The 57,671-nt window shown below is 45.8% G+C and carries 55 protein-coding genes, 1 pseudogene and 1 riboswitch (2 of these 57 cut by a window edge); of the genes and pseudogenes, 17 read left to right on the top strand and 39 right to left on the bottom strand.

Annotated features, from left to right (window positions below; all coding sequences use genetic code 11):
* A protein-coding gene (locus tag ACH59B_RS06485) for a formate--tetrahydrofolate ligase (protein WP_017426521.1) crosses the window boundary here: on the bottom strand, positions 1 to 1,203 show its 5' portion. 429 nt of this gene lie to the left of the window's left edge; the window shows 1,203 of its 1,632 coding nt (coding positions 1-1,203); its start codon is at positions 1,201 to 1,203; the stop codon falls past the left edge of the window.
* 260 nt (positions 1,204 to 1,463) lie between these two features.
* Positions 1,464 to 1,967 carry a DUF6933 domain-containing protein gene (locus tag ACH59B_RS06480; protein WP_017426520.1) on the bottom strand — a complete coding sequence of 168 codons (504 nt, stop codon included), beginning with the start codon at positions 1,965 to 1,967 and terminating at the stop codon, positions 1,464 to 1,466.
* A 306-nt stretch (positions 1,968 to 2,273) separates the two neighbouring features.
* On the opposite strand from ACH59B_RS06480, the gene ACH59B_RS06475 reads away from it, so the two are divergent.
* The 6 genes from ACH59B_RS06475 to ACH59B_RS06450 all read left to right on the top strand — a co-directional run bounded on the left by ACH59B_RS06475 (position 2,274) and on the right by ACH59B_RS06450 (position 9,283).
* Entirely contained in the window at positions 2,274 to 2,981 is a 708-nt protein-coding gene (locus ACH59B_RS06475) for a response regulator transcription factor (RefSeq protein ID WP_017426519.1), read from the top strand.
* A 1-nt stretch (position 2,982) separates the two neighbouring features.
* Complete coding sequence (locus ACH59B_RS06470; RefSeq protein WP_017426518.1) at positions 2,983 to 3,927, top strand: sensor histidine kinase KdpD; 945 nt, start codon at positions 2,983 to 2,985, stop codon at positions 3,925 to 3,927.
* Positions 3,928 to 4,029: 102 nt separating this feature from the next.
* A complete protein-coding gene (locus tag ACH59B_RS06465; protein WP_016821174.1) occupies positions 4,030 to 4,953 on the top strand; it encodes an ABC transporter ATP-binding protein in 924 nt (307 codons plus the stop codon).
* Positions 4,946 to 5,638: an ABC transporter permease gene (locus tag ACH59B_RS06460; RefSeq protein ID WP_016821175.1), complete on the top strand. Its 693-nt coding sequence runs from the start codon at positions 4,946 to 4,948 to the stop codon at positions 5,636 to 5,638. Before ACH59B_RS06465 ends, ACH59B_RS06460 begins: the two co-directional genes overlap by 8 nt.
* Positions 5,639 to 5,762: 124 nt before the next feature.
* Positions 5,763 to 5,907: riboswitch (FMN riboswitch) on the top strand.
* Between the two features lie 171 nt (positions 5,908 to 6,078).
* Positions 6,079 to 7,026 (top strand): DMT family transporter, encoded by a 948-nt coding sequence (locus ACH59B_RS06455; RefSeq protein WP_016821176.1) that lies wholly within the window; start codon positions 6,079 to 6,081, stop codon positions 7,024 to 7,026.
* Between the two features lie 226 nt (positions 7,027 to 7,252).
* A complete protein-coding gene (locus ACH59B_RS06450; protein ID WP_404303511.1) occupies positions 7,253 to 9,283 on the top strand; it encodes a methyl-accepting chemotaxis protein in 2,031 nt (676 codons plus the stop codon).
* A gap of 139 nt (positions 9,284 to 9,422) precedes the next feature.
* On the opposite strand, the gene ACH59B_RS06445 is transcribed toward ACH59B_RS06450, so the two are convergent.
* Positions 9,423 to 10,904: a carboxylesterase/lipase family protein gene (locus ACH59B_RS06445; protein ID WP_045244056.1), complete on the bottom strand. Its 1,482-nt coding sequence runs from the start codon at positions 10,902 to 10,904 to the stop codon at positions 9,423 to 9,425.
* Between the two features lie 153 nt (positions 10,905 to 11,057).
* Complete coding sequence (locus ACH59B_RS06440; RefSeq protein ID WP_045244057.1) at positions 11,058 to 11,621, bottom strand: GbsR/MarR family transcriptional regulator; 564 nt, start codon at positions 11,619 to 11,621, stop codon at positions 11,058 to 11,060.
* A gap of 513 nt (positions 11,622 to 12,134) precedes the next feature.
* On the opposite strand from ACH59B_RS06440, the gene ACH59B_RS06435 reads away from it, so the two are divergent.
* Positions 12,135 to 13,358, top strand: coding sequence for a glycine betaine/L-proline ABC transporter ATP-binding protein (locus tag ACH59B_RS06435; RefSeq protein WP_017426515.1), 1,224 nt, complete (start codon positions 12,135 to 12,137; stop codon positions 13,356 to 13,358).
* On the top strand, positions 13,333 to 15,927 hold the full coding sequence (locus tag ACH59B_RS06430; protein ID WP_045244058.1) for a glycine betaine ABC transporter substrate-binding protein: 2,595 nt from the start codon (positions 13,333 to 13,335) through the stop codon (positions 15,925 to 15,927). Before ACH59B_RS06435 ends, ACH59B_RS06430 begins: the two co-directional genes overlap by 26 nt.
* Before the next feature lie 93 nt (positions 15,928 to 16,020).
* On the opposite strand, the gene ACH59B_RS06425 is transcribed toward ACH59B_RS06430, so the two are convergent.
* The 6 genes from ACH59B_RS06425 to ACH59B_RS06400 form a co-directional block, all read right to left on the bottom strand.
* Positions 16,021 to 17,244 carry an ABC transporter permease gene (locus ACH59B_RS06425; protein ID WP_016821182.1) on the bottom strand — a complete coding sequence of 408 codons (1,224 nt, stop codon included), beginning with the start codon at positions 17,242 to 17,244 and terminating at the stop codon, positions 16,021 to 16,023.
* Between the two features lies 1 nt (position 17,245).
* Positions 17,246 to 18,610, bottom strand: a complete 1,365-nt coding sequence (locus ACH59B_RS06420; RefSeq protein WP_019686543.1) for an HlyD family secretion protein — start codon at positions 18,608 to 18,610, stop codon at positions 17,246 to 17,248.
* Between the two features lie 24 nt (positions 18,611 to 18,634).
* Positions 18,635 to 19,219 (bottom strand): TetR/AcrR family transcriptional regulator, encoded by a 585-nt coding sequence (locus ACH59B_RS06415; protein WP_016821184.1) that lies wholly within the window; start codon positions 19,217 to 19,219, stop codon positions 18,635 to 18,637.
* Positions 19,220 to 19,474: 255 nt separating this feature from the next.
* Positions 19,475 to 20,842 (bottom strand): ABC transporter substrate-binding protein, encoded by a 1,368-nt coding sequence (locus ACH59B_RS06410; RefSeq protein WP_404303510.1) that lies wholly within the window; start codon positions 20,840 to 20,842, stop codon positions 19,475 to 19,477.
* Between the two features lie 117 nt (positions 20,843 to 20,959).
* Positions 20,960 to 21,781 carry a carbohydrate ABC transporter permease gene (locus ACH59B_RS06405; protein WP_016821186.1) on the bottom strand — a complete coding sequence of 274 codons (822 nt, stop codon included), beginning with the start codon at positions 21,779 to 21,781 and terminating at the stop codon, positions 20,960 to 20,962.
* Complete coding sequence (locus ACH59B_RS06400) at positions 21,778 to 22,743, bottom strand: carbohydrate ABC transporter permease (RefSeq protein WP_016821187.1); 966 nt, start codon at positions 22,741 to 22,743, stop codon at positions 21,778 to 21,780. Before ACH59B_RS06400 ends, ACH59B_RS06405 begins: the two co-directional genes overlap by 4 nt.
* Before the next feature lie 193 nt (positions 22,744 to 22,936).
* On the opposite strand from ACH59B_RS06400, the gene ACH59B_RS06395 reads away from it, so the two are divergent.
* Complete coding sequence (locus ACH59B_RS06395) at positions 22,937 to 23,257, top strand: hypothetical protein (RefSeq protein WP_044785783.1); 321 nt, start codon at positions 22,937 to 22,939, stop codon at positions 23,255 to 23,257.
* Between the two features lie 117 nt (positions 23,258 to 23,374).
* Here ACH59B_RS06395 and ACH59B_RS06390 read toward each other — a convergent pair whose 3' ends face one another.
* Positions 23,375 to 23,749, bottom strand: coding sequence for a hypothetical protein (locus ACH59B_RS06390; RefSeq protein ID WP_277507376.1), 375 nt, complete (start codon positions 23,747 to 23,749; stop codon positions 23,375 to 23,377).
* A gap of 366 nt (positions 23,750 to 24,115) precedes the next feature.
* Between ACH59B_RS06390 and ACH59B_RS06385 the strand changes: the two genes are divergently transcribed.
* Positions 24,116 to 24,904, top strand: coding sequence for a polysaccharide deacetylase family protein (locus tag ACH59B_RS06385; protein ID WP_025364290.1), 789 nt, complete (start codon positions 24,116 to 24,118; stop codon positions 24,902 to 24,904).
* 201 nt (positions 24,905 to 25,105) lie between these two features.
* On the opposite strand, the gene ACH59B_RS06380 is transcribed toward ACH59B_RS06385, so the two are convergent.
* The 14 genes and pseudogenes from ACH59B_RS06380 to ACH59B_RS06315 all read right to left on the bottom strand — a co-directional run bounded on the left by ACH59B_RS06380 (position 25,106) and on the right by ACH59B_RS06315 (position 36,012).
* Positions 25,106 to 26,431, bottom strand: coding sequence for a prolyl oligopeptidase family serine peptidase (locus ACH59B_RS06380; RefSeq protein ID WP_404303509.1), 1,326 nt, complete (start codon positions 26,429 to 26,431; stop codon positions 25,106 to 25,108).
* 100 nt (positions 26,432 to 26,531) lie between these two features.
* Positions 26,532 to 27,413 (bottom strand): helix-turn-helix domain-containing protein, encoded by an 882-nt coding sequence (locus ACH59B_RS06375; protein WP_404303508.1) that lies wholly within the window; start codon positions 27,411 to 27,413, stop codon positions 26,532 to 26,534.
* A gap of 268 nt (positions 27,414 to 27,681) precedes the next feature.
* Positions 27,682 to 27,756 (bottom strand): annotated as a pseudogene (locus ACH59B_RS06370) (phage terminase small subunit-related protein); the annotation flags it as partial.
* Between the two features lie 64 nt (positions 27,757 to 27,820).
* Positions 27,821 to 28,444, bottom strand: a complete 624-nt coding sequence (locus ACH59B_RS06365) for a LysE family translocator (RefSeq protein ID WP_025364287.1) — start codon at positions 28,442 to 28,444, stop codon at positions 27,821 to 27,823.
* Positions 28,445 to 28,551: 107 nt separating this feature from the next.
* The gene (locus ACH59B_RS06360) at positions 28,552 to 28,794 is read right to left on the bottom strand and encodes a phage terminase small subunit-related protein (protein ID WP_225164857.1); all 243 of its coding nucleotides are present in this window, start codon (positions 28,792 to 28,794) and stop codon (positions 28,552 to 28,554) included.
* Between the two features lie 92 nt (positions 28,795 to 28,886).
* Entirely contained in the window at positions 28,887 to 29,648 is a 762-nt protein-coding gene (locus ACH59B_RS06355; RefSeq protein ID WP_123796898.1) for a collagen-like protein, read from the bottom strand.
* Between the two features lie 249 nt (positions 29,649 to 29,897).
* Positions 29,898 to 30,521, bottom strand: coding sequence for a LysE family translocator (locus ACH59B_RS06350; RefSeq protein ID WP_123796897.1), 624 nt, complete (start codon positions 30,519 to 30,521; stop codon positions 29,898 to 29,900).
* 211 nt (positions 30,522 to 30,732) lie between these two features.
* Positions 30,733 to 32,361 carry a chaperonin GroEL gene (gene groL / locus ACH59B_RS06345; protein WP_016821196.1) on the bottom strand — a complete coding sequence of 543 codons (1,629 nt, stop codon included), beginning with the start codon at positions 32,359 to 32,361 and terminating at the stop codon, positions 30,733 to 30,735.
* A gap of 73 nt (positions 32,362 to 32,434) precedes the next feature.
* Positions 32,435 to 32,716, bottom strand: a complete 282-nt coding sequence (gene groES, locus ACH59B_RS06340; RefSeq protein ID WP_007429271.1) for a co-chaperone GroES — start codon at positions 32,714 to 32,716, stop codon at positions 32,435 to 32,437.
* Between the two features lie 288 nt (positions 32,717 to 33,004).
* A complete protein-coding gene (tatC, locus tag ACH59B_RS06335; protein WP_016821197.1) occupies positions 33,005 to 33,772 on the bottom strand; it encodes a twin-arginine translocase subunit TatC in 768 nt (255 codons plus the stop codon).
* 112 nt (positions 33,773 to 33,884) lie between these two features.
* On the bottom strand, positions 33,885 to 34,133 hold the full coding sequence (locus ACH59B_RS06330; RefSeq protein ID WP_016821198.1) for a twin-arginine translocase TatA/TatE family subunit: 249 nt from the start codon (positions 34,131 to 34,133) through the stop codon (positions 33,885 to 33,887).
* Positions 34,134 to 34,235: 102 nt separating this feature from the next.
* Positions 34,236 to 34,718, bottom strand: a complete 483-nt coding sequence (locus tag ACH59B_RS06325; RefSeq protein ID WP_013369877.1) for a molybdenum cofactor biosynthesis protein B — start codon at positions 34,716 to 34,718, stop codon at positions 34,236 to 34,238.
* A gap of 113 nt (positions 34,719 to 34,831) precedes the next feature.
* Positions 34,832 to 35,320 (bottom strand): cyclic pyranopterin monophosphate synthase MoaC, encoded by a 489-nt coding sequence (gene moaC, locus ACH59B_RS06320; RefSeq protein WP_017426496.1) that lies wholly within the window; start codon positions 35,318 to 35,320, stop codon positions 34,832 to 34,834.
* A gap of 38 nt (positions 35,321 to 35,358) precedes the next feature.
* Positions 35,359 to 36,012, bottom strand: a complete 654-nt coding sequence (locus tag ACH59B_RS06315; protein WP_045244065.1) for a 5-formyltetrahydrofolate cyclo-ligase — start codon at positions 36,010 to 36,012, stop codon at positions 35,359 to 35,361.
* A 269-nt stretch (positions 36,013 to 36,281) separates the two neighbouring features.
* Here ACH59B_RS06315 and ACH59B_RS06310 point away from each other — a divergent pair, with 269 nt between their 5' ends.
* Entirely contained in the window at positions 36,282 to 38,246 is a 1,965-nt protein-coding gene (locus ACH59B_RS06310; RefSeq protein ID WP_044785774.1) for an ABC-F family ATP-binding cassette domain-containing protein, read from the top strand.
* Positions 38,247 to 38,789: 543 nt separating this feature from the next.
* Here the strand turns inward: ACH59B_RS06310 and tsaD are convergent.
* From tsaD to tsaE, 4 genes are read right to left on the bottom strand one after another with little or no spacing between them, the layout of a single operon-like run.
* The gene (gene tsaD / locus ACH59B_RS06305) at positions 38,790 to 39,854 is read right to left on the bottom strand and encodes a tRNA (adenosine(37)-N6)-threonylcarbamoyltransferase complex transferase subunit TsaD (protein ID WP_017426493.1); all 1,065 of its coding nucleotides are present in this window, start codon (positions 39,852 to 39,854) and stop codon (positions 38,790 to 38,792) included.
* Positions 39,851 to 40,366 carry a ribosomal protein S18-alanine N-acetyltransferase gene (gene rimI, locus ACH59B_RS06300; protein ID WP_025364282.1) on the bottom strand — a complete coding sequence of 172 codons (516 nt, stop codon included), beginning with the start codon at positions 40,364 to 40,366 and terminating at the stop codon, positions 39,851 to 39,853. Before rimI ends, tsaD begins: the two co-directional genes overlap by 4 nt.
* 16 nt (positions 40,367 to 40,382) lie before the next feature.
* On the bottom strand, positions 40,383 to 41,219 hold the full coding sequence (gene tsaB / locus ACH59B_RS06295) for a tRNA (adenosine(37)-N6)-threonylcarbamoyltransferase complex dimerization subunit type 1 TsaB (RefSeq protein ID WP_025364281.1): 837 nt from the start codon (positions 41,217 to 41,219) through the stop codon (positions 40,383 to 40,385).
* Between the two features lie 3 nt (positions 41,220 to 41,222).
* Positions 41,223 to 41,702, bottom strand: coding sequence for a tRNA (adenosine(37)-N6)-threonylcarbamoyltransferase complex ATPase subunit type 1 TsaE (gene tsaE / locus ACH59B_RS06290; RefSeq protein ID WP_016821205.1), 480 nt, complete (start codon positions 41,700 to 41,702; stop codon positions 41,223 to 41,225).
* A gap of 135 nt (positions 41,703 to 41,837) precedes the next feature.
* Between tsaE and ACH59B_RS06285 the strand changes: the two genes are divergently transcribed.
* From ACH59B_RS06285 to ACH59B_RS06265, 5 genes are all read left to right on the top strand, one after another.
* Entirely contained in the window at positions 41,838 to 42,368 is a 531-nt protein-coding gene (locus ACH59B_RS06285) for a cysteine hydrolase family protein (RefSeq protein ID WP_016821206.1), read from the top strand.
* Between the two features lie 662 nt (positions 42,369 to 43,030).
* Positions 43,031 to 44,215: an acetyl-CoA C-acetyltransferase gene (locus tag ACH59B_RS06280; RefSeq protein ID WP_039277368.1), complete on the top strand. Its 1,185-nt coding sequence runs from the start codon at positions 43,031 to 43,033 to the stop codon at positions 44,213 to 44,215.
* A gap of 55 nt (positions 44,216 to 44,270) precedes the next feature.
* Positions 44,271 to 45,011, top strand: coding sequence for an acetoacetate decarboxylase (locus ACH59B_RS06275; protein WP_404303507.1), 741 nt, complete (start codon positions 44,271 to 44,273; stop codon positions 45,009 to 45,011).
* 37 nt (positions 45,012 to 45,048) lie between these two features.
* The gene (locus tag ACH59B_RS06270) at positions 45,049 to 45,717 is read left to right on the top strand and encodes a CoA transferase subunit A (protein WP_025364277.1); all 669 of its coding nucleotides are present in this window, start codon (positions 45,049 to 45,051) and stop codon (positions 45,715 to 45,717) included.
* Positions 45,710 to 46,366 carry a 3-oxoacid CoA-transferase subunit B gene (locus ACH59B_RS06265; RefSeq protein WP_039276907.1) on the top strand — a complete coding sequence of 219 codons (657 nt, stop codon included), beginning with the start codon at positions 45,710 to 45,712 and terminating at the stop codon, positions 46,364 to 46,366. The genes ACH59B_RS06270 and ACH59B_RS06265 overlap by 8 nt, the downstream gene beginning before the upstream one ends.
* 129 nt (positions 46,367 to 46,495) lie before the next feature.
* On the opposite strand, the gene ACH59B_RS06260 is transcribed toward ACH59B_RS06265, so the two are convergent.
* Both ACH59B_RS06260 and ACH59B_RS06255 read right to left on the bottom strand, forming a co-directional pair.
* Positions 46,496 to 46,675 carry an H-type small acid-soluble spore protein gene (locus ACH59B_RS06260; protein WP_025364276.1) on the bottom strand — a complete coding sequence of 60 codons (180 nt, stop codon included), beginning with the start codon at positions 46,673 to 46,675 and terminating at the stop codon, positions 46,496 to 46,498.
* 51 nt (positions 46,676 to 46,726) lie between these two features.
* Entirely contained in the window at positions 46,727 to 46,966 is a 240-nt protein-coding gene (locus ACH59B_RS06255; protein ID WP_016821216.1) for a hypothetical protein, read from the bottom strand.
* Positions 46,967 to 47,174: 208 nt separating this feature from the next.
* Between ACH59B_RS06255 and ACH59B_RS06250 the strand changes: the two genes are divergently transcribed.
* The gene (locus ACH59B_RS06250; protein WP_019686435.1) at positions 47,175 to 48,089 is read left to right on the top strand and encodes a Ku protein; all 915 of its coding nucleotides are present in this window, start codon (positions 47,175 to 47,177) and stop codon (positions 48,087 to 48,089) included.
* 184 nt (positions 48,090 to 48,273) lie between these two features.
* Here the strand turns inward: ACH59B_RS06250 and ACH59B_RS06245 are convergent, their stop codons facing one another.
* The 8 genes from ACH59B_RS06245 to ACH59B_RS06210 form a co-directional block, all read right to left on the bottom strand.
* The gene (locus tag ACH59B_RS06245) at positions 48,274 to 49,605 is read right to left on the bottom strand and encodes an erythromycin esterase family protein (RefSeq protein WP_404303506.1); all 1,332 of its coding nucleotides are present in this window, start codon (positions 49,603 to 49,605) and stop codon (positions 48,274 to 48,276) included.
* A 653-nt stretch (positions 49,606 to 50,258) separates the two neighbouring features.
* The gene (locus tag ACH59B_RS06240) at positions 50,259 to 52,124 is read right to left on the bottom strand and encodes an ABC transporter ATP-binding protein (RefSeq protein ID WP_404303931.1); all 1,866 of its coding nucleotides are present in this window, start codon (positions 52,122 to 52,124) and stop codon (positions 50,259 to 50,261) included.
* A gap of 20 nt (positions 52,125 to 52,144) precedes the next feature.
* The gene (locus ACH59B_RS06235; protein WP_404303505.1) at positions 52,145 to 53,671 is read right to left on the bottom strand and encodes a nucleotidyltransferase family protein; all 1,527 of its coding nucleotides are present in this window, start codon (positions 53,669 to 53,671) and stop codon (positions 52,145 to 52,147) included.
* Positions 53,672 to 53,728: 57 nt separating this feature from the next.
* Positions 53,729 to 54,214: a lasso peptide biosynthesis B2 protein gene (locus ACH59B_RS06230; RefSeq protein ID WP_242210626.1), complete on the bottom strand. Its 486-nt coding sequence runs from the start codon at positions 54,212 to 54,214 to the stop codon at positions 53,729 to 53,731.
* Position 54,215: 1 nt separating this feature from the next.
* Positions 54,216 to 54,518: a lasso peptide biosynthesis PqqD family chaperone gene (locus ACH59B_RS06225; RefSeq protein ID WP_016821221.1), complete on the bottom strand. Its 303-nt coding sequence runs from the start codon at positions 54,516 to 54,518 to the stop codon at positions 54,216 to 54,218.
* Entirely contained in the window at positions 54,505 to 55,563 is a 1,059-nt protein-coding gene (locus ACH59B_RS06220) for a dephospho-CoA kinase (protein ID WP_277508401.1), read from the bottom strand. The genes ACH59B_RS06225 and ACH59B_RS06220 overlap by 14 nt, the downstream gene beginning before the upstream one ends.
* A gap of 128 nt (positions 55,564 to 55,691) precedes the next feature.
* Positions 55,692 to 55,820, bottom strand: coding sequence for a paeninodin family lasso peptide (locus ACH59B_RS06215; RefSeq protein WP_013369856.1), 129 nt, complete (start codon positions 55,818 to 55,820; stop codon positions 55,692 to 55,694).
* A gap of 53 nt (positions 55,821 to 55,873) precedes the next feature.
* A protein-coding gene (locus ACH59B_RS06210) for an asparagine synthase-related protein (RefSeq protein WP_016821223.1) crosses the window boundary here: on the bottom strand, positions 55,874 to 57,671 show its 3' portion. Its footprint extends 128 nt past the window's final position; the window shows 1,798 of its 1,926 coding nt (coding positions 129-1,926); its start codon lies off the right edge, out of view; its stop codon occupies positions 55,874 to 55,876.

Here is a 57,671-nt window from a genome sequence, read left to right as displayed (position 1 = left end):
TTGGCTTCCCTGCGCCCATACTTGTGAAAGCTCTGAGGGTACACCCAGCTTGCGGCATTCTGAGAAAATCAAATCCAACTCAGCTTCGCTATCTGTTACAAAATGGTTAATCGCCACCAAGACAGGCACACCAAACTTTTGCAAATTCCGTACATGCCGGCTCATATTGGCTAATCCGAGTTGCAATTGCTCCAGATTTTCCGCATCCAGCTCCTGTTTAGCTACACCGCCGTTATATTTCAGCGCTTTGGCGGTTACAACCAGCACAGCCGCATCCGGCTGCAAGCCGGACTGGCGGCACTTGATGTCAAAGAACTTTTCCGCTCCCAGCTCAGCCCCAAATCCCGCCTCTGTGACGACGACCTCTCCCAGCTTCAACGCCAGCTTTGTACCGATCAGACTGCTACATCCATGGGCAATATTAGCAAAAGGTCCACCATGCACAATAACCGGAGTGCCTTCCAACGTCTGCACTAGATTAGGCTTTAATGCTTCCCGAAGCAGCACAGCCATTCCTTCCACCGCGTGCAGATCCTCTGCTTTTACCGCTTCACCGGATTCGTTATATCCAATCACCATCCGACCCAACCGTACTTTAAGATCGTCCATATTTTCACTTAAGCATAGCACCGCCATGACTTCCGATGCCGAGGTAATCAGAAAGCCGCTTTCTCTTACCGCTCCATTCCCCGTTCCCAATCCAGTCACAATACTTCGCAAGCTCCGGTCATTCATATCGACAGCCCGTTTCCACACGATTCGGTCTGGCTTCAGCCGCAAAGCATTTCCATGGAACAAATGGTTATCAATCATCGCTGCCAGCAAATTATGTGCTGCCGAAATCGCATGTATATCCCCTGTAAAATGCAGATTAATGTCTTCCGCCGGAACAATCTGGGCCTGTCCTCCCCCGGTGGCTCCACCTTTCATCCCAAAGCAAGGTCCAAGGGACGGCTCACGCAGCGCAGCAACGGTTTTATGCCCCATCGCGTTGAGTGCCTGGGACAGCCCGATGGTTGTCAGCGTTTTTCCTTCTCCAGCCGGAGTGGGATTCATCGCTGTAACCAGCACCAGCTTTCCATTCGGGCGATCCTTCAGTTCCTCCCACAGAGATGGATTCAGCTTCGCTTTATATTTGCCATACGTCTCCAGATGCTCTTCTTCAATTCCTGCTTCTTTGGCTATATCAATAATCCTCTTCATCTTTCGTTATGTACCCCCCGTTTTATAAGTCTGACCCATGGTGTCGAACCCTTTATCATTTTATTCTACCAAAGTGTACGGTTTATTGCGCTATGATTCATTTCATCGCAAGCATGACTATCCTGTGAGTTATAAAAAAAGCATCCCCTGCCTGCATGAACTTTGAGGATACTCTTTTGGCATGTCCTAATCAGCAGAAATCCTTTAGAAATCAGGACAGCTTGGGACTACAAACCATCCATATGTAAGCAATTAAACTCTCAACTACTCTCCACTTTATAATGCTTTTCCAGCAGTTCTTTAAAAACGTCAATCGGGTACTTGTATTGATCCGTTTTGAACACAATCCGGTTATTCCACTGGTTCTTTTCCAGCTCGCACCCATGCTCCATGTCCAGTTCCTTCATAATAAATATAATCTCATCTAAGGTTACCATCACACTATGTCTATTCGTCGTAGTCGCCAGCATCTGCTCGCCTTCCTGTATGTATGCCTTAACGATCTGTTCATCAAACCCTTCGCTGATCATTAATTCCTTCAAGGTTTGTACAAAAAGAGACGGCAGGTTTTTGTACTGCGATTTTTTAATCCCAAACAGCGTGACGCTTAAGCGGGAAATATCATGCATAAACACAATATTTTTTCTCCGGTTCAGTAAAAACAAGCTGGCATGCCAACTATTCAAAGGCGGATAAATATCAACTTGAAGTGGTTCAGTCTCCCATTCCTTCAGCAGTTTTTGGGTTCCCCGTATAACAAACATCATTGCTCTCCTTTATTGACGGTTCTGTACCGTAGCTCGTGATCTGACATCCCTAATCTCTCACACTAGGCTTGCCCCGGAAATTATAACACCGTATTCCAAACATCGGATTATAGACTATTTCAGTATAGAATAGGGGAATGATTAATTACCTGACACTGTTGAACGTAGCTCCTTCGGGACAATCCAGGGCATTTTCGTTTTCTTAGTGGATATTTTTTATGGAAATCCCCTTCACCGCTCTATATAATTCAGGTACAGTTCGTCACACGAGCTTAATCTAAAAATTAGGGGTGTTCCACACCTATGTCACAGCATATTTTACTTATTGAAGACGATCTATCCATTGCTGAAATGCTGCTCAAAGCACTCACCAAGGAGGGCTACAATTTAACCACCGCCTATGACGGAGAAGAAGGACTTAATACCTTTGAACGGCATAACTATGACCTCGTACTCGTGGATCTGATGATGCCAAAGGTTGATGGTATGGAGGTAATCCGCCGAATTCGTACCCGCAGCGCCGTGCCGATTTTGATTATGTCGGCTAAGGACAGTGATGTGGATAAAGCGCTTGGACTGGGCTTCGGGGCAGATGATTATGTTGCCAAACCTTTTTCGATGCTTGAGATGACGGCGCGTATTCAATCCGCAATCCGCAGATCGACTACCTATGCTCGTCTGCAACAGCAGGAGGAACAGCCGCAAGCACAAGTGTTGACCTATGGAAATTTGCGCATTGATTTTGATCATTTTACAGTCATACGCGATGGAAATGAAATTCAGCTAACAGCCAAAGAATCCGATATTCTGAAGCTGTTTGCATCCAATCCGAACCGGGTTTTTACGAAAGCTCAATTATACGGATTTATTTGGAAAGACGATTATATGGGTGATGAGAATGTGATTAACGTCCATATTCGCCGCCTACGTGAGAAAATTGAAGAAGATCCCTCTCACCCTGTCCACATTAAGACGCTGTGGGGCATCGGCTACAAATGGGAGAATGGTTGATATGAGCATCGAAATCATTTTCGAATGGATTGTCGTCCTCATGATGTCCGTCGTTATCATATGGCTTTGGCGGGAACGTGTAGCCTATAAGCGCAAAATCAAGAATGTCCGAACCCTACTTGAGCGGATCGTGACCGTGAATCATGCGGAAAAGCTGCTATATGTCACAGGTGACGTTGAACTGCAGCGACTCATGACGGAGATCAACCGGCTACTAGACTTAAATTTGAGGGTATCAGCCGATTACAACCGGAGCCAAATCGCTATGCGCAAAATGATTTCAAATATTTCTCACGATCTCAAGACCCCGCTTACCGTTGTGCTTGGTTATGCCGAGATGCTGGATGGCGATCCAGATATTTCGTCAGAAGAACGTATAAAGCTGCTATCCAGAATTCATCAAAAGACAAGCGAAGCGATTGAGCTGATCGGAAGTTTTTTTAGTTTGGCGAAGCTGGAAGCCAACGATACGGATATTCCACTGACCCGACTGGAGATAGGAGAACTGTGCAGACGCAGCATTTTGGAGTTTTATGATCTGCTGACGGCTCAGGGTTTTACGGTACATATTGACATTCCGGAGCATCCCATTTATGCCTTGGGGAACGAAGGAGCCATTGGGCGGGTGCTGAGCAATCTGATTTCAAATGCCATTCGCTACGGGGCAGAGGGTCGAACGCTAGGCCTGACGCTGTCAGAACAGCAGGATACAGTGCGTATAGAAGTGTGGGATCGTGGAAAAGGCATACAGGAGCCGGAGCAGGATAAGGTTTTTGAACGCATGTACACACTTGAGGATTCCCGTAATAAGGCGGTACAGGGCAGTGGACTGGGTCTTACGATTGCCAAGCGCCTGGTTGAATGCATGAATGGAGAGATGCAATTGACCAGCAAACCTTATGAGCAGACCGTCTTCTCTTTTACCTTGAAGAAGATCAACTATTAAGCGAGCTGCTCAACTTAATAAATTTGTAAGGATTACGAAAGAAAAATGAACATTTCGCCCTTTATTCTTGAATTATCAACAGCACACGAAGGGAGAACACCCATGACTTACATATTACGTACACATCAGCTGACCAAAGCCATGAAGGGCAATGAAATTGTAGCAGGGGTCAGTATGAATGTGCGCAAGGGGGAAACCTATGGCTTTCTCGGTCCCAATGGGGCGGGCAAGACAACGATCATGAAAATGATTACCAACCTGCTCAAGCCGACATCGGGTGAGATTGAACTGTTCGGTGAAAAGCTAACGCCAAACTCTTATCATCTGCTCGGACGGATGGGTTCGATTATTGAATACCCAATTTTTTATGATAGACTGACGGCTCAGCAAAATCTCGAACTTCATTGTGAATACATGGGCTATTATAATAAACAGGCTGTCCGGGATGCGCTAGAATTAGTGAACTTGCGGAATGCGAGTGACAAGCCAGTAAAAGACTTTTCACTAGGAATGAAGCAGCGTCTCGGGATTGCCCGGGCCATTGCGACCAAGCCAGAGCTACTCATTTTGGATGAACCAATTAATGGTCTGGACCCAGTGGGAATTAAGGAAATTCGGCAGTTATTCCACATGTTATGCAAGGAATATGGGATGACGCTGCTCGTATCCAGTCATATTTTAGCGGAAATAGAGCAGATTGCGGATACAATAGGCGTGATTAATCACGGACGGCTGATTGAGGAAGTTTCGATGGAACAGGTACGGGATACCAATACAGAATACATCGAATTTACGACCAACGATTGTAAAAAAGCGGCCTACGTCCTCTCCCATCATCTGAGTCTGAATAATATAAAGGTACTCAATGAACAGAGTATACGTATTTACGATATGAGTGTACCGCAGAAGCAAATTACGAAAACGCTCATTTTAAATGATGTAGAAGTCGATTCCATTCATCAGAAAAGCAGTACGCTGGAAGACTACTTTTTACGTCTGTTACATGGAGGTGAGCCCCATGCTTAGATTAATACAGTTGGAGATGAAAAAGCTTCATCTGGCGGGTTATATCCGTTCAGCACTGATCGCCAACGCCTGTATTTTGGGGTTGCTCTGTATTATTGCGCTGGATAGCCAAAATGAAGGAGTACCCGAATTTACACAGTACGCTCAGCTTCTTGATCTCATGGACAATATGGTGAGAGCCACATTTATTGTATTTGCCTCCGTTCTGCTATGCCGTTTTATTGTAGGAGAATTTAAGTCCAAATCGATTACAATCTTGTTCATGTATCCGATTCATCGTCAAAAGCTGATGATCGCCAAACTCTTGATTGTGCTGCTGTTTACGTTCTTGTCTGTTGTTATATCGGAAATCATCATTACGGCTGCGATTCATTTGCTCAACCAGTTTGTCATGATTGTACCGGATAAGCTTACTCTTTCCATACTGGCCGAACAATCCGCGCGGACGCTAATCAATGCCGTGGCCGCCAGCTTTATGGGATTGGTTCCGCTGTATATGGGAATGCGAAGATACTCAGTACCCACGACTATTGTGACCTCAATTCTGGTTGTAGCCTTGCTTTTCTCCAATAATAACGGCGCTACACTTAGTTCCATTGCCCCCGTGCAAATCAGCTTCTCTGTGCTGGGAATGATTGTGGCTTATGCGGCAATTCGGCGCATTGAGTATAAGGATATTGCTTAGTAATATAGATTTTAGTGAAACGCTTTCAAAAAAAGATGAAAATCCTTGTTAGATATACACACATTTTTCACTGGACTTCATTCTAAAACAGGTATATCCTATAGGAGAAATTAAAAAACGGAATAAGGATCTTCGGGGTAGGGTGAGATTCCCAACCGGCGGTATGGCTCATGGAGCTAAGCCCGCGACTCTGTATCTGGCAACAGGATACGGACTGATTTGGTGAGATGCCAAAGCCGACGGTAAAGTCCGGATGGAAGAAGATCGAAGTATGAACATGCCGCAAAGTGAATGAATGCTGCGCTATAGTTTTTGCAGTAACTTCATTTAACTTGTATCAAACGGCAAGTTTATTTGATCAACCCCCGTCTTGCATGGCTTTCGCCATGGACGGGGGTTTTTGTGCCACCGGTCCTGTATTCGCAAGGAGCTAAATAAGTATGAGTCAATCATCAACTGTACTATCATCCAAAGGTTTTGATCGTAGCTCCCACATGAAAAGCGGTTTTTGGCTAGTCGCGATCGGAGCGGCCTTGTGGGGTGCAGACCCGCTGTTTCGTATTATTTTGTTAAAGTCATTCACCTCAGCACAAATCGTACTGATGGAGCATGTGCTGCTCTTTATCGCTCTGACGCCGATGCTGTGGAAGCATCGCGAGGAGCTCAAAACGATACGATTTCGTCAGGTTTTCGCTATTTTGTTCGTCTCGTGGGGCGGCTCGGCACTGGCCAGTGTGATTTTCACCATGGCACTCAGCAACGGTGATCTGAATGCAGTTCTTTTGCTCCAGAAGCTTCAGCCTTTGGTCGCCATTATTCTGGCCCGCGTTATATTGAAGGAAATGCTACCGCGTCATTTTGGAATATTAATTGTCATCGCTCTGTTCGGAACGTATCTTCTAACCTTCGGTTGGTCGCTTCCCTTTGGGCATGTTCATGATTTTGTTCACATTGGTAGTCTGCTCGCACTAGGTGCAGCGGTTCTGTGGGGCGGTTCGACCGTTATGGGTAGCTACTTGCTTCGTTCGATGAAATATGAGACAGTAACCTCCCTCCGCTTCATGGTGGCGCTCCCTCTGCTCATTGTTCTCACCTCGGTGGAGCATGCTCCGTGGAATATGCCTACAGGTACATGGGCGGGCGCAGCTGTAATGATCAACTTGCTGCTGCAAGCATTGCTTCCGGGTCTTCTCAGTTTATTACTGTATTACAAAGGCTTAAGTACAACCAAAGCTTCTTATGCTACGATGGCAGAATTGAGCTTCCCCATGGTTGGTGTCGTAATTAACTGGATCGCTTTCCAGCAAATCGTTACCGTAGCGCAATTGACTGGTTTTATGCTGATCTGGATTACACTCTTTATGATTTCTCGTCAGCAGAAAAATTAATAGCTTAATCTTCTTTCATGCTCATCCAAGCCAAATCGTGAAGATGCTTTTGCATCTCTGATTTGGCTTTTTATGTATTCATATTCATATTAACATTAGTTCCTAAGACCTATTTTTTCAAAAAAAGTGTACTATTCCTTGTTTTTAAAGATTACATCTATAAAATTAGTCGATTTATGTCGAATAAAACTATGTAGTGATCATCTGACACAGAGGAGAAAAAACGATGACTAAAGCAAAACAAACAGTTCCGTGGTGGAACAGGTTTCTCAAGCAGTTTTATTTAATGAGGACAAAATTAATAATATCTTTTTTGGCTGTGTTATTGATTCCAAGCGTACTTATTGGATACTTTTCTTACCAGGGGGCCACGACACAGCTCAGTCAGCAGATGGCTGCTTCCGTAAACACGAATCTGTATCTGATCCGAAGCAATGTTAATCAGTATGTAGCACCGATTATAAAAGACGTAGACGTGCTTACCAGTGAGATCGAATCTGATTCCATTGGTTCCAACCAAGAAGCACTTCAGAAAAAGTTGGACGTCATCGTCAAAGCTCATCCTGAGTTAGATGCCGCGCTCCTTGGCAATATGGAAGGACAATATATCCGTTCTCCGATAAAAAAGGAGGCTGATTATGATCCTAGGGAGAGAAAATGGTACAAAAACGCAATGCTACATAAGGGCAAGGTATTCGTCGGCGTTCCAGTTGCCAGCGTTACGACAGGAAACTTAGTGGTTAATGTATCGGCAACGCTCAAGGACGGTGAAGGAGCTGTTGCATTGGCTTTGAATCTGGACAAGATGGGTGAAAGTCTCCAATCTGTGAAGATAGGTGAACGCGGAGGACTCATCATTGTTGATTCTGATCATAAAGTTGTATCTGGGACTGGAACAGCCTTTACCAAGACAGGCAAAAAACCGGCTGACACCATGGAGGGCCTTCCCGAAGTGGCGGCAACCGGTGAAAATGATACTCCTTCCGTGTCGCAAATTCAATTTATGAATCGGGACGTACTGGCCTTTACACTTAAGGACCCTCTCACTGGCTGGAACATTGTTGCACTATCGGATCTGGAGGATTACAGTGATGCAGCCCAACCGATTCTGAAGCAAAGCCTGATTGTAATTGTTATTTCCATACTGGCCGCTGCGATCATCATAGTGCTTATGGTCCGCTCATTCCTGATCCCACTCAAAAAGCTGCAAGCAGGAACACGGATCGTCCGTGATGGAAATCTGACCGAACGTGTTAATCTGTCTAGAAAGGACGAGTTCGGCGAGCTGGCACAGAATTTTGACCAGATGACGCATTCCTTGCATTCAATGGTCTCCGAAGTCAACCAAACCTCCTCCCGTCTTGCTTCCTCTTCCCTGATAATCAAGGAGAGCACAGAGCAAACGACGGAGTCCGTACAACACGTAGCGGAAACAGTTATGGAATCCGCGGAAAATGCAGTGACCAGCGCCGAGGCATCCGAGCAAACCGCCAATGCTGTTGAAGAAATGGCGAAGGGTGTCAGCACGATTGCCGAATCGGCAAGCTCCATCGTGGATTCAGCAGGACAAACCGAGCAGGACGTAGCTCAAGGCAGTCAAATGATCAGCCATGTGCGGACACAAATGGACCGCATTTTGGAAGCTGTAAGCCAAACGGCTAGCCTGATGGATGAGCTATCACAGCTCTCGGACGATGCGAAGCAAATGAATGCGGCTATAGCTGCCATTGCCAAGCAAACTAACTTATTGTCCCTGAATGCATCTATTGAAGCCTCCAGAGCAGGCGAAGCTGGACGTGGATTTGCCGTAGTCGCTGTAGAGGTACGCAAGCTGTCGGAACAGTCCAAGGCAAGCGCCGATTCCATCAGTCAGATCATTACGCAGATGCTCGATTTGATTCAACGCTCTACCGCTACGATGAACGGTAATGTTCGTAATCAGGTAGGTGAAGGATTACGAATCAGCCAAGATGCAGAAGGTGCTTTTACGAATATTGAACGCTCTACTTCTCATATCGTGGAACAAATTCAAAGTGTGTCCGCTGCTGCTGAACAAATCTCTGCCAGTACAGAGGAAGTTTCCGCCACTGTCACCCATTTGGCAAGCCTATCCCGCAATTCGGCGGACAGTTCGCAGACAACCTCTGCTGCCGCTCAAGAGCAAATGGCAGCCATGGAGGAAATCGCCTCTTCCTCACAGGAGTTGTCCAACATGGCACAGGACCTGCAAGAGCTTGTTAAGCGATTTAAGATTTAGCTTCCACAGCTATTATTGAAATTTCACCAACGAAAGCTCAACAGCACTGCATCTGTTTAGTAACAAAAGCCTTCGCCCGCATACAAAATACGGGCGAAGGCTTTTTCGTTGATTCCTTTAGACGATGCCTCGTACTTACCTATATGCTCATCTGCCCCGTTAGCTGGCGGCGTCTATCCCCTTCTGGATCATGTTCCACCATAATATCCTGATGAAAAATGGCTGTAGCTCGCTGTTGCCTGTCGTACATCGGCCATGCTCGCTCAGGTAGCATAGGCTCCCCATCCCGTGCAAAAGCAACCCATGCCTGCTGCATATCATGAGCAAGCTTCTCCATCGAAGGTTGAATCTCTAATCCCAGCTTATCCAGCAGCTTCAGATTATCGAAAACAAAAGCAATTTCTGCACCGTGAACCGCTTGTCCAAAGGTAGGATGGCCCGGCAGTGTCCAATCAAAACGGTACATCCATACCGATGCATACACCGACTGTGCAGCGGCAAGAGCCAACGCGGGACGCCAAAAAATGAGATCGGTCAACATTTGTGCCTGTCCCTCAATGGTAACTGGAAAAGGTTCTATCAGGTCGCCAATGTCGGACATACCTGTCATCATTTCCAATGCCTGACGTGCTGTTAGCTTGTTCATCAGATGGGATTCTTTGCGGATAAAATAGTTCCCTTCATGCAAGTTCGTTCCAATCATAACAGATACCTGTTTTGCTGAACCTTGGGCGATTGCCGACAGGGGTAGATCCGGCAAGGTCACCCCGTCTACAACGGGTTGATAAATCATCGCCATCCCAGGTCCGATGACTTCATGTGTTTTGGCCATAGCGAGCATCAACGCATCTGTCGGCAGCGTAAACAATCGCTCAGGATGCTGAGCATCCACACCCAGTTGCTGCAAATACACAGCCGCCACTTGCTCAGCCTGTGCAGCTGGCAACACCTGCGATGCTCCACTTTGCAAAATTGCACGCTGGAACAGCCCCTCAGCGGCTGGCATCGCCAATAGAGCGGCAATACTCATCGCGCCTGCCGATTCACCGAACACCGTTACTTCATCCGGGTTGCCACCAAAGGCAGATATATGATCCCGAACCCATTCCAGCGCAGCAATTTGATCCAACAGTCCGGCATTTGAGGTCAGCCCATTTCCCTTTGGAGTCAAATGCAAAAATCCTAATGGTCCTAACCGATAATTGATCGTAACTACAACAATATTGCCATTCTTCGCCATGCGTTCCCCGTCATATAAAGGTATAATCCCAGACCCGGTGACAAAGGCACCGCCATGAATCCACACCAGCACCGGACGTCCCTTCTCAGGAGCCTTCGAAGCCGGTGTCCAAATGTTCAGATACAAGCAATCCTCGGACTGCTGCGGCGGTTCCACCAGATTTCCGGTCATACTTTCAGCGGAGGGCATGGGTTGCGGACAGATGGGTCCGAAACTCGTCGCAGCCCGTACACCCTCCCAAGGCTCCAAAGGCTGTGGTCCGTGAAAACGAAGTTTTCCAACAGGAGGCTGCGCATATGGAATACCTTTCCACACATGATATCCATTCCCCGTTTCTCCCCGTAATTGACCTAGACGAGTATGTACTGTATTACTCTCCATCATGAACCCTCCTTTATTTTGTATGTTCAACATAACGGTATACTATCAATCTTTACATATCTCTATTATACCCTTTGCGCAGGACCAAACCAAAAAATACCGGAAGCGCTTTTTGCGCTCCGGCATTTTGTAGACAGAATGAGTGGATCTTGCTTAATCCTGAACCTCTTCTTTCGGAATCAGCTTGTAAATTTCTTCGCTTTCCATCGAATCAATCAATCGGTCTAGCCACTTGTAATAAGCCACGGCCTGCTTCATTTTCATACGGTCTTGCTGAAGAATGGTCTTAAATTCCTCGTATTCTTCACCCTGTGCCATCAATTTGTCCAGTTCCTCAATGGCTTTGCGCAGTACGAGTAAATTTGTTTCTACTGCTTTTCTCCATTTAATAGCGAAGAAGTCAGTAAAGGTTTGATACCAGTCATACTCGACTTCATACAAGTCCTTGCGTGAGCCTTTGCTCCATACCTTGTTCACCATTTTCAGATCCAACAACGTTCGAACTCCTGTACTCATGCTCGTTTTGCTCATTTCCATTTCACGGCCCATCTCATCCAGCGTCATCGGTTTATCCGCAAAAAAAAGCAAACCGTACAAATGCCCCGCAGACAGAGTGATCCCATATAGGTCCATGTTTTTACCTATAGCTTCTATGACACGTTTGCGAATTTTTTGCAGCGACGCCTGCTGCTCATCACCTAACTGGTACAAGCTCATGCTTGCAACCTCCTAATTTTAGAGCATTTTGCACAACCTAGTATGAACGACTTACCCGTAAAGGATTAGCTTTGACGCATTATATGAAATCTTTCAATACGAATGAAATGTTTCAAAAGCAAAGCTTCTGTCTATATTACAACAGCATGATCGTTCAAAATCATAATTCGCAAAATTGCTAATGATAGTAAACTTTTAAAATTATGGATATACATAAATCTTTTTGTTATGGTCATATTTCATTGTCTATTTTAAAAAAAGCACTATCGGTTGTAAAGTTCCGAATGTTTGAGCATTCTAAAGAACGAAGGAGCATATCGAAGGAAAGTTTGTACAGTTTTTTCTGTACGTACTTTACGAACAGTTTTTTTGTTTGAAATGTAAGTGATGCTTCTGTTACAATTAATTTTGTCATTAACCGTTCAGGATGTACAGAATTATGATTTTTATACTCAATCCATCATGCAACATGGGGTTAATACCAAGCAAAGTATAGAAAGAAGAGGTGTATGTATGACGATTTTGGAAGTCAAAAATGTCAGCAAACTCTTTGGTCCTCACGCAGAGCAAGGTGTTCCGCTCCTGGAGCAAGGCTGGGGCAAAGAAAAGCTGGCCAAAGAAAAACAGATTACTGTTGGTGTTAACAAGGCCAACATGCAAATTAAGCAAGGTGAAATTTTCGTAATTATGGGGTTATCAGGTAGCGGCAAGTCCACTTTGGTGCGAATGCTAAATCGCTTGATTGAGCCTACCTCCGGTGAAATTCTGGTCCACGGCAAAGATCTCCGTAAGATGAACAAAGAACAACTCCGCGAGGTTCGTCGTAAAACCATCAGCATGGTTTTTCAAAAGTTCGCCCTGTTCCCACATCGAACTGTATTGGAAAATGTAGAATACGGTCTTGAAATTCAAAAGGTAGATAAAGCACAACGCCAGGAAAAGGCACAAACAGCGCTGGAACTGGTTGGTCTTAAAAACTGGGGCGATAAAATGCCCGATGAGCTGAGTGGCGGTATGCAGCAGCGTGTCGGGCTGGCACGAGCGTTGGCAAATGACCCTGAAGTTCTCCTGATGGATGAAGCATTCAGCGCATTGGACCCTCTCATTCGCCGTGACATGCAAGATGAGCTGCTGGAGCTTCAAGATAAAATGAAGAAAACGATTGTCTTTATCACCCACGATCTGGATGAAGCGCTGCGGATTGGTGACCGGATTGCATTGATGCGGGACGGAGTGGTCGTACAAATTGGTACACCGGAAGAAATTATGATCCAACCAGCTAACTCTTATGTAGCCCGCTTCGTCGAGGATGTGGATCTGTCCAAAGTATTGACGGCTGCTCATGTCATGCTTCGTCCAGAAACCATCACTATGGACCGCGGTCCGCGTGTAGCTCTGGAATTGATGCGGGAGCGTGGGATTTCCAATCTATTCGTCATTGACCGCACCAAAAAGCTACTGGGTGTTATTAATGCCGAGGATGCTGTTCATGCACTGCGCAACAATTTGAAGATTGAAGATATTTTGATCACGGACGGACCGCAGGTTCCTGCTGAAACTGTTATTAATGATTTGTTTGAAATTACAAGCTCGTCCAAGGTGCCACTGGCTGTCGTCGATGACAAGCAGAAATTGCTGGGCGTTATCGTTCGTGGAGCTTTATTGGGTGCACTAAGTGGAGATGTACCTACTACAAAGGAGGTGAATGCCCATGATACCGAAACTGCCAATCGCTGAGTGGATTCAATCCATTGTAGACTGGATGGGTATTCATCTGGCTGGATTGTTTAATGTTATTTCTTCGGTAATTGAAGCGGTAGTAGGCTTTTTCTCTGGCTTGTTCATGCTTCCGCACCCTCTGGTGTTCATCGTGATCATCGGGATTATCGCCTTTATGATCGGGCGGGTGCAGCTTACACTGTTCACTGTCATCGGCTTCCTGCTGATTGATAATCTCGGCTATTGGAGTGAAACGATGAACACGCTCGGACTGGTCATCACGTCTGCGCTTGTATCCATTGTTATCGGGATTCCGATCGGAATCTGGTGTGCATACAGTAAATCAGCATCACGCATTATCACGCCTTTACTTGATTTTATGCAGACGATGCCTGCGTTCGTGTACTTGCTCCCGGCGGTTACCTTTTTCAGCTTGGGTGTTGTACCAGGTGTTATCGCCTCTGTAATCTTTGCGATCCCCCCAACCATTCGCATGACCAACCTGGGGATTATGCAAGTATCGGATGAACTGATTGAAGCCTCTGATGCTTTTGGTTCAACATCGGCGCAAAAGCTGTTTAAAGTACAGTTGCCACTGGCATTGCCTACCTTAATGGCTGGTATTAATCAGACGATTATGCTGTCACTGTCCATGGTTGTTATTGCTTCCATGATCGGTGCGGAAGGTATCGGTGCAGTTGTGTATCGTGCTGTGACCCAGCTGCAAATTGGTAAAGGCTTTGAAGCCGGCTTGGCTGTGGTCGTTCTGGCTATTGTACTTGACCGCTTTACACAAAATCTGTTCAAACCGACAAAAAAAAGCAAAAGTCGTGTATCCAGCAAGCAAAAAGTATGGATCACCTCTGCAGTTACAGCGGTTATTCTGATCGCTGGCGCATCTCAATATTTTGTTGGAACAGATCATTCCGCTGCTGGTAAAGGTAGTGCTGCTGCCAATCCGATTGGCGCAGAGGTTGATTATAAAATTATTGGTATTGATGCCGGGGCAGGCATTATGAAGTCGACGGCTAAAGCAATTCAAGACTACAATTTGTCTGATTGGAAGCTAGTCGAGGGTTCCGGTGCAGCCATGACGGCCACATTGGACAAAGCCATCAAAGCGAAAAAACCGATCATTATTACCGGTTGGACTCCTCACTGGATGTTCAACAAGTATGATCTCAAATATTTGGAAGACCCTAAAAAGTCTTATGGTGAAGCTGAGGGTATTCATACGATTGCCCGTAAAGGTTTGCAGCAGGACGCTCCTACTGCTTATGAGTTTCTAAAACGTTTCAAATGGACAGCTGAAGATATGGGTGAAATGATGGTTGCTATCCAAGAAGGGACCAGTCCAGAGCAAGCTGCCAAGGATTGGGCAGGGAAACATGCCGACAAGGTTCAGGAATGGACTCAAGGACTGCAACCTGTCAATGGCGACACCTTTAAGCTAAGCTATGTAGCTTGGGATTCGGAAATTGCGAGTACGAATTTGCTGAAATATATTATGGAAAATAATCTGGGTTACAAAGTAACCGCACTGCAAGTTGAAGCAGGTCCTATGTGGACGGGTGTCGCTAGTGGCGATGTAGATGCCTCACCGGCTGCATGGCTGCCGTTAACGCATGCGGATTACTGGGCTAAATACAAAGATAAACTCGACGACCTAGGTGCAAATATGACTGGTGTTAAAACCGGGTTGGTCGTTCCAGCTTACATGAATGTTAAATCAATTACTGAATTGCAGGGGAACGGAGCCGAAGTGGCTCCAGCCTCCGCCGCTACTGGGGACTTTGGCAAGGAGGTCGGCTACCGCATTGTCGGTACCGACCCTGGTGCCGGACTGATGAAGCTGACTTCTAAAGCTATCAGTGACTATGGATTGTCCGACTGGAAACTGCTTGAAAGCTCTGGAGCTGCAATGACCGCTACACTGGATAAAGCTATCAAAGCCAAGCAGCCTATCGTTGTAACCGGTTGGACTCCTCACTGGATGTTTAACAAGTATGATTTGAAATACTTAAAAGATCCTAAAAAGGCTTATGGTGATAAAGAAGAAATTCATACCATTGCCCGCAAAGGGTTGAAACAGGATGCTCCTGTGGCTTATGAATTTCTAAGCCGTTTCAAGTGGACTGCTGAAGATATGGGTGAAGTGATGATCGCAATTCAAGATGGTACTCCCCCACAGCAGGCTGCCAAGAACTGGGCTGATAAGCATCCTGATAAAGTACAGGAATGGATCAAGGGTTTGCAGCCCGTCAACGGCGATCCTCTGAAGCTGAGCTACGCTGCTTGGGATTCGGAAATTGCCAGTACGAACGTATTGAAATATGTATTAGAACAAAAATTGGGCTATAAAGTAACCGCGCTGCAAGTGGAAATCGGCCCAATGTGGACAGGCGTGGCTGGCGGAAGTGTAGATGCTACCGCAGCCGCCTGGCTTCCATTGACGCATGCTGATTATTGGGCTCAATACAAGGATAAAGTAGATGACATCGGAACCAGCATGACTGGCGTTATGTCCGGACTTGTCGTTCCATCCTATGTACCCATTGATTCTATTGAGGATCTCAAAACGCAATAATACTTCTTCCAATTTTAATTGCTACTAATAAGTAGAAGGCAGATCAGGACTACTCCCGATCTGCCTTTTTGATATCCAAATTTAAAATTGCTCTCAGCCTTTGATTGTGAACCCTTCTTGAGCGGGCACATCGGCATGCTGTGCTGTCGTCTGATGTTGTCTAAAGAATAACGGATAGATCACGAAGGCCACCAGCAGACTCACACAACCAATGACGCCCAGAGCAATCAAATCCTTAAAGATGTATGTGATATCCAGACCCTTGAGCGTAATGTTCCGTACTGCGTCCAAATAATACGTCAGCGGCAATATTTCAGCAAGCCCTCGCAAGAAGCCGGGCATTGCTTCTAATGGCCACGTATAACCTGACAGCATAAAGGAAGGAACAGCAATGAGCATCAGAGTTTGTGTTGCATCCACTCTGGTCTTGGAAAAGAGACTGAACAGGAACCCTAATCCACACAAAGCAAAGTTAAAGACCAGCGAAACCAAAATCAATGGCAGTACCTGTCCCCTAAACGGAATATCGAAGCATAAAGCGCTAATACTGAATACAGTCAGCACATTAAAAGCTCCCGCCGCATAATAGGGTGCTAGCTTGGCAATAGCCAAGCGCCAAGGGGTGTTTTTCCATGCGCCAAATCTTCCCCAAGTCCCAGCTTCCTTATCACGCGTGCAAGACAACGCAATACCTAGCAGCAAACACTGCTGGAGAGCCGCAGAAATAACCCCCAACGGCATGAAAAGCTTATAATCATATACCGGGTTAAATAGCACTCTGGATCGGAACGGGATGGTAGTCAGCGTCGAAGCGGCCTGATCGGCGTTCATTCCCTTTTGCTTCATGGAATTGAGTGATACTCCGGCACTCACGCTACTAATGACCTGATTGGCAATCCGACTGGCACTATTGGAATACATCATATTACTGCCGTCAATCAGCGTAAGCACAGGTGGATTTTCCCCATGCTTAAGCCGAGTGGTAAAGTTATCTGGAATGACAATTCCGACCTTGGCTTCCCCAGTCTCTACCTGGCGGACTACATCATCCTGATTGGTCACTTGCCGTGTAACGGCAAATGAATCAGTCGCGTCGAACGCCTGAATGATTTGGCGACTAAGCTGCGAATTATCTCCGTCATACACCGTAACAGGCATCTCGGTAATCCGCTGATGCGAATACAGGAAGCCGAACAGTATCGTATACACAATTGGCGTAATCAGCAGAATAGCCATAAAGCGGCGGTCCCGGAAGATACTCAGCCATTCCTCGCGAAACACATCGCGGATACGAAGTCTTTCCTGTGAACCCTGCATATTACTGCGCCCCTTTGCCTGTAAACAGAACCGTGGAGCCTGTTGGAACGGAAGCCGCAAGATCCGGTAATGCTACCTTCACACCAAAGGAACGGACATCCTTATCACCTGAGCTTTGGCTCGGTTTTTGAATGGCAAAATCCGCAGCCGATTCTAACAGAATGACTTTGCCCTTCAGCTCCTTACCGCCTGACAGTAATTTAACTTGAACTGTATCCCCTGCTTGAAGACCGTTCAGAGACGTTTCTGGTACATAGAATTTAGCCCAACGCTGTGTGGATGTTTCAATAGTATAGACAGGAAATCCTGCGCTAGCCATCTCACCCAAGCTAAGCGACTTGGATTTTACGATCCCATCCTCAGGTGCACGCAGCGTAGTATAGCCCAAATAGGTCTGAGCCTCCTGAAGTGCAGCTTCCGCTTGGGCTACCTGTGCATTGGCACCTTCAACCGCAGATTGTGCCTGCTCTACCGTCGATTGCGCCGCCTTCACAGCGGATTGCGCTTGCTCTACCGAAGCCTGAGCAGCTTTGACATCTTCCTGTTGCACAGCCACTTTGCCCGCTCCTGCCTGTGCTTCCTTCACTGCAGCCAAGGCTTGACGGTATTGGGCTTCAGCCGCCGTAATTTCCTCCTTACGGCTTCCCTCCCGCGCCATATCCAATTTTTGCGACTCAGCATTATACTTGGCCACTGCCTGTTGATGTTCCAATGTCGCTTGATCCAGTGAGGCCTGAGTTGCTGCACCGGCTTCTTGAAGTTTTTTGGCACGCTCCAGATTTTTAACAGTCAGGTCCAGCGTTTCCTTCGCTACCTTCACAGATGCTTGCAATTGCTCAAGCTCCTGCGGTCTTGCCCCGCTCTTGAGGGCATCCAGTTTCGCTTTGGCGGCGTTCGCAGCCGCTTGGGCCTGTTCTATCTGGCTGGAGGAAGCCTCAGCAGTCACACTGACCGCTGTCGTACCTTGGCTCTTCTTAGCCTGAGCGGCGCTCACGGTAGCCTGTGCCTGGCCTACGCCTGCTTGAGCCTGCAATACGCTGGCTTTCGCTTTGGACACATTGCTCTTGGCTGCCAGCAAAGCAGCCTGTGCTTGCTTCACCTTATCTTCCAGCTCACGGCTTTCCAGATGGGCTATCACCTGCCCTTTTTTTACCTTGTCGCCCTCATTCACCAGCATCTGATCAATACGTCCCGCCATCTTAAAGCTGGCATTGAGCGTATCGGATTCTACATAAGCCGTAGGGATAGAAGAAGATTCATCTGCGGATAAGCTGCTGCTCCCTCGTGGGAAAGCAGTCAAAGCATAGATTCCTACAGCGATTAAAATAATAAGTACGATGTAAATCGCATATTTTTTGGCTTTCATGTTCTCATCACTCCACTTGTCTATTTAATGTTGCATCCCCAGCGCGTTACATACAAATACTTCGGTACTTTCACGAACTTCCTGCAGATTCATCGTTTCGCCCCATACCATCGACCGCATTGGAGTAAAAATGTAAATGCCGAATAAACAATTTGCAGTCGTTTTTGCATCCAGCTTACTCGAAATTTTTCCATAGAACTTGCCGGAATCAATCTCTGCCTCCATAAAATCAAAATAGTCTGCCAGCACCTGCCTAATATTAAAATGCTGTTCCTGCGAGACCCATCCCTTACTGACCAGTAGACGGCAAAAATCCGGCTCTCTCCCAATGAACTCAATATGTACTTGGATCAGCTTGCGAACCCTCACTTCTACCTGATCCATAGGAATTTGAGCCATCGCTTCATGGATATCCTGGACAAAACGTTCCATTCCCATCTTCAAAATGTAAATGTACAATTCTTGCTTGTTTTTAAAATTGTAGTACAGGGTTCCTTTGGCTATGCCACATACCTTGGCAATTTCCTCCATATTTGTATCATTAAATCCTCGTTCGGAAAAAGCCTTGAGTGCGCCGTTAAAAATAATTTCCTTCGTTTGCTGTTTCATGCTTCCTCCTTTTTTGAACTGACCGTCCAGTACAAAAATTATGTATTTATTATAAGCCCATTTTCAGTTATCCAGCAATAGGAAATGTGCAAAAATGACCATTTTAGACACTTCGTCTAAACGATTATTCTAAAATGAAAATGCAAAAACGGATCGAATAAGTGAGGGGGTCACTCATTCGATCCGTTATTTCATAAAATCGGCTAATAAGGGGGCACATCTACGGATTATCAGTCGATTTTAAGGGAGGGCCGATTATTTCTTCACCGTTTGATTGTATTGCGCAATTTTGCCTGTAATTTCTTGTGCAGCTTGATCCAGAGCCTGTTTTGGCTGTTGCTGGCCACTCAGAACAGCCTCAATCGCACCTTCAACAATCTGACGCGCTTCTGGGAATACACCCATTACTGCGCCTTGTGTAGCAGTGGATTGTGCCGATGCATGCAATTGGTCAACCGCTGTCTGGAATTGCGGATATTTTACCATATTATCTTTGAGTACCTTCTCGTCATAAGCTGCTTTCGTGATCGGGAAGTACCCGGTGTTCACACTCCATTGTGCCTGCACTGCTGGGGAAGCGACGAATTTAATGAACTCCCATGCCGCCTTTTGCTGGGCTTCAGGTTTGTTGTTCATGATGTATAAGCTCGCGCCGCCTACAACTACGCCGCCTTCTTTTGCTTCATTGGCTCTTGGCAGAAACCCTGTGCCTACTTCGAATTTATCGCCAACCTGCTCCACAATATTACGCAGCGAAGCGGTAGAATCCAGCGTCATCGCAATTTGTCCTGCGGAAAAGGCTTTCGCTGTATCGTCCGAGTTACGTCCCAAATTGGATACGACCTTTTCATCGATCATTTTCTTCCACCATGTCAGCGTTTTTACACCGGCATCCGAATTCAGCAACGATTCCGTAGCTGCTTGCTCACGTCCATTGCCATTATTCACATAGTCCGCGTTCTGATTGGCAAACAGTTGCTCCATAAACCAGCCGTAAATGGCAATGGATGCACCAGATTTACCATCCTTACTTAAGGCTTTGGCAGCTTTTTCGAATTCATCATACGTTTTCGGAGGATTAGCTGGGTCAAGTCCTGCGGCTTTGAAAGCATCCTTGTTGTAATACAAAATCGGGTTTGACGTATTGAACGGCATGGCGTTCAATTTGCCATCAATCGTGTAGTATCGTGTAATATTCGGTTCAAGCTGCGACAAATTGAACTTATCCGCATCAATAAACTGTTGTACAGACGTGATCATTTTGGAGTCGATCATGAATTTACTGCCGATTTCGTATACTTGAATGATGTCTGGTCCGCTATTAGAACCAAGCGACGCTTTCAGCTTGTTCAAGCTGTCATCATATTTACCTTGATATACTGGCTCTACCTGAATGTCCTTATGACTAGCGTTAAAGTCAGCAGCAATCTGCTTGATCGCTTTTTCACCGTTGCCGGACATTGAATGCCACCAAGTCAGCTTTACAGGTGAAGTTGCTGCTGCCCCTGTATCATTACCATTACTCGGCTTCTCCGCCGCTGTATTGTTGCTACAGCCTGCTGCAACCACCATAGCAGTCAGAATAAGCAGGGTCAAAGCACTTTTCAAACGAAAAAATCTCATAATCTCTCTTCTCTCCCTTTGATTAAATGATTCTTGAATGAAATGTTTGTACTCTTGTGTGTTAAAGCTTTGTATATAGGCTGCTTGCGCAGGTGTTGCTGTCTTTTGCTTCTATAATTAGCCTTTAAGCGCACCCGCTGCCATTCCACGCACCAGCTGTTTTAATCCAAAGATCAGCAGGAGCAGAGACGGTAAAATGACAAGTGCCGTACCCGCAAACACCAGATTCCATGAAGTCGATTCCTGAAACTCCAACATAGATATGCCGATCTGTACGGTACGCATATTCTCGCTATTTGTGACCAGTAAAGGCCAGAGATATGAATTGTACATGTTCAGGAACGAATACACAGCCAGTGTTCCGAGCGCAGGGCGCGATAACGGAAGCACATGAAACAGGAAATATCGGATATGTCCGCACCCATCCATACGAGCAGCCTCGAACAGTTCCTTGGGAAGCTGGAGAAAAAATTGTCTTAACAGGAACGTTCCGAACGCCGTCGCCAGAAATGGAACCGTCAACCCTTGATATGTATCAAGCCAGTTCCAGCTTCGTACCGTCAGATAGTTGGGAATAATAGTAACTTCCCAAGGGATCATCATCGTCGCGACAAACATGCTAAAAATGAAGTTTTTTCCCTTGAATTCCATTTTGGCAAAGGCATAGGCCGCCAAGCTGGCTGTAATCAGTTGTCCGATCATTGTCAGACCCGAAATGAGAAAGGTGTTGCCGATAAAGGCTGCAATCGGAACGATTTCAAACACTTCAGAAAAATTGGCCATATGAAAGGAATGCGGGAAAAAGCTTGGTGGGTAAGCGCTCGCTTCCTCCGGTGACATGACCGCCATAAAAAATGTATAAATAACTGGGTACAAAATCAGAGCGGCTGCAATCGTAAGCAGCACATACAATAATGTTGAATTCAGGTGTTGTTTCATTGGTAATGCACCTTTCTTTCCACCCACTTAAACTGAATCATCGTAAGCAGCAAAATGACAGCAAACAAGACAATGGCCTGCGCACTCCCTGTTCCGAACCGGAAATTAACGAAAGCTTCCTGATAAATGGAATATACAAATACATTCGTACTGTTCACCGGACCACCTTTGGTCAAGATATTAATTTGAGCGAAAGACTGGAAGGCACCAATGATGGAAACTACGGTCACAAAAAAGATCGTCGGTGATAGCAGCGGCATAGAGATACGCCAGAACGTGACCAACGGTCCGGCTCCGTCCATTTTGGCACTTTCGTACATGTCATCTGGAATCCCTTGAAGTCCGCTTGATAAGATAATGTAATTGAAGCCAAGATTCATCCAGATGGTCATTATGGCTACGGAGAACAACGCCCAATCTGGGCTGGTCAACCATGGAACTGGATTGATATGTAATAGGGAAAGCACATAGTTGAACATCCCCAGTGTAGGATGGAAAAGGAATTTCCAAATGACCGCAGATGAACCCACCGATAACACCATCGGTAGCGAGAAGGCAAACTGGAAGATACGCATTCCACGTAATTTACTGTGTGTAAGGGCAGCGAGTACCAGCGCCAGTAAAATACCCACAGGTACCGTCAATAGTGCAAAAAGCAGCGTGACCTTAATCCCCTGTAGAAACTGACCTGAGCTGAACAGCATAGCAAAGTTATCTAACCCCACATAATCTGCAACGTTTCCTGCGGGATCTGTAGAATGCAAGCTGAGATAAACGGACTTTATCATCGGATAAAACATAAATACAGCAAACAAAATAAGCGATGGAGCCAAAAAGGTATACGCCAGCGCGTTTTCGCGCAGTCTTTGAATTTTTAGCGAACCCGTGCGTATGCGAGCTTTAGACGATGTCCGTTGCTGGCTCCTCGTCCCCAGTCCCAAAGATTTGTTAAGTTCACCCAAAACGGAACGCCCCTTTCTTTTCAAACCAACCTCAGTAAGTGTATCGTTTTGATGTAAAGGGAACATCAAGTGAACTGGAGTAAAATGTTAATGTTTTGACTCTTTGTAAAACCTGTCTTACTTGGGTATTTGCACAAGGGCACAGGCTCCTGCATACGATATATCATTATATGAGTATGGAGGTCAGAGGCGAATGTCGTACAACACCGTCAGTCCGCAAACCTTATATCAAGCTAGACCGGAATTCCAACAAGAACTCAAAAAAGTCCACGATCATTTGCATTATCAATTGAGTCCCTACATGAACCACACGGTTAGGGTACAAACGATGGATCATCAGGTATATGAAGGAACGATTGCGCATATGGATGCGGATCATTTGTATTTGAGAGTGCCTCAGCAGTATCACTCATCCTCCTTAGGAGCCCCGATCCCTGATCGTTCCTATGCCTACAACAATGTCATTCTGCCGCTGGTGCTATTTAATTTGTTGGTTATAGTCCTGTTGAGCTAGCGCTCGATCCATGCAATCTGTCTAACTAAAAGACAAAAAAACCTCCAAATCCGTAAGGAGCCTACCCTTGGCACATTACGAAGTTGGAGGTTTTATTTATTTGTGTTTTTATAATCATTAGTTCTCACAGGAGATGCCTGCTTCCTGCTCTAGTACAGCTATAAAACGCTCTATACGTTCTTCATTCGGCAGGTGGCAGAACACCTCATTTACCCCCTGATTGATCAGCAGGATGCTCCCCTTAGTATCCGACAATTCCTTTTCCAGCTTAGCCAGCGAAATATGGTGATAATTAATGAATTTGATCCAAGGAATACCCATAGTGCAGGAATAAAAGATGATTCGTTGGGACGTTACTGCCAGCATTCCACAAAGCGGTATCTTCTCGGAGCTTTGCTGCAAATCATACATACACCTAATAAAGGATCGGATGTGTTCGCCGGCTTCTAACGTCAGATTAATGGCTCGTAGCTCTTTTTCATCTGTTTTCATCCCGTCTCATCTCCTGTTCGAAGTTCAGGAACGAGTCGCAGCTCCATGACCTCAAATCAGCTTTTGCGGCTTGCCCCGTCGACCTCTTCCATTTTTCGTCAGAATAAGAACTGGACAATGACTGATCTCCACTGCACATTAAAACCAAGGATGGATATGTACAACTTAACATGGGCACAGGATGTTATCAACAAGCAAGCGAGCACTGTTATTGAGCAAAAATCAGCAATCTGTACCTTATACACTAGATAGTATTTTGGTGATTTATTTAGGTGATTGGTAATGTGAATTTCAGAAATGAGGAATGGTATACGCTTCTTCTTGGCAAGCTAATGTGAGAATACGTCAGAACGGAGAAGAAGCCTGATGAAATATAACCGTTTGCTATGCGCTGGAATCGCTGTTTCTTTGCTGAGTATTAGTCCTTGTCCCATTCCATATACGAATGCACAAGACACATCATACGCCTCTCCCGCTCCTACAAAGGGAAGAGCCTATTACGAAGAACGGGGCGACATTGTATGGGAAGTTCCTACCCATCGTAAGCTTATCGCTCTCACATTCGATGATGGACCGGACGAAAGCAATACTCCTGCCATTCTTGATTTACTTCAGAAATATGATGCGAAAGCGACCTTTTTTGTCGTCGGCAGCCGCGTAGAAAAGCTGCCACACCTTGTAAAACGGGAACGAGAGGAAGGACATGAAGTTGGCAACCATACCTTCCTTCATTCATCCTTTCAATATATTTCCCGCAATAAAGCTCTGTCCGAATTGAATCAAGGTCAGGCCAGTATCGTTCAGGCAACTGGAGCAGGGACCCATCTATTTAGACCACCAGGCGGCTCCTATAACGATACACTGGTCAAGCTATCCAAAGAGAAGGGACTGAAAATTATTTTATGGTCCTGGCATCAGGACACCCTAGATTGGCGAAAGCCCGGTGTACACCGTATCGCTGATAAGGTGCTTCGCAATGCCCGTAACGGCGATATTGTCCTCATGCACGATTATGTACATCAAAGCACACAAACCGTTGAAGCTTTGAAGATTATTCTCCCTGAGCTCAAGAAAAGAGGTTATTCCTTCGTCACTGTATCTGAATTACTCTCTAATCGAGAAAAGCCGGATGGGCTGATTGAGGTAAATAAGTGAAAGAGCAAAATAACATGAACTAAACACAAATATTTCAAGAAGAATTAAAGTGGGCTCGCCGTTGACTATGCAAAAAATATGCAGGATCGACATGGGAATTAGATAATACAAGAGACCTCTCACAAGTTTATTTAACTCGTGAGAGGAGAAATCGCAACCTCAATAGTGAGTACCGCATCTTATTTTACATAGCTATACTTCTCAGTCCAATGTTTTGGAGGCCAGCCATTGCATCATCGTTGTTTTCTTTCCGTTAATCAGCTTTGATACTTCATTGTTATATACGTAAATCCAGGACCAGTGGCCATTATATTCATACGGTGTTTTGTCGCTCTTCTTGTACAAACCAGAAGTATCCACTACATTATCAAACAACGACATATGGACATCCTTTGCTCCCGCATTCACCAAACGGTTATAGGTCGGAATCACGTAATCGTTGGGTGGAACTACGGTGTCGGTTTTGGCGGCGACAAACCAGATCGGCAGGTCCTTCATGTCATTAATTTGTTCATCGGTGATAAGGCTATCCTTCAAGGCTTCACACGCCACCACAGCTGCTGCAAAATAGTCTTTATAATCACGGATCAGCAGCATAGTCATGTATCCGCCGTTGGAGTCTCCGCCAATGTAGATTCGATCTGTATCAATGTCTTTGTTTTGGGCCACGTATTCCTTAATTAAGGACATCAATGCTTGCTCGTACTTCGAGGTTCCGTCTCCAAAGCCTGTAAAACCATCCATCCAGTAGGTTGGGGTCTGAGGTGCCAGCACATAAGCCCCGCCAAAATAAGATTGAATATCCTTAGAAGCAAAATTCGCTGTCTTATTTCCCGAAATTGGAATCGTCGGATCTGTACCTCCCTCTCCCATACCATGCAGCCAGATCACCAAAGGGTTCTTCACTTTGTCTTTTGCTGGTACGTAGTTCGCGTAAGTTAAAGTAACCCCATCAAATGTAGCTTTGCCAGTTGTAAACTGATCAACAAGCTTCCGGATTTCACCTGAGGAAGTATCAATCTTCAATCCGGAAATTGTTCCTGATTGGGTTTTAATAGCCTTTTGCTGCGTGATCGTATATTTGTTATCATTCCATCCGTTAAACCCGGAACCTGCATCATAATGAATAGCGGAACCCAATGTTAAGGACGGACCGATTTCCATTTCCAGCACAACGTAGCTTCCGGTTTTCTTTACAGGGTTGCCGCTTTTGTCCGATACATAGGCCTTGGTGACCTTCCTGTTACCTTTTTCAATAAAGGAATTTACCAACCTATTGTCGCTTCTTTCCACATGTACCTTAAATGTATCGTTTGTTATCGCATCTTTGGGTACCGGCTTACCCAGGTTAACAATGATCTTCGTAATGGCTGCTCCCCAATCCTTCACCTCCGCAACCGTCCGGTATGAGGTGGGCTGTATCTTGGCATCCTTGGCCCATGCACCGGAACTGAAAGCAAAGGTCGTACTGACAGCTAAAGTGAATAACATAGATGTTTTAGCAACCTTTTTAAACTGTTTAAACATGATGTCTTACCTCCTAGATCCATTAACAAAACGCTTACATTATTAATTTTAACGATTTTTTTATTTGCATCCTGCCTTTTATTAGCCTAATTCAGGTCAATTACTGACTCCTTGCTTCAGAAAGCCTCTTGTGCTTTTTACGATATTGATGAGGCGTCACGTGATAAACCTTTTTAAATACCCTGGCAAAAGACTTCTCGTTCGGAAATCCGTGTTCCAGCGCAATTTGTATAATAGAATGATCTGTACTCATAAGAACACGGAAAGATTTCTCCAGACGGATGGCGTTGATATATTGAAAGAGCGTCAACCCTACATGCTTTACAAAAAAACGGGACAAATATTCGGGAGACAATCCAAAAACCTGAGCGATGGAATCCAGGGATAGGCTCTGATCGTAATTTTCTTTGATATAATCAGTTATCAATGTCAGCCGCTCCAAATATTTATTTGTGCTAAAGCCAGGGAGCGATTCGTCGTCAATTTTAAAATGCATTAATAAAAGGTACACCAATCTATAAGATAGGGACGTTAAGTGAATATGTACTAAAGGGTCATTGTGCTGGTTGAGGTAAGCCACAAATAATGTGTTTAACAGATCACGCAGCTCTTCAAAATGCTGTAATCTCTGCTCGTTGGTTTCGAAAATGGATATACAATCAAATAAAATGGGATTACTATCCTTTATATTTTCTCGAATAAATCCTGAAGGAATCAGAACGGTTATAGCCTGTCTACCTTGGCCCTTAGCCACAGAAAAGGAATGAATAGCATTCGAATTAATGAGCACAATATCTCCTTCTCTGGAGCTATAATTCATGCCATCTATATAGATATTGTCGATTTTTCCTGAGAGTACATAGGATATTTCGATGCTGTCGTGCCAATGCCTAGGTATGTATGCTGGTTCATTGGAGGAATGAGCTATAATTTTTAATGGAAAATGATTGTCTGCCTGAACTAGCTCATATTTGTATTCCAAGTTTGTCGCTCCTCTCAGATGTGAACATCATAATAGAAGAAACGGCTTCGACAGGTTGTCTAAACCGCCATATTTAACCTTCCTGTCTCTATAAACAAAAAAACCTAAGATAACAAAATACATAAGATCCTTGGATCTTAGCATTTGGTTCCTTAGGTTTTGCCTGCGTAACAGTAACAATCCCAGTGCTATTCATTTTCAATTAACTAAGCTAAGTATATAGAGGGTTGAAATTTATGTCAACGCTTTCACTTAAGGCGTTTAACCCTCAACTAGCGGCGATGTCCTTTAGCTTCATATGCCCGTAGCTCTCCAGCCACATCTGTTTTGCCTTATGCCGCTCGGTATCTCTTTCTGGTCGTCTCCCCTAACAAAAAAGAACGAGCTTCCATAGCCCGTTCCTTTATTTATGATCCTGTTTTTTGAACTTTGAAGATCATATTTAAACCAAAACCAATCAGCACGAGTCCCGTGACCTTATCGATCATATTTTGAACTTTGGGTGACATTAACCATCTTCTTATGTAACTTAACAATAATACGATTGTAGTAAACCATATAATCGAAAGTAGAGCATAAAGAGAGCCCATCAGTAAAAACTGCAAACTGGGATTATAGCCTGGTAGAACAAATTGCGGTAAGAACGTGAGAAAAAAAATAGCAACCTTCGGATTGAGTGCATTGGAAACCAATCCTTGGGTAAACGCTGATTTTCTAGAATTCTCTTGCTTCTCTTGAACCAAGTTACTCTTTCCTTTTTTTATAAAGGAAGACAGTCCCATATATATCAAGTAAACTGCCCCTGCATATTTGACTACCTCAAATGCTACAGCCGACTTCATTAATATGAAAGAAAGCCCCAATGCGGCTGCCAATGTATGAACGAGAGCTCCGCTAGTTAAACCTAGTGCAATTTTGAAACCATCTTTCTTGCCATCAGTGAGAGTTCTTTTCGTTATTAATGCAAAATCAATCCCTGGTGACATGACAATAAAGATGAGCAGTATCGTAAATGCCAATATATCATTCATAATGTGCCTCCAGATGAAATTTTAGATACACAATACTAACGCGTTATCAGCTATATTTCAATACCTAACATTCATCCTTTTGAAGCTAATGCGCCACTCGTACGATTTTAAGAATCTTCTGAAAATAAGACTTTTTTGTAAATAATGTTTTTTTGTAAATAATGTTTTTTTAAAAACAGAAAATAATCAAAGTATCCTACCAGCGGTTCATAGACTTCCCTTTGCGAACCAGACTTTTCAGGAACAGAAAGAGCAGCGGCGATGTCCTTAAGTCGCATCGCCCCGCTGCTCTCCAACCACATCTGTCTGGCTTTGTCCCGTTCAGGGATTCTCTCTCTAGGCATTTCCATATCTCAGGTCTCTGAATAATTAGACAAACTGACCGGATAAAAGACATAAACCTTAAACCTTTTACTGAATAAGCTACTACTAAGCAACAATATTAAGGCGTCAACTTTAATATTGTCATAGTTGTATTAATATTATTGTGCAACTGAGCAGGAGTTGCATTGGCATTTACCAGTTGTATTGTAGTTGGAACTGTTGTAACGGTTATAATAACTTCAGCTGCGGTAGGTCCCCCACCATTGCCTGAAAAAGGTAAGGGTGTTATAGGAGTTCCGTTAACAGTGAGATTGAAGTCCGCATCACCTTGGTTGTGGATAGAAAATGAGATGAAGTAGCTCCCCGTCTCGTTAATCGTTATCGTTGGAGATGGAGGAGTAAAAGTAAATGCACCACCAACATTCGCTAAAACCCCAGTAAAGGTAATGGGTGAGTTACCCGGAACTGTGTCAGTCCCCGTACCAGGATCTGCTCTGAAAACACTTAAGAAGTCTGATATCCCGACGCCTGCAGGCCCTGCTGGCCCCGTTGCTCCTGCTGGTCCTGCTGGCCCTATTGCTCCTGCCGGTCCTGCTGGTCCTACTGCTCCTGCCGGTCCCGTTGCTCCTACTGGCCCTGCAGGGCCAGGAATTCCTTGGAAACCTTGTAGCCCTTGCTGACCTTGAGCACCTGGAACTCCCTGTGGACCTGGCAGTCCCTGGGGTCCCTGCGGTCCTTGAGATCCTTGAGGTCCTTGAGGTCCTTGAGGCCCTTGAATTCCTTTAACAATGACCTTCGGCAAAACTTTGAATTTTTTAACTGAACATCTTCTAAATTTTCTACGATGCATTTTCTTTTGCCAACAATAATGTCTAAACATAATTAATGGTCACCTCCAAAGTCTAGTCAAATTAGCTTATTGTGCAATTAACCAAAAAGATTGGGCTGTTGACTTCATCTAGGAAAAGATAGGCATAGGCCTGTCCGTATGCTCCAACTCGTTGGTCATGATCTTAAACCTCTGTGACCGCCCACCTGTTCTCGGCGTGTGTTGTATGCTTTTCCAACAAAAAAAGGACTAGCTCAACAGCTAGTCCTTAATGGTTAGTTTAAAAAGTGCTACCTTCTATTATTTTTGGGTAAATGCGATTTTTAAGCCGATGAGTGTAAATAACGAGCCTTGAATATAATTGATTTTTTTAGAAAAGGATGGATTTCTCCGTAGAAAGGAGCCTACTTTTCCAGCAAAAATACTTATCAAAATAAAAAGCACTAAAGTTTGTATTAAAAATACCACTCCAAGAACTAGCATTTGAATAGAAACATTACCGCTTTCCTGGTTTACGAACTGAGGAAGAAAAGCCAAGAAAAAGAGTGATATCTTTGGATTCAACACATTCATGATGACACCTTTTTTATACAATGATTTGTAATTCAAGATATCACCACTCTTGAGTTCAAAACTCATATCTTTTGCTCTAAATGACTTATACGCCAAAAATAATAGATAAGCTGCTCCAGCGTATTTGATTACTGCAAATGCCAAGGAAGATTGATAAATTATTGCCGCGAGGCCGAAGGTTGCTGCGAAAATATGAACCAACAATCCCGTGCAAAGGCCTAAAGTAGTAAATATCCCTGCATTCCTACCTTTTGCTATGCTCTGTGTCAGAGTGAACACGTTGTCGGGACCCGGCATAATGGTGAGAACAATTGCTGCTCCCAGAAAAGCTAATATAGTTTGAAGCTCCACACAACTTCCCCCTTTGGATAATTTGCATATATACTACACCACAATATGTATAGAAGCTATTAGAGCAAATGATTGAATGTAATGTAAACTGCTGAATTACATAAACTCTGCTGTAAGCTACATGAGCACTCATGGTGTAGCAATGGTATAGAAAAGGGCTCCCTCTCGGGAGCCCTTTAAATAGCGGGATTACAGGGTTTTGAGGCCCTTATTACATCATGCCGCCCATTCCGCCCATGCCGCCCATGTCAGGCATTGCAGCCTTTTCTGGTTCTGGCTTGTCAGCGATCACTGCTTCAGTAGTCAGGAACATAGCCGCTACGGAAGCAGCGTTTTGCAATGCATAACGAGTTACTTTCGCAGGGTCAACGATACCTGCGTCAATCATGTTTACCCACTCGCCAGTAGCTGCGTTGAAACCAACGCCTACTTCTTCGCGTTTCAGACGCTCAACGATAACAGAGCCTTCTTCGCCTGCATTAGCAGCAATTGTACGGATTGGAGCTTCCAGAGCGCGCAACACGATGTTGACGCCTGTTTGCTCGTCGCCTTGCAGCTCAACAGCAGCAACTGCATTGTATACGTTCAGGAGCGCTACACCACCACCGGATACGATACCTTCTTCAACCGCAGCACGGGTTGCGTTCAGAGCATCTTCGATGCGCAGTTTGCGTTCTTTCAATTCTGTTTCAGTAGCCGCACCGACTTTGATTACTGCTACGCCGCCGGACAATTTAGCCAGACGCTCTTGCAGTTTCTCTTTGTCGAACTCGGAAGTAGTTTCTTCCAATTGCGTACGGATTTGGCTAACACGAGCGTCGATGTCGGCTTTGTTTCCAGCACCGTCAACCACAATCGTGTTTTCCTTTGTAATACGCACTTGACGTGCTGTACCCAATTGGTCCACAGAAGCTGTTTTCAGGTCCAGACCGAGTTCTTCTGTGATTACTTGGCCGCCTGTCAGGGCAGCGATATCTTGCAGCATTGCTTTACGACGGTCGCCAAAGCCAGGAGCTTTAACAGCTACAGCATTGAATGTACCACGCAGCTTGTTGACAACCAGCATAGCCAGCGCTTCGCCTTCGATGTCTTCAGCGATCAGAACGAGTGGCTTGCCTTGTTGTACGATTTTTTCAAGCAATGGCAGGATTTCTTGTGTGTTTGTGATTTTCTTGTCAGTAATCAAGATATATGGATTGTCCAGTACAGCTTCCATTTTGTCCGTATCTGTAATCATGTACGGAGAAATGTAGCCACGGTCAAACTGCATACCTTCAACTACTTCCAGTTCTGTTGCAAAACCGCGGGATTCTTCAACAGTGATGACACCGTCTTTGCCCACTTTTTCCATAGCTTCAGCGATCAGTTCGCCTACTTCATCATCAGCAGCGGAAATACCAGCTACTTGAGCAATGGATTGTTTGCTTTCGATTGGTTTGGAGATAGCTTGCAGTTCAGCAACTGCTGCTTTAACCGCTTTGTCGATCCCTTTACGGATACCGATTGGGCTTGCGCCAGCAGTTACGTTTTTCAAACCTTCAGTGATGAGGGCTTGAGCCAAAACAGTAGCCGTAGTCGTACCGTCACCAGCTACATCGTTTGTTTTGGTTGCTACTTCTTTAACCAGTTGAGCGCCCATGTTTTCGAACGCGTCTTCCAGCTCGATTTCTTTTGCAATCGTTACACCGTCATTAGTGATGAGCGGGCTACCGAATTTTTTCTCCAGTACAACGTTACGGCCTTTCGGTCCGAGTGTTACTTTAACAGCGTTAGCCAATGCATCTACCCCGCGCAGCATGGAGCGACGAGCGTCTTCACTGAATTTAATGTCTTTAGCCATTTGTGATAAACCTCCCTATGGATTATGAATGATTTGTTTCAATTCCTATATTTAGGTCTTGTCCGGGTCCCGGTTAACCGATGATCGCGTGAATATCGCTTTCTTTCATAATCAAATATTCTTTACCTTCATATTTGATTTCCGTTCCAGCGTATTTGGAGAAAATGACACGGTCGCCTTCTTTTACTTCCAGAGGAATACGGGCACCGTCTTTCAATGCGCCTGCGCCAACCGCGATAATTTTGCCTTCTTGCGGCTTTTCCTTGGCAGAGTCAGGAAGTACGATTCCGAAGGAAGTCGTTGTTTCTTGCTCAATTGCTTCCACCAATACGCGTTCACCCAAAGGTTTGATCATGAAAAATAGCCTCCTTATTAAGTGTTTATCCTGTAATTTGGTTGTTATGTTGTATGTATTAGCACTCAACAGTCGTCAGTGCTAACAACCAACTTTATGATACTCAACTTGAGATTGAATTTCAAGTCCCTAATGTATTTTTTATGGGAATTTTTATGGGCAGCCATTCACGATTATATCCACCTATCCTAAAAATAACCGTTAACTCAAGGCTAATGGTTATTTTTAAGACAGCTATGTTGATCAATTTTAGAGAAATTAGTTATTGAGCCGTTCAGGCCCTGCTTATTATTCCGCAGCTACACGCAATTGGGCCTCCCGTTCCTCCTGTGCACGCAGTTGCTTGCGGTACACGACTGATGACAAGTATACACTCGCTTCATACAGCACCAGCAACGGAATCGCCACCAAAAAATCGGATATAAAATCCGGCGGAGTGATAACAACAGCGACAAAAACAAGCAGGAAATAAGAAATCTTCCGCCATTTGCGAAGCCTCATCGGGGTTAATACACGAATCCCTGTCAGAAACATGATCAGCAGGGGGAGTTCAAACAGCAACGCTACAGGCAACACAATATTAAACATAAAGGTGAAATATTGCGCAATACCGTACGTTTCCTGCAATCCCATACTTTTGGTGACGGACGATGTAAACTGAATCGCCATCGGGAAAATAATGAAATAAGCAAAAGCTGCGCCAATAATGAACAAAAGCAGCACATAAGGCACATATCGCAAGGTTGCACTCCGTTCTTGCGGCCTTAATCCCGGGCTGACAAACTTCCACAATTGGTAGCATGCAAATGGTAACGCCACTGCAATCCCAATGATCATGGCGATCTTCATGTAGATACCGATTCCGTCCCAAAAGGAAAATGCATTTAACTGAAAAGCTTGCGCCGAACCGGAGCGAATAAGCCAGTTATAGACAGAACCCGCCGCGAACAATCCACCAACCAGCGCCAATACAAATACAATCAGCACATAAATTATTCGTCGACGAAGCTCACCCAGATGTTCCATTAGCGGCATTTCATGCTCTGATGGGGTCAAGCCTATTCCTCCTTTCTGAACGGAACGCAGCAGCGCCTCCTAAAAAATAAAGCCCTTCACTGAAGAAGAGGCTCATGTTTGTTATACAAGCAGCAAAAATGAATAACTAAATCTATGACAAGCGTTTATCCTCAGGCTGAGGTTGAACTTCTGACGTCGTCTGTGATGCTTGGACCACACTATCTTTGCTTTCTTTACGCCCAGTCCGTTCATCTTCAGATAAAATATCGCGTGCCCCGTTTTTAAATTCACGGAATGTACGCCCTACAGCTCGGCCCAGCTCAGGCAGCTTGTTCGGACCAAATAGCAGTAGCGCCAGAATAATTAACAAAATATAACCCGGTGCTCCAATATTGGGCATGTGTAGTAATCCTCCTTATGTTGACGGACAAAATGAGAACCTCTGTCCATATACGGCCATATAAATTCTTACAGGTATCATACCACACACACGGGCTGCCTTCTACCGGAACTGACCTGTCACCATGAGCAGCGCTTCCGGGAGCTGATCCATAATTGCTGCCAAGTTTTCATGCACGCCTTTGGGCGTTCCTGGCAAATTAACAATCAATGTACGTCCGCGTATCCCCACGATTCCACGAAAAAGCATGGCCGCCGGATTTTTCTGCATCACGATCATTCTCATGGCTTCCGCCATACCTGGCACTTCCCGCTCCACGACCCGTCTGGTCGCCTCAGGTGTCACATCACGGATCGCCAGTTCGGTTCCGCCCGTAGTTAGCACCAAGTCTGCATGAAAATAATCGGTCATTTCGATTAAAGCCGCAATAATCTCATCCGGTTCATCGGGAACGATCCGGTATTCCACAATCTCTCCGCCCAGTTCTTCTTCGACGAGTTCCCGGATGACCTGTGCGCTTGTATCCTCACGCTCTCCCCTTGCCCCTTTATCACTGGCTGTTAGGATCGCCGTTTTCCACACCATAAGATCACCCTTCTCCTATCATGAAAGAATACTTTCTCTTCTGAAAATCAGAAACAGCCACGCTGCATCCTCCATCACATCACAGTACCCTCTCGGCGACAATGTTGTCTATGTCAAGGTTTCCGGTGGTCCTCCCTTTGAAAATCCCCATGCTTGCCACCCGTTTTGGATTGCAGCATGGTAGGGCCGATGATCATATCTTTTTGCAGCGCCTTGCACATATCATACACGGTTAATGCTGCGGCTGAAGCCGCTGTCAAAGCTTCCATTTCTACACCCGTCTTACCCTCGGTCTTCACTTCAACTTCAATATGAAGCACATCATGTCCATTATCGGAAAAAGTAATGTTCACGCCTGTCAGAGCCAGCGGATGACACATCGGTATCCAGTCTGACGTTTTTTTCGCGCCTTGAATCCCCGCGACCTGGGCCACAGCAAGAACATCACCCTTGCCGATTCTGCCTTCTTTCACAGCCGTCAATGTAGCCGGGTTCATCGTAATCTGAGTCACGGCGACTGCTGTACGAACCGTAGACGTTTTGCCCGAAATATCTACCATACGAGCTCGTCCCTGTTCGTTAAAATGAGTAAAGGAATCCACGACTCCCTCACAGCTCCTTTCACATACCCAACTTTACTTCATTCATCATTTGTCGATTTTGCATGGTTACAATCTAAACGTCCTTCAGATGTAAACAGCACGTCCACTCGCAAATCTCCTGGCTCCATGGGTACTTGTGCCAACAATTGTCCCGGCAGCAGCAGCGAGACATAAAGCGGACCTACAGAGCCGTTATTACGCTTCTCTGCCTCTACCTGTGCGGTAAAGCGATCATAGTAGCCTCCGCCATAGCCGATTCTGCCTCCACGACGATCAAAGGCCAAGCCGGGCACAACAACCCAGTCGATTCCCGTCCACATTTCAGGCAACCATTCCTTGCATGTCAATGCAGGCTCAGGGATGTTCCATACGCCGGGCACCATATTTTCATACTGATCCATCTCCCTCAGCTCCATGGTTCGGGTTACCGAATCCACTCTCGGGGCCAAGACACGATCTCCCTGTGACCAGCAATGCTCAATGAGGGGAGTCGTAGAAATCTCGCTGCCAAAAGAGAGATAACTAAATAATGTTAGCTTATCCCCGTTTCTGTCTATTCTAAGCTGCTCCCATGCCTCGATTGCATGCCGACAGGCCACAGCCGATGCCTTCTGCCTTGTCAGCGGGTCCATGGAGTCACGCGCTTCCCGTTGCTGTACACGCAGCGCGTTCTTCACATTACAGACATCCACACATACGCCCTCCCGCACAATCGTCGATAATCATCAAAACGTTGCAATTGTCCCATTTGTCAGTAAGTGCTGTACGTTGCAAGTTTTTTTCATTCTTTTTCACTTCTCGTTTAAGTTTATCATTGTTTATACAAATTGACTATACGAGGCTCAAGGGTTTAGGGGGTGAAAGCAGTGCAATAGTGGGTAATTTCATGTAAACTGGAAGGAAGGTACCTGCGAAAAAGGCAGGAAGAACTGTGCAAAATGTAATGGAGGAACGATACGCTATGCTATTGCAAGTAACCGGAATTACTAAATCCTATGGAATTGAGCCCGTTCTGGACGGGATTAACCTTCAAATATTGGAACGTGAACGTATTGGGCTGGTAGGTGTGAACGGTGCAGGCAAATCGACCCTGCTCAAAATCATTGCTGGTGAAATATCCTATGACAGTGGACAAATCTTTAAAGCGAAGGAAACCAGCATCGGTTATTTGGCGCAAAACAGTGGCTTAAATTCTGACCGTTCGATCTGGGATGAAATGATGCTGGTGTTCACACCGCTGATTGAAGCAGAACGAGAACTCCGGCAAATGGAGCAGGAAATCGCCGATCCGGCCAATGCGCAGAACGAAAAGCGTTATGCCGATCTGCTCGAACGCTATGCACGACGCTCAGATTGGTTCAAGGATCACGGTGGTTATGAAATGGAGACCCGTATTCGCAGCGTGCTGCACGGCATGGGCTTTGGTTCATTTGCACCCGAAACGCCTGTAGCCACCCTAAGCGGAGGTCAAAAAACCAGACTTGCGCTAGCGCGCATCCTACTGCTCGCTCCAGATGTCCTTATGCTCGATGAGCCTACCAACTATCTGGATATTCAAACACTGACCTGGCTGGAAGACTATTTGCGCGGCTACTCCGGCTCGCTGCTGGTCGTATCACATGACCGATATTTTCTGGATCGACTAGTGACGACGATTATTGAAATTGAGCGCCATCGCTCCACCCGCTATACAGGCAACTACAGCCGCTATATGGAACTAAAGGCTGCCGAGTATGAAACAAACATCAAGCATTACGAAAAGCAACAAGAGGAAATCGCACGGATGGAGGCATTTATACAACGCAATATCGTGCGAGCCTCTACAACCAAACGTGCCCAGAGCCGCCGCAAGCAGCTGGACAAAATGGAGCGCATGGATCGACCTATGGGCGATTTGAAAAAAGCCCACTTTTCTTTTGAAACTGCCTATATGTCGGGTAAGGAAGTATTAGAGGTGCGTGACCTTTCCGTAGCGTATGAGGGGAAAAAGCCTTTATTTCAGCATGCATCCTTTGACTTAAAACGTGGAGATACGGTGGCACTGATCGGTCCGAACGGGATCGGAAAATCGACTTTGCTCAAATGCCTGACTGGCTCACTTAAACCTGCTGCTGGGTCCATCCACTGGGGTACGAAAATCAAAATCGGTCTGTATGACCAGGAGCAGACAAACCTGAACCCCGCCAATACCGTACTGGAGGAGTTGTGGAGCGAATACCCTCATATGGAAGAAGCACGGATTCGGACAGTGCTGGGTAATTTCCTATTTAGCGGTGACGATGTACTGAAAAAGGTAGCTTCATTAAGCGGAGGAGAAAAAGCCCGCGTATCCCTGGCCAAGCTAATGCTGCGCGAAGCCAACGTATTAATTCTCGATGAGCCTACCAACCATCTGGATCTATTTAGCAAGGAAGTGCTGGAAGCGGCTTTGATGGACTATGACGGTACGCTCTTGTTCATCTCCCATGACCGTTATTTCCTTAACAAAATGGCTGAACGTGTCATTGAGCTTCATCCTGAAGGAATAGAACATTTCCTGGGGAATTATGATGACTATGTAGCCAAGAAACAAGAGTTGGAGGAAATCGCACAGGAAGCGCTCGAGGCAAATCAGAGCAATCGTGGCAAGGCCCCATCTGCCTCTGCGTCCGTAGCAGACGAGACCACTCCAAAATCACGCGCGGCCACCTATGCGGCAGACAAACAAGCCAAAAGCGAGGAACGTAGTCGTCAACGCAAGCTGGAGGCATTGGAAAACAAGATTAAAACGCTGGAAGAACAAATTGTAGGCTTGGAGGAACAAATGACCATGCCTGAAATTTATCAGGATTACACGGCACTTCAGGATATTCAGGCACAACTCGACACCCATAAACAGGAATTGACTGAAACCTATGCATCCTGGGAGGAACTGCTTGAGGCATAAAGCTGCTGCATAAAATCTTAGCCATAAAAATTTCACATTTCCCTCTTCTATTTTTTGTACACAAGAATATCCACAACTTTTGTGTATGGACGATATTGAAAAATGGCCTTCTAGGCCATTTTTTTATTGATAAAACGCCACCTTCAAATGAAAACCAAATTTATCCACTCTTTTATCCACATTATCCACAGATTTCACAATCAATATAGCTATGAAATATCCCCCATCCTACTATCACCTAAAAGTCTTAGCCTGCTTGCTTCGAGCCTGTTTATCCACATTTCGAACGGTATATGTGGATAACTTTGTTCACAACTTGACAAATCACATCATTATTCGGACAGTATAAAATTTTCATGTTTTTTTGGTGGAACATGAAAAATCGTGAACAATTGTGACGAATCATGCAAGGAAATAAGATGCTGGCAATCATTCGCTCAAACTCCTGTATTTTATCCTCTTGAAATTCTATTTATATATATGTATAGCGCAGAATAAAAAAGACACGACCCTGAATGTGTCGTGTCCTTCCTATTCGCTCAATTAAGTTTGAACAGACCACTCTTCCAGAGACAGCCCTGGATCAGCTTTCATGTCCAATGAGGTGAATTCTCCGCGCTTCCACTTGGCGTATGCCGCGGCACCGATCATCGCTGCGTTATCTGTACAGTATTTCATGGAGGGTACAAGCAGTTCGATGCCTTCACGCTCACAGCGTTCCCGCAATGCTGTACGTAGTCCACGATTAGCAGCAACACCGCCGCAAAGCAGCAGCTGCTTCGCACCGTATTCACGCATAGCGCGAATTGCTTTTTCCACCAGCACCTCTACGACCGACTCTTGAAAGCCTCTTGCAATCGCTCCCGCATGAACGGTTTCTCCGCGCATTTTCGTCTGGTTAATTACATTCAGCACCGCCGATTTCAAGCCGCTAAAGCTAAAATCATAAGAATCCGGCTCCAGCCATGCACGCGGCAAAGTAACCACTTCCTCCGATTCATGGGCTACACGATCCACATGCGGACCGCCGGGATATGGAAATCCGATGGCTCGCGCTACTTTGTCGTAGGCTTCTCCAACCGCATCATCCCTTGTACGACCAATAAGTTGAAAATGACCTTCGGACTCCATCAGCACCAGCTCGGTATGCCCTCCTGACACCACGAGAGCAATGCACGGATATACAATATCATGCTCCAACTGATTTGCATAAATATGTCCCGCAATATGATGCGTTCCGATTAACGGTTTGCCGAACGCCATAGCAGCGCTCTTGGCGGCGACTATACCAACCAGCAATGCGCCAACCAGTCCTGGTCCTTGCGTCACGGCAACCGCTGAAATCTCACGGGGGCTGATTCCCGATGTTTGCATAGCCTCGTCCAGCATATAGGTAATGCTTTCCACATGTTTGCGCGACGCTACCTCTGGCACAACACCGCCAAAGGCTTTGTGTGTTTCAATCTGACTGGAGATCAGATTCGAAAGCACCTCTGTGCCATTTTTCACGACGGAAACAGCTGTTTCATCACAACTCGTTTCCACTGCCAGTATATAGCAAGGCTCGCTAGAGACAGAGCCTGTACCTGCTTTTTCCGCTTGCGTCATTGCTCCTGCACGCTTCCTTCCTGTTCACCGGATGTCCCGTGTGCGGGAATATCCGCCCACATAATCACGGCATCCTCGTTATTATCCGAATAATAGCCCTTGCGTACACCTGCAGGCTTAAAGCCCTTTTTCTCATACAAGCCCTGAGCGATCCGGTTCGTTACCCGGACCTCTAGGGTCATACGCTCCATCCCTAAATAAGAGGCAGTCTGCATCAGCTCATCCAACAGCTTGTCTCCAAGCTTGCGTCCACGATAAGCCTCACGAACCGCAATATTCGTAATATGCGCCTCATCCATAATCGTCCACATGCCTGCGTAACCAATAGCTCGTCCATTAAGCTCCATAATCATATATTTAGCGAAATGATTCATCGTCAGCTCATTGCGGAAGGCTTCCTCCGTCCACGGCAGCGTGAACGCTTCATGCTCAATCTCCAGCACATCGGGGATGTCATCCAGTTGCATTAAGCGAAACTCAAGTTTCTCTTCCCGCTGTATGTTCTTTGCCATGTTGCTCACCGCCTCTTCAGCGCTGACGAAGCAGATTGGCTTCCGCCTCCGCCAGCTGGGTATAATTCGGAACCAGCGTATGTAGCTCGTCATATTCCTGACGAAGCAGCTTATCCGCCCCAAGGCGGCCAACCCATTTTCCTTCCAGCTCATACGGTACAATACGAAGCTCGCTCCATGCACGCAAGCGCTCCGCTGTTTCGGCGTGAATCGTCGTTTCACCGACGAGCCAAATCACCGCAGGACGCTCTTCGACAGGCAAAACCTCCAAACGTTGCAGCAGATCATCGGTCCACGCAGTCATCAACCGGATAGCATCCGCCTCTAACCGCTGCGGGCTACCGCTGTCGTTAACTGAATTCGCAGTGAACAGCCCCGTGTACACCTGACCACGGCGGGCATCCAGCACAGGCACAATCCAATCTGCTGCCTGCGTCCCAGACGAGTCGTTATTCGCAGACTCATGTTTACCTTCTTGCCCCTTCATTTCGATACCATGATTCCATCCACCCCAAGCCAAAGCCTGCAAAGTGGAAATGGATGTCACCGGAACTCCCCAGGCCCAAGCTAGCGTCTTGGCTGCGGTCACCGCGATTCGGATGCCAGTGTAAGATCCCGGTCCAACACCTACTGCAAGACCGTCCACATCATCGCGTGTCAGTCCTGCTTCGCTCAAAAGCCGTTCCAGCTCAGAAATGACATGCACCGAGTGATTGCGTTCGCCATAAACATTACTTTCTCCCAGCAGCTCTTTTCCGTTCATCAGGGCGGCCGCCATTACAGTCGTCGCTGTATCTAACGTCAAAAACCGCTCACGCGGCTTTTCATTTACATCTGTATGCTCTCTTTGCATGGTTCAAACTCCATTCTCCCGCAAGCTGCGGCACCATTGTTCATAAGGCTCGCCGTACCCGGTCAGGTGAATCAAGCGCTCCCCTACATCCGTTGTTTCTATATACATGTGAAGCCGCTGATTCGGCAACATATCCGGTATAATACTACCCCATTCCACCAGACATACTCCTGTCCCGTAAAAGTATTCGTCCAGCCCCAGATCCTCCGCCTCGTCCTGAGAGATACGGTATACATCCATATGATACAAAGGCAATCGGCCCTCGTACTCCTTAATGAGGGTGAAGGTTGGACTATTTACGATACCCGGCACCCCTAAATGGCTGGCAAAAGCCTTGGAAAAAGCAGTCTTGCCCGCTCCCAGATCTCCATCCAGCACAATCACGGTTCCGGGAACCGCTTGGGCTGCCAAAAAGCCTGCTAATGTCCCGGTCTGTGCCTCTGAGACAGAACGGAATACAAACTGTTCCTGCGAAATTGTCATCTCTTTTAATCACCTTTCGTCCGAATCGGACCGTTCCAACTTGTTCTTTATTATATAGTTCACCTTATGTCGCCGCAAGGCATGAAGACATGCTATTGTAAGTTAAGTGTTACACATAGGGAGGGAATCGAACTGATGGGACAAACCGTTTTACTCTTGATTGATGTTCAGCAGGCTATGTTCATGTATGATGAGAAGCTGTATCGTGAACAGGAAGTTGTGGCGCATTTGCAGCAGCTTTTAACCGAAGCCAGAGCTTCTGGTACACCGGTCATTTTCGTGCAGCATACCGATGAAGCGGATGAGGATTTCCGGGAAAACAGTCTAGGCTGGGCCATCGCAGACGTGGTGCGTCCTCTTCCTCAGGAACGAATTGTCCGAAAATCATCCTGGGACAGCTTCTACCAAACTGAATTGCGTGATGTGCTCCAGGGATTGGGGGCAAGCCAGCTGATTATTGCCGGAATGCAGACTGAATTTTGTCTCGACACGACTTGCCGAAGTGCCTATAGTCTGGGATACCAGAACAACGTGCTCGTATCGGATGCGCATAGTACATTTGATAGCAAGGTACTAAGCGGCGAACAAATCGTAGCTCATCACAATGCAGTGCTAGGTAATCGTTTTGCGCGTTTGCTCACGACGGCAGACGTACATTTTTCGTGAGCTGTTGAAGTGAAATTTTTACGTTCCAAGCCGATTGCTTTCAAGCAGTCGGCTTCTTTTTTGTTCACCCGAGCAAATAAAAAAACACTGACGTTATAACGTCAATGCTATAGGTGGCCCAGACATATATGGATTGATATTTATCCGAATTCCAAATGTATTCATTTGGATTGGCAACCTGCTTTGCTCTTTTAGATGCTATAAGTCGGTTGCGAATTTACATATAGAGGGAGTTTTCCCCTGCGATGAGCTAAATGAAATTTACCAAGAAATTTTTTTCACAGATTGATTTGCACTTTCGTATTTAACATAAAATTCAATTTTTGATCACTATTTTCAGAAAAATCAAGAAATTAACAGAAAACATTAGAATGACCTACTTAATGTGGACGATATGGCTCTATAAACATCTGTATTTGGATCTATGTAAAGATTTGAACATTGAGCAAAATCTGTATTAGAACTATGATAATTCTGGTTTTAATTTCCAGAAAGGAAAGAAGGCGATCGGACCGTCATACTCACTGTCTTAGGCACCATGATATGCCCGCATGTAAATGTATCTTGCAGTTTTTACGTTTCGTAGGTTAGGACCGGAATTACGAATGGAAGTGCAGTCATGGATGTATTGTGTCCTTGAACACAGCGAAAGGAATGTGATTATGAAAAAAGTAGCTATAGTAAGCCCGTTGAGAACAGCGGTCGGTTCATTTAATAAAGCTCTTGCCCCCCTAAGCGCTCCTGAACTGGGAGCAACCATGATGACAGCATGCCTTCAGCAAAGTAAATTAGAGCCTTCTTTGATTGATCAAATTTTTATGGGAAATGTTCTTCAAGCGGGCAATGGTCAAAATCCTGCCAGACAGGCGGCACTAAAAGCCGGTATCCCCATTGATGTACCCGAATCAACGATAAACACGGTTTGCGGTTCAGGGCTTCATGCCGTCGCGTTAGCTTACGATTCCATATTGGCAGAACAAGGAAACATCGTCTTGGCCGGTGGCATGGAGAGCATGTCAAACGCCCCTTATCTGCTAAAAAATGCTAGAAACGGCTACAAGCTCGGTAACGGTGAATTGGTAGACTCCTTGGTGGCCGATGGCCTAACATGCCCGATCAACCATTACCATATGGGAATTACCGCCGAAAATGTTGCAGAAAAATATGGAATTTCAAGACTTGAGCAAGATGCATTTGCTTATGAAAGCCAGATAAAGGCTGTCGAAGCAAAAAACAACAAGGTTTTTGAAGAGCAAATTGTTCCGGTCATGATCAAAAACAAAAAAGAAACTACTTATTTCACAGAGGACGAACACATAAGAGGAAATACGACGAAAGAAAAACTTTCTCAGTTAAAACCTGCGTTTAAAGAGAACGGAACGGTTACTGCGGGAAACGCTTCGGGCATCAATGATGGTGCGGCGGCTATGCTAGTCGTGTCGGAAGACAAATGTAAGGAACATGCGTTAAAGCCGTTAGCATATATCAAAGGTTACTCGCTTGTTGGTGTTGACCCTGCATATATGGGAATGGGACCGGTAAAAGCCATTTCGTCACTGCTGAAGAAACAGGGAATGTCTATAGATGACATTGATCTCTTTGAAATTAACGAAGCGTTCGCTGCACAAGCTCTAGCGGTGCAAAAAGAGCTTGGAGTTAATCCAGAGAAAGTCAATGTCAATGGCGGCGCGATCGCAATCGGTCACCCTGTTGGTGCAAGCGGTGCTAGAGTATTGGTTACGTTGGTTCATGAAATGGTACGCAGATCTTCACGTTATGGCGTAGTCTCGTTATGCATTGGAACGGGAATGGGAATAGCCATGCTGGTTGAAAATGCTCTCATTTAAAGTGCTTGTTCAAGATAATTGTTGAAATACCTCTTAAAAAGGAAGGGAGATCGCTATGAATCAAAAAGATGTACTTTCACTCCAATCCATGCCTGCGGCCAGTGGTAGTTATGGACGTCCGCCATGCCGGTTCATCAACCGGGAATTCTTTATTATTACCTATGAATCCGATCCCGCGGCGATTAGACAGGCGGTCCCTGAACCTCTTCAGCCGGATGGAAGTAATACGGTTTCCTATGAATGGATCAAAATGCCCGATTCATCCGGTTTAGGAAGCTATGAGGAAAGCGGCATTGTCATTCCGTGTACTTATAATGGAGAACCGTGTAATTTTGTTGCCCAAATGTATCTGGATAACGCACCTGCTATTCTGGGGGGACGTGAAATCTGGGGATTTCCGAAAAAATGGGCGAAACCTTGCCTGATCGTTGAGGATACAGAGACGCTGACGGGTACCTTGCATTATAATAACGCCCTGGTAGCCATGGGAACCACCCCTTTCAAATATAACGTTCTTGATGAAAAGGAAACGGCTAAAGCCATCGCAAAAACGCAAGTTAATCTGAAATTAATTCCTGATGTGGACGGTACCCCTAAAATTGCTCAGTTAGTGGCGTATAATCTCGAAGATATTACTGTAAAAGGCGCCTGGTCAGGACCTGCCAGATTAAGCCTGATCCCCCATGTCAACGCTCCGGTGGCAGATTTGCCGGTTAGAGCTTATGTTGGCGGAAAACATTTTATTGCCGATTTAACACTTCCATATGGAAGAGTCCTATACGATTATCTCCAATAAAGCTTGCTTCCTAAAAAATAGATAAGGAGACAGAACCATGAATAAAAAAGTAAACTCCGCTGAAGAAGCAGTTAAGAAAATTAAAGACGGAGACACAGTGATGGTTGGAGGTTTTATGCAAGGAGGCATTCCGGAGGAGCTGGTGCGTGCGCTTGTCGACACCAATTCCGCTGATAATCTTACGATTATTTCCAATGACACAGGCACACCGGAATTATCTATTTATAGACTTGTAAAAAGTGGAAGAGTCAAGCGAATTTTCGCATCCTATATTGGCTCCAATCCCGAAACAGGAAGGCTCTTGATGACAAAAGAAGCGGACGTTCAACTCTTCCCGCAAGGAACGCTTGCTGAAAAAATACGCGCAGGTGGTGCTGGTTTGGGTGGTATTTTAACCCCTGTGGGTGTAGGCACCATTGTAGAGGAAGGAAAAAAGAAAATCAAAATTGATGAAAGAGAATATCTGCTCGAACTGCCGCTGAAAGCCGATGTGGCGCTTATCAGAGCCCATAAAGCTGATGAAGCAGGGAACCTTGTCATCAACGGCTCTTCACGCAACTTCAATTTGGTGATGGCTACCGCAGCCGAGTATGTAGTTGCTCAGACCGATGAATACGTTAAGGCCGGTGAAATTGACCCCAATCATATCAATGTTCCTGGAATATTTGTCGATGCGATTGTAAAGGTAGGTGGAGACAATGAATAACAGAGAATTGATTATTAGAAGAATAGCCCAGGAATTCAAAGACGGCGAAGTGGTCAACCTGGGTATTGGATTGCCTACCATGGCAGTGGACTATATCCCCGAAAACGTTAATATTATGCTGCAGGCGGAGAACGGAATTGTCGGCGTTGGTCCCAAAGCAGCTCCGGGAAAAGAAAGACTCGATTGTATCGATTCAGGCGGAAACTACGTTACAACCGTGAAAGGAGCCTGCTATATTGACAGTGCGCTTTCATTTTCCATTATACGTGGAGGGCATGTGGACGTTACCGTTCTGGGTGCTCTGGAGGTCGATGAGAAAGGCAACCTTGCAAACTGGATGATCCCAGGGAAAAAGGTGCCGGGCATGGGCGGAGCCATGGATTTGGTGGTTGGAGCCAAGAGAGTGATTGTAGCTATGGAGCATGTGAACAAAAATGGGGCGCCGAAAATACTGAAACAATGCAAGCTGCCCCTAACCGCTGTAAATGTGGTAAAGACCATCGTAACCGAAAAGGGTGTCATCGATGTTATTCCAGGTAAAGGGCTGATGCTCAAGGAAATTGCTCCAGGTTTGTCGGTGGAAGATGTTCAAATGGCAACAGAGGCTGAGTTAATGGTTTCTCCACATTTGAAGACCATTGCAGTGTAAAAACCAGTTCCACCTTCAAATTAACTTGTTTGGCGTTTAACTTGTCTCCACAATCACTTATTATATAAAATAAGGTTCGCTAATTGCTCATTGAGCAATTGCGAGCCTTTTTAGGTTGGATTCCCTCTCCTATTGTTCTTCCAATCGATCCACACGAACGGTTTGTGTATTGCCGGGTCTGCTGCCGATCTGTATCGTTGCCATACCATTCGCTTCATCTACATGCTCAATCCAAATCGGTTTGCCATCCAATTGGACGGCAATCGTTTCGGATGAATCATAAATGGCTTTTGCTCGCTCCACATTCATACTGTTCTCCCCCTGCTCATTGTTTTTGTGATATTTAGAAATATAGGTCACCTAGTCTTCGTCTATAATCCGTTCCACATCCAATGAAGGAAAGCTATGAGAAGGCGAAGTTGAAACTACAGCCTCCAAATCCACATGAGCGACAGCTACGGGAAAAGGCGGCGGCGTTCCATGTGAAAGAGCAAACTCGGGTGGCAATGCATCCTGTTCGCCTGCAGCAGGCCCTCGAAAGGCAATCTGACTTTGCCCCACACGATGACTGATCTGCTGAGGATAAGGTTTTCTAGGCATCAATGGTGTACCTCCTTTTGAATCGGATATGACTTAACATTCACCAATAAAACCGAAACCATGCGCAAGTGAAAGCAATTCGTAGCCTACATTTGCACCTCATACATTCCTTTGTGCGAAGCATACTAAGTGAAAAAGGAAATGCTCACAGCCCGGGTGTCCGGAATCGAAATATGAAATATGCGGGTAAAAAAGGAGGACTGGCGGTATGCATACAGTCTGGAAAGGCGCGATCAGCTTTGGGCTGGTTCATGTGCCAGTTAAAATGTTTTCAGCTACTGAGGACAAGGATATTTCCATGCGTTATATTCACAAGGAATGTGGGAGTCCACTGAGCTATGTACGGAAGTGCCCTGTTTGTGATAAGGAGGTTGAATGGGAGGAAATTGGAAAAGGATACGAATATGAAAAAGGAAAATTTGTCATGTTCGACAAGGAGGAACTGGAGCAAGTTAGCGGGCAAGCCGATAAAAATATCGTGATTTTGGACTTTGTGGATTTACAGGAAATTGATCCGATCTACTTTCAGAAAACGTATTATTTGTCCCCGGATCAGGCCGGCTCCAATGCGTATAAGCTGCTCATGAATGCAATGAAGGATACCGGAAAAATCGGGATTGCCCAAATCTCCATCCGCTCGAAAAGCAGTCTGGCAGCCATTCGCGTGCTGGATGAATGCTTGGCGGTGGAGACCATGTTTTACCCGGACGAAATCCGTCCCATTGCTCAAGTTCCCAACTTACCTGGACAGGAGGAGGTTAAAGAGAAAGAGCTGACCATGGCAAAAATGTTGATTGAGCAGCTATCTACCCCTTTTGATGCAGCAAAGTATACGGATCAGTACCGCGAGCGTCTGCTGGATCTTATCCAGCATAAAGTAGCTGGCGAAGAGGTGCGAATTGCCCCAACACAGCCTCAGACCAATGTGGTTGATTTAATGGCTGCCCTCCAAGCCAGTATTGAGGCAGTGAAGCCTGTCGTTACCGATCCTGGTCCTGCTGCGAAAAAACGTCCTGCGCGTAAACCAGCAGCCGTGACAGCACAACAAGCTGTGGCAGGCGACGCCATCTCTCCTGCTCCAGTCAAAAAGAAAAGGAGCCCTGCTAAACGTAAAGAAACGTGAGCTTTACAGGAAAGGAAATAACTAAATGTAGAGACAGAAAATTTTCATTTAGGGGGATGGCGAAGTGTTTCTATCCTACATCCCCTTTAATGGAATAACATGACTGACATTTTTAATCAACTCTATTGACATAACACTACACTACAATCAATACTACACTTCGTTGAGCCACATTATTACAAATTTATTGATGTAGTTGAGATGGACTCACTTTTTGAATTTGAACAAGTATATCAAACGATTTACCTAATGATATATCAACAGTTTTTGGTATATCAGGGCCTTCCGTAGTTATTCCAGCGAAAATTGGATGTTGTTGGTTTAACCAAGTTTTTGTCACTCCGTTCGTCTTACGTAAATCTATAATAAATTGATCTTTTTTGACATGTCCAAAGATGTAGTTATAGCTGTTGGGATCATCTGATTTTAATGTTCCATATGGGCCAAATTTACCGTCATTATTGTAGACATTATATTGCCCTTCGTAAACTGATGTTCCAATAGATACATACCGTTCCCCATAATATTCCGCTAAATGCTGCCCAGCTACTTTAGGGTATATAAAAGGAATCATATTTGTTTTCGAAACGTGTCCGTTATGTCCCCAAACAATGGTTTTTCCTAAATGTTCTTCAGTCCACTTCGCATTTTCACACATTGCAATATCATGTTTCAAAAAAAGGTCGGATGGTTTATCAGGTGGTGACGCTAACATTGTAGTAAATTGTTCAATAATACGGGCATTTTGTTTTATCCATGCAAACTCTCTGGATTTTCCATTTAGATAGCTTTTATTTTGTTCTAATAAAGCACTGATTTGTTTAGCATCTGAAATATACTTTTCTTTTTCTTTTTGCGTAAGGCTGCCAAAGGTATCCATATCCTTTGTTACAGGAATAAGCCCTCTTATCTTCTTTTCAACTCTAGGCACAAGATCTGAATTGTTTCTTTTTATATATTCTACTATATTATTATAAACATTCTCGTTTACTGATTGAATATCCATCCCAATGACACGCACTTTAGATTTATGTTTTGGATTAGCATTATATTGCCGAATCCAACTAAGTAGATGTAACATTTCTTTCGTCTTAAATGCAGGTGATAGATGTTGGCTTGGGTTTCCCTTACCAGTAAGAACATATCGATCAAGTTCCAAAGCTCTGTCCCATCCCTCTTCTAAAACTAAGTTGGTAAAGCCCTTTTCAGATACTAAATAATTAACAATGCGGTGTTTCATTGTATAAACTTCATGAGCCCCATGTGTAGCTTCACCTAAACCTACAATTGAAGCTGAACCTACCATATTCTTAAGTGGTTTTAAATCATTAAGAGGTGCAGTTGGATTCGTTGTTTTTAAAGGCTTTGCATGCGCTTCTAACCATTCTGCTATTTGATTTATATTGTAGGGAGCTGTAACAGGAACTACTGTTTTCGAATCTGCATAAGTACTTCCTACAAAATTAGCCAGCATTATAGCAGAAGCACCAAGTGCAATAATCATTTTCTTTTTCATAAAAACCTCCTGAAATACTTACTTATTATTTTCTAAATTCCCTAAAAATCCCCTTTAACCATCAATTTAAAATTCGGCATTCACCTCATGGATTTTTTTGAAGTACGACTCTTTCTGCATACAAGCATATTGGGTCGTCTTCAGTAATCCAATTGTCACTCACTCGCTATCATTTAAGCTAGTTACAAATCTTCACTATTTCATGTGACATGCAATGCTCGCTAACGTATTGATCAGCGCCAACATGTCACAAAGAAAATGATGACATGTTGATGACAGAGATGACAGCTGTGCGGTTAGTATGGAGCAGTACCATCAATAAAGGCGTGCATCGATATTAATATCGATGCACGCCTTTTGTTAAAAAAGGGGGGTTGTTATTTAGCTTTTTGTCATTTTCCGTATTTTAAAATCATTTATCAAGTCTTTATAAGTCGTCTTCATTTCTTGTGCGAAAAGATCCCCGTGAGGCTTACGGATTAGACATTGGTATGCCAAAATGGATAAAGATTTGACCTCATTAATTTCAGTACTCTTCAAACTGAAGCTTTGTATTACTTTATATTCTGGAACATAAGGATCAGAATATAAAATATTAGCGCCTTTTTGTTGCAAAATTTTTAGTATATTTATGGAGGGTGACTCTCTTATGACTAAGGGGCGGCGCTGACAGTGCTTTGATACGAAAGTAGCTGACTGAACGCCCCCCGCTCCTCTTCTACCAGTTGGTGGTAGTTCCCCTGCTGTATGACCTCGCCTTGATCCAGAACAACAATTTGATCTGCATGTCTGATCGTTGACAGACGGTGAGCGATCACGATCAACGTCATTTGACCTTTCATCCGTTCCAATGCTGCCTGAATTGCAGCCTCGTGCTCACCATCCAGCGCACTTGTCGCTTCATCCAGGATGAGTACAGGAGGATGATGCAAAATAGCCCGCGCTAATACCAGCCGTTGACGCTCTCCCCCGGACAGACGAATCCCGCGATCACCAATGACTGTGTCCAGCCCTTCTGGCAGTCTGGATACAAAGTTGTCTGCAGCTGCAAAATGTAACGCCTCCCATAGCTGTTGTTCACTAGCATCCTTATCGGCCAGCTTCAAATTTTCACGGACGGTCGCATGGAACAAAAACGGGTCCTGTGACACATAGCCAAACGACTGCCGCCACAGCGGCAGCAATTTGTCGTCCAGTACATGACCATCGATTTTAATCTGTCCTCCAGTTGGGCGTAAAAAACCCATCAGAACATCGACCATTGTGCTTTTGCCTGCTCCTGATTTCCCTACAATGGCGGTCATTCCCCGGGCAGGTATCAACAAATTAATATGACGTAGGGCAGGCTCTGCCGCACCCTCGTAGCAATAATCCAAATGGCAGCATTCTATTCCATTACGAAAGGATAGGGGTTGCCGTGCAGATGTAGATGTAGATGACAAATGATATACCGATGAATCGAATGGGACATGATTCTCAGAGGATGTAAGCCCAATTAAAGAAGGATCTGAGAAAGCCTCGCATTCCCGTTGCACTTTAGTTACACTCTCAAAAGCAGAGATCATAGACATAATATATTCCAGGCTCGCTTGAATAAGGGCAAACCTGGGCCATAAGCGGGAAAATATAAAAACGAGCACGATCAGTTTTTCAGGTGTAACATGCAGCCACTGGAGCGACACAAATAGGACACTAACGACAAAAACAGCTGCCGCTATGCGATGAAAAAACTGTGTGGTCGCATTTTGCCGGACAAACTGAGTCGTATTATCCTCCATCCGCTGCGTCAGGGAGCGAAACCAATGGATATTCGCTGCTTCCAGCAGATTGCTTTTAATATCTTTCATCCCGTTCATATGATCCGTAATTCCGGCAAAATAAATCTGTGACAGCTCAGTGGTACGGTCACCTAATTGTTTGGCATTTCGGATGGAGCGACGGAACACGACAAACAACACCAAGCCACTCAGAAACACCAGCCCGGTTAAAGAAGGGGATAGCCAAAAAGCCAGCGCAATCTGGATTAGCGTAAACATGACGGCCGTGGTCAGTTGAAGAAGCAAATTCGTTCCCTGACTGACACGCGCCAGCTCGGTCGTCATCACGTGGCTAAAATCAGATTTACGCTGACGCAAATAAAAAGCCCACTGCGCCTTCATAAAGGAAGTGTATACGTCTATTCGAAGGGAACGCATAAAACGCTGCTGAATCCGTGAGTTAAGAATGGACTGGTAACGCTGAAGCCAAGCCTGCCCGGTAAGCAGCATGACGAAAAACATTAGCATCCCCGGCAACAGCCAGCTTTTAGGAATGTACGGCAAAAAATAATCAAATCCATCCGACAGAAATGGCATCTCTGAATGACCGCCAAATACGCCGATGGCCGCCAGCATAGGAACAAGCATATAAATGCCGACACCCTCCAGTAGACTGACGATCATCATACATCCAATATTAAGAAATAACGCCCCGCCGTTCACGCTATACAGCTTGGTCATATATAATCGCAGATGAGTCATCATGTACACTCCTTATCGGGTTAGTGCTTTGAAAATCGACGTTTTAGCCAAAGAAATGGACGTAAAGGAATATACAAAAAATGCAGCTGGCGAGGCAGTGGGCAAATGACTGAATCCCTCGTAGAAGGAAACAAACGGCTGATGAGATACCATAGTCTGTGTCTTGGCTCCTTTAAGGAAAGCAGGTAAGCGCGGCTAACCGGTTGAGGAGTAAACGCTGTTGTTGTAGCTCCAGCAATGGCTGGACTGGAGGCGACTGTAGCAGCACCTACAGGCTTGGCAAGGCTACTTACAGCAGTGTTCACTGTATTCACCGGGTCACCAAGGATGCTGCTGGCATCTTTCGATATGCCAGCAGCACTACTGACGGCGTACAGAACAGCTTCGCCCGAGGTTCCGTTAGCTGAAATACCGCCATCCGAAGGGGCGGTATTCATTGACTCGGTCAAAGCTACGTTAGGCAATAGCTCTGGCCGAACGAGTCTGCCTGTACCCGCCCCATTGGCAACCGGGTACGGCGCAGGGACGCTGGCCTGCATAAAAGCCAGCGCGCTCAGCGCAAGCCTGTGCGCCTGCCGGGTAGCCGATATCGGACGCATCGGCTCCGGGATCGGCGTACCGAACAGCGCAGCGGCCAGTGCCCAAGCCTGCCCGCCCGCGGGCAGGCCTCCGTAACGGCGCATTTGCGGCAGTAGCGCCCTCCAATCGACAGCACGTACCGCAAGCCTGTCGATGTCAACCAACCAGCGCAGCCTGAACCAGCCGTGACGCGCTCCGTGTGCGCTGAGGTACAGAAATTGATGCTCGCTGCCAAGCGTATACATGCAGGATGTCGTCACATTCCTGCTGTCGGCAGACGTCGCTGGTGCCATCTGACTGGCTCGAACTGCTGGGGCTTTACCCATTTGCCGGCAGTCCCAAAGCTCGTCAAAGGAGGGCTCCCGCCCCCCATCCGGGTGAAGCCGCCAGTGCAACTCGACTTCGACCCTCTTTTGCGGATGTAAGAAGGAGGCATGATGATCCTTCCACTTCCAGCTGCCAAGGACGCGCACTTCTCCGCTTTTGGACGCATACCCAGCTTCCTTCATCCAGTGCTCCGCTTCATCCATGTCATCCGGGGCAATAAGTAAATCAATGTCTTTAGAGGTACGCAGGGAAACATCCCCGTACAATTGCTGCGCCAGAGCAGTACCCTTCAACATCAGCACACGAATTCCATGAGCTGTGAGCAGTCTGGTCAGACGCTCGGCTTCTGCTTGAAGATGGAGCATGCGCAGCGTGTTTCGATGATATTGCGCCTGAAGGTTTCGCAGCAATTCTGCGGGAATGAACGGGTGATTCAACGTTTTCAGCTGGAGATACACCGTAGGTATCACACGATGGTGTTCTGTCAGACGCAGCAAGCGGGACCAATCGATCTCCTGCAACTGGAAAGCAGTCATCGTATTCTGCCATAGATTGACGTCTTTACGAAGTAGAGAGAGTAACAACGTTAATTCTTGATCCTCATTCCAATTCGCAAGTTCCAAAATAGACTTGGTGGTCATGGATTCTTCTCCTTCGATTCTTTGAACGTTCTTTGTTCCTTTTATATCGCACTAAAACTAAAACAGAGAACTGCCTTTATCCGCTGTCCTCGTATTTGTAGCTGTCCCAGCACGTCTCCCGAATATTCCCACCACGGTAAACGCTCCCATCTCTCGTTCTCCCGTAACATAGATCGGCCCACTCCGTACCCATGCATGTGCTGCCAATTGTCCCGCAGCATTTTTGGCTGTGCCCAGATACAGTGTACAGTCCAGTTTTCTGCGTACCAGCAACGTCATAGCGGCAGCGGCTTGTACAAGACAGCTACTGCGCCAAGGAGTATAACGGCTGGCTACATCCACAGCTTGTGAAATGTGACGGATAGACTTCTCCTGCCCGATCTCACACTGCCAAGAAGTTTCTTCCATACATATACCCCAAGCCCCTGAGTAATCTCCAAAAGAACGACGCTGGCGAAATCTCGCGCATCCCAGCTCCAGCCAGGCTTCCGGCAACAATATCCTGACCTCCGGAGACAAGAGAAGAAGCCGTTGTATCCGCACGTTAGTCCAACTCCCGTAGGAGCCTCAGCAATCCTTCCCGCTCCAATTCAGCTACAAAGGTATGTACCTGCTGTCTGCACTGTTCCTCGTCCACTTCATATTCATTCGTCAGGACAGTTACAATATCTCCAAGTGAAGGACTGGATTCAGCCAGTTCCCAGATCCGTCCTCCTGTGAAGCCTAAATTATAATACTTTCCAGTATGAATACTCATCATCACTTTTTCTCCGTCCATATCACTTACATAGACTTCTTCACCATACGTGATGCGATAATGATCCTTAGCTGGATTAATGGCTGCCATAACTCTTTTCCTCCTTATGAATGAGTTCAAGTACGCGTTGTACAACCTCGGACGCCGTAAAGAAGGAGCTATCCCTCAGCAGCCGCCAGCCTTCCACTTTCCGAGCCATCCGGGCCGCTGTATCAAAATACCATTCACCCAAACCCATTCGCGGAATGATCGCCCTACGATATGTATGCTGTAGTAATGTATGCAAGCACTCCAGTTTGTTCAAGGGCTGTTCCGTAACCACCACTGGCTCCCCTTCACGCATCGACTCACGGTTTGGAGAATCGCTCACAAGCTCGAATACACCGCCCAGGGGAAGCGGATCGTTATAAAATTCGTCCACAGCAGGCACGGCATATTTATTGAGCTCACCTGCAATCCTACGCAAATCTTGGTATTGTGCCCTTACAGGATTACCGTCAGTTAGGGAAAGAACATGCTTTCTTTGCCGTACATGCTTCTTGTTCTCCCGTAATGCCTCCAATTGAAGCAAGCTTTCCAGTCCCAGCTTCTGCTGCGGATATGCCGGATATACGATGGCTGCGGAAGCTGTCACGTTTATAGCAATCACATCATCACTGATCATCTGATAGCCAGCCTGTCTAAAGGCGGCAGCCAGCGTCGATTTTCCCGTGCCGGATTCACCTACAAATGCGTAGGCCCGACCTCCGATGACGACCGCACTTCCGTGAATAGGTAAAACCCGTTTTTGCAACAGTAGAACACCCATGCATGTGCCCAGTACAAACAACCGCACGGTGTCAGGATCAGCCCCAGGCAACATACTTACCTCGATTTCCTTGCCTCCCCTGATGGCATAAATGGCCGTGTCCGGTATTAGGAACATAAAGCGTTCACCCTGCATTACAAAATTGGCCTGCTCCAGTTGGTCCCTCCATGCTGACAAATCAACCTGCCGGATGACCACATCCTCTACCAATCCCGGTTCTGCTGGGATCAGCTCAGGCAGAGTTAGCTCACTGGCAATCCTGAGTCCAAAGGCTGTATATTTCACCCAACTGTTATGGGCACTCCTGTCATGCGCGATAGGACTCACTCCCTGTTCTTAAAATTCCGTCTTTATTTCTTCCGGTCCAACCTAACCCGAATGAAATAAAGACGGCTCGTGATCAGTAAGCTATCTGGATCTCAGCCCAACATCGGCTCATGTATAATTATCTTCCGTTAGCTCGGATTATACAGATCGGCATCATGGTCTGACACCCAATCAATCTGTTTCCAGCCTTTACCCGCCATAGTCTGGTTAATATCCAGCACCTCAATCGTCGGTTCCTGCCATTCTTTTTTACTCATCTCATCACCTCCCCTCCCACGAATGGCACGCCGTCTGATCGGTTAGATCCAAATCAGTTCAAACCACAGAGAAAACGGTACACGATCAGGCTGTGCATGAATAGTCGTATATTCGGATCGGATGCCTGGTCCGGACGGGGATGTCGGTATTTCGCCATAGCCGTCTTAATGTAGTCCATATTGAGATATTCGGCAGCTCGTAAATCATGACACATCACTTGCAGCTCTCCCATAAACGTGTCCCAGCAAGGAAGCATACGATGTAGCCAATCCGCAGGCTGTACGCCGCGTACTCGCTGGTTCAACCGAACATCATCGGGGAGATGATCACGCATAGCTTTACGAATGAGGGCACGGTCCCGGCCATTTTGTACATATTGTTCAAAAGGTACCGATAAGCAAAAGCGAATGACACGGCTGTCCCCGGTCGGATCACGTTCCCACAGGCCATAACGGAGTGAAAGTTTGGTCGCCATGACACCATTTTTGTTGGCAATCGCCAAATTTGAAAACTTCTCTTTTCTTGTCTGATCGGCATTTTTTCTCCAGCCAGTTCCACTCAATACGGGAATATCTTCTACATTCATCCGCTTGGCAAACTCCGGGTGAATCAGTGAAGGAATCGGACTTTGCTTGCCACGTCCCCACCATGTGCGAGCGTCAAGTGAAGTGGCTTTTTTCAACATCACGGGCAGTAAATGAGACATACGACTGCCTGTAAGCTTGCTATACCGCCTCACTCCCTGCCAAGATTGCAGCCAATGCAAACGGCGAAACTGACGGGCATAATAGTCCAGTGCAGGCCCCCACGATACGGTAAAATTGCCCCGTGCCCCAGTCAACAGAACTCCGACATTATGTTCCTGTGCTTTCTCATAAAAACCTCTAATCCAGAAGGAGTTTTCAAAATATTTGTAGGGAGCCTCCATCAACTCCAGCCAAATATCAATTTCAGAAAACGGACTTTTCCCCTCAAAATCCATATAATTTTCACGAATGTTGCCCACATAGCGAGCGGTGGACTGAATATAGCTGCGTTCATTTGCCAGCAATGTAGGCGGTGTCCAATCTGTAAAATCTTGAACAGGTACATAGCTGTAGGCATGTAGCGGCTTGTGTTGTAAGTGCAGCGATGGCGCGGCAAAGCTGGCAACCGCTCCGGAATCCAATCCCCCACTCAGGGCAGCCCCTACAGCGCGATGCGTCCGTAATCGGGCAGTTACCGCCTGGGAGAATACCTCGCGGAAAGCTTCTATGTATTCGCCGCCTGTTTTGAGCCGCAACGGCTCTACCTCATCCAGACATGCATATTTACAGAGCGATTGCTTTCCCTCTTCCATAGTGAACCAATGTGCAGGAGGCAGCTGGTTGATATGCTTGTAGGCGGTTGTCCCGATATCGACGGATTCCTGCATTGCACGGATAGATAAGAATTCGGCCAGCCATGGTTCATGCAGTTCTTTTCGCAGAGAGGACAGAACCAATAGCGGAGCGACTACCGTGCTAAACGCAAATCCTCCGTCATGTTGGTAGGTGTACAGCGTACGATTGCCTGTCATATCTCTAGCACCATATAACCGATGTTTCTTAGCATCCCAAATGACAAAGGCAAAATCACCTATCAGATAACCTGCTGCATCAACACCCCATTTGTCGTATGCCAGTAAAATCAGCTCGCTGTCCGTGATATCTATCCGCCGCCCCTGCTCAACTGCTAGTCGTTCAAACAGCTCAGAACGGTTGTCAATGATCGCATCGGCCGTTATAGCCAAATCTCTTAGCTCATCATAAAAGGGAAGACGCTCATGAACAGATTCTGGGGTCACATGCTGGGCATGACATCCCAAAAAA

The organism is Paenibacillus sp. DP01, assembly GCF_044784315.1.
Classification (GTDB): domain Bacteria; phylum Bacillota; class Bacilli; order Paenibacillales; family Paenibacillaceae; genus Paenibacillus; species Paenibacillus polymyxa.
Note: the sequence above shows the minus strand (reverse complement) of the source record. Positions and strands in the feature narration are given on the sequence as shown.

Bases quoted from the DNA above. Each gene is read 5' to 3' on its own strand.
- ACH59B_RS06360 (WP_225164857.1), bottom strand. From the start codon at position 28,794: ATGGAAATGCCTAGAGAGAGAATCCCTGAACGGGACAAAGCCAGACAG.
- ACH59B_RS06365 (WP_025364287.1), bottom strand. From the start codon at position 28,444: ATGAATGATATATTGGCATTTACGATACTGCTCATCTTTATTGTCATG.
- ACH59B_RS06285 (WP_016821206.1), top strand. From the start codon at position 41,838: ATGGGACAAACCGTTTTACTCTTGATTGATGTTCAGCAGGCTATGTTC.
- ACH59B_RS06420 (WP_019686543.1), bottom strand. From the start codon at position 18,610: ATGAAAGCCAAAAAATATGCGATTTACATCGTACTTATTATTTTAATC.
- ACH59B_RS06280 (WP_039277368.1), top strand. From the start codon at position 43,031: ATGAAAAAAGTAGCTATAGTAAGCCCGTTGAGAACAGCGGTCGGTTCA.
- ACH59B_RS06255 (WP_016821216.1), bottom strand. From the start codon at position 46,966: ATGCCTAGAAAACCTTATCCTCAGCAGATCAGTCATCGTGTGGGGCAA.
- ACH59B_RS06450 (WP_404303511.1), top strand. From the start codon at position 7,253: ATGACTAAAGCAAAACAAACAGTTCCGTGGTGGAACAGGTTTCTCAAG.
- ACH59B_RS06325 (WP_013369877.1), bottom strand. From the start codon at position 34,718: ATGGTGTGGAAAACGGCGATCCTAACAGCCAGTGATAAAGGGGCAAGG.
- ACH59B_RS06310 (WP_044785774.1), top strand. From the start codon at position 36,282: ATGCTATTGCAAGTAACCGGAATTACTAAATCCTATGGAATTGAGCCC.
- ACH59B_RS06265 (WP_039276907.1), top strand. From the start codon at position 45,710: ATGAATAACAGAGAATTGATTATTAGAAGAATAGCCCAGGAATTCAAA.
- ACH59B_RS06475 (WP_017426519.1), top strand. From the start codon at position 2,274: ATGTCACAGCATATTTTACTTATTGAAGACGATCTATCCATTGCTGAA.
- ACH59B_RS06240 (WP_404303931.1), bottom strand. From the start codon at position 52,124: ATGACTCATCTGCGATTATATATGACCAAGCTGTATAGCGTGAACGGC.
- rimI (WP_025364282.1), bottom strand. From the start codon at position 40,366: ATGGCAAAGAACATACAGCGGGAAGAGAAACTTGAGTTTCGCTTAATG.
- ACH59B_RS06250 (WP_019686435.1), top strand. From the start codon at position 47,175: ATGCATACAGTCTGGAAAGGCGCGATCAGCTTTGGGCTGGTTCATGTG.
- ACH59B_RS06470 (WP_017426518.1), top strand. From the start codon at position 2,983: ATGAGCATCGAAATCATTTTCGAATGGATTGTCGTCCTCATGATGTCC.
- ACH59B_RS06385 (WP_025364290.1), top strand. From the start codon at position 24,116: ATGAAATATAACCGTTTGCTATGCGCTGGAATCGCTGTTTCTTTGCTG.
- ACH59B_RS06270 (WP_025364277.1), top strand. From the start codon at position 45,049: ATGAATAAAAAAGTAAACTCCGCTGAAGAAGCAGTTAAGAAAATTAAA.
- ACH59B_RS06460 (WP_016821175.1), top strand. From the start codon at position 4,946: ATGCTTAGATTAATACAGTTGGAGATGAAAAAGCTTCATCTGGCGGGT.
- ACH59B_RS06430 (WP_045244058.1), top strand. From the start codon at position 13,333: ATGATACCGAAACTGCCAATCGCTGAGTGGATTCAATCCATTGTAGAC.
- ACH59B_RS06415 (WP_016821184.1), bottom strand. From the start codon at position 19,219: ATGAAACAGCAAACGAAGGAAATTATTTTTAACGGCGCACTCAAGGCT.
- ACH59B_RS06395 (WP_044785783.1), top strand. From the start codon at position 22,937: ATGTCGTACAACACCGTCAGTCCGCAAACCTTATATCAAGCTAGACCG.
- ACH59B_RS06235 (WP_404303505.1), bottom strand. From the start codon at position 53,671: ATGACCACCAAGTCTATTTTGGAACTTGCGAATTGGAATGAGGATCAA.
- ACH59B_RS06275 (WP_404303507.1), top strand. From the start codon at position 44,271: ATGAATCAAAAAGATGTACTTTCACTCCAATCCATGCCTGCGGCCAGT.
- tsaE (WP_016821205.1), bottom strand. From the start codon at position 41,702: ATGACAATTTCGCAGGAACAGTTTGTATTCCGTTCTGTCTCAGAGGCA.
- ACH59B_RS06330 (WP_016821198.1), bottom strand. From the start codon at position 34,133: ATGCCCAATATTGGAGCACCGGGTTATATTTTGTTAATTATTCTGGCG.
- tsaD (WP_017426493.1), bottom strand. From the start codon at position 39,854: ATGACGCAAGCGGAAAAAGCAGGTACAGGCTCTGTCTCTAGCGAGCCT.
- ACH59B_RS06225 (WP_016821221.1), bottom strand. From the start codon at position 54,518: ATGGCAGCCATTAATCCAGCTAAGGATCATTATCGCATCACGTATGGT.
- ACH59B_RS06380 (WP_404303509.1), bottom strand. From the start codon at position 26,431: ATGTTTAAACAGTTTAAAAAGGTTGCTAAAACATCTATGTTATTCACT.
- ACH59B_RS06410 (WP_404303510.1), bottom strand. From the start codon at position 20,842: ATGAGATTTTTTCGTTTGAAAAGTGCTTTGACCCTGCTTATTCTGACT.
- ACH59B_RS06480 (WP_017426520.1), bottom strand. From the start codon at position 1,967: ATGTTTGTTATACGGGGAACCCAAAAACTGCTGAAGGAATGGGAGACT.
- ACH59B_RS06260 (WP_025364276.1), bottom strand. From the start codon at position 46,675: ATGAATGTGGAGCGAGCAAAAGCCATTTATGATTCATCCGAAACGATT.
- ACH59B_RS06245 (WP_404303506.1), bottom strand. From the start codon at position 49,605: ATGAAAAAGAAAATGATTATTGCACTTGGTGCTTCTGCTATAATGCTG.
- groL (WP_016821196.1), bottom strand. From the start codon at position 32,361: ATGGCTAAAGACATTAAATTCAGTGAAGACGCTCGTCGCTCCATGCTG.
- ACH59B_RS06440 (WP_045244057.1), bottom strand. From the start codon at position 11,621: ATGAGCTTGTACCAGTTAGGTGATGAGCAGCAGGCGTCGCTGCAAAAA.
- groES (WP_007429271.1), bottom strand. From the start codon at position 32,716: ATGATCAAACCTTTGGGTGAACGCGTATTGGTGGAAGCAATTGAGCAA.
- ACH59B_RS06445 (WP_045244056.1), bottom strand. From the start codon at position 10,904: ATGGAGAGTAATACAGTACATACTCGTCTAGGTCAATTACGGGGAGAA.
- ACH59B_RS06215 (WP_013369856.1), bottom strand. From the start codon at position 55,820: ATGAGTAAAAAAGAATGGCAGGAACCGACGATTGAGGTGCTGGATATT.
- ACH59B_RS06425 (WP_016821182.1), bottom strand. From the start codon at position 17,244: ATGCAGGGTTCACAGGAAAGACTTCGTATCCGCGATGTGTTTCGCGAG.
- ACH59B_RS06405 (WP_016821186.1), bottom strand. From the start codon at position 21,781: ATGAAACAACACCTGAATTCAACATTATTGTATGTGCTGCTTACGATT.
- ACH59B_RS06435 (WP_017426515.1), top strand. From the start codon at position 12,135: ATGACGATTTTGGAAGTCAAAAATGTCAGCAAACTCTTTGGTCCTCAC.
- ACH59B_RS06390 (WP_277507376.1), bottom strand. From the start codon at position 23,749: ATGAAAACAGATGAAAAAGAGCTACGAGCCATTAATCTGACGTTAGAA.
- ACH59B_RS06455 (WP_016821176.1), top strand. From the start codon at position 6,079: ATGAGTCAATCATCAACTGTACTATCATCCAAAGGTTTTGATCGTAGC.
- tsaB (WP_025364281.1), bottom strand. From the start codon at position 41,219: ATGCAAAGAGAGCATACAGATGTAAATGAAAAGCCGCGTGAGCGGTTT.
- ACH59B_RS06355 (WP_123796898.1), bottom strand. From the start codon at position 29,648: ATGTTTAGACATTATTGTTGGCAAAAGAAAATGCATCGTAGAAAATTT.
- ACH59B_RS06465 (WP_016821174.1), top strand. From the start codon at position 4,030: ATGACTTACATATTACGTACACATCAGCTGACCAAAGCCATGAAGGGC.